Source organism: Psychrobacter glacincola, from assembly GCF_904846215.1.
Taxonomy (GTDB): Bacteria; Pseudomonadota; Gammaproteobacteria; order Pseudomonadales; family Moraxellaceae; genus Psychrobacter; species Psychrobacter glacincola.
Map to the genome: position 1 here is coordinate 1 of NZ_CAJGZK010000007.1, position 57671 is coordinate 57671.

The 57671-nt window shown below is 42.7% G+C and carries 49 protein-coding genes and 1 pseudogene (1 of these 50 running past the window's edge); 11 read left to right on the forward strand and 39 right to left on the reverse strand.

All coding sequences use genetic code 11. From position 1 onward, the window contains the following. The 7 genes and pseudogenes from JMW90_RS14050 to JMW90_RS05690 form a co-directional block, all read right to left on the reverse strand. Positions 1-71: pseudogene (locus JMW90_RS14050) on the reverse strand (transposase); the annotation flags it as partial. Between the two features lie 249 nt (positions 72-320). Then, a complete protein-coding gene (locus JMW90_RS05665; RefSeq protein ID WP_265089224.1) occupies positions 321-545 on the reverse strand; it encodes an MgtC/SapB family protein in 225 nt (74 codons plus the stop codon). A 58-nt stretch (positions 546-603) separates the two neighbouring features. After that, on the reverse strand, positions 604-1128 hold the full coding sequence (locus JMW90_RS05670) for a TIGR00645 family protein (RefSeq protein WP_181718276.1): 525 nt from the start codon (positions 1126-1128) through the stop codon (positions 604-606). A 444-nt stretch (positions 1129-1572) separates the two neighbouring features. Next, positions 1573-2577 carry a TerC family protein gene (locus tag JMW90_RS05675; RefSeq protein WP_201562098.1) on the reverse strand — a complete coding sequence of 335 codons (1005 nt, stop codon included), beginning with the start codon at positions 2575-2577 and terminating at the stop codon, positions 1573-1575. Positions 2578-3101: 524 nt separating this feature from the next. Then, complete coding sequence (locus JMW90_RS05680) at positions 3102-3845, reverse strand: amino acid ABC transporter ATP-binding protein (RefSeq protein ID WP_201562099.1); 744 nt, start codon at positions 3843-3845, stop codon at positions 3102-3104. A 69-nt stretch (positions 3846-3914) separates the two neighbouring features. Next, on the reverse strand, positions 3915-4652 hold the full coding sequence (locus JMW90_RS05685; RefSeq protein ID WP_276529652.1) for an amino acid ABC transporter permease: 738 nt from the start codon (positions 4650-4652) through the stop codon (positions 3915-3917). Further along, the gene (locus JMW90_RS05690) at positions 4652-5488 is read right to left on the reverse strand and encodes an amino acid ABC transporter substrate-binding protein (protein ID WP_201562100.1); all 837 of its coding nucleotides are present in this window, start codon (positions 5486-5488) and stop codon (positions 4652-4654) included. Before JMW90_RS05690 ends, JMW90_RS05685 begins: the two co-directional genes overlap by 1 nt. A gap of 521 nt (positions 5489-6009) precedes the next feature. On the opposite strand from JMW90_RS05690, the gene JMW90_RS05695 reads away from it, so the two are divergent. Further along, positions 6010-6804, forward strand: a complete 795-nt coding sequence (locus tag JMW90_RS05695) for a hypothetical protein (RefSeq protein ID WP_201562101.1) — start codon at positions 6010-6012, stop codon at positions 6802-6804. Between the two features lie 37 nt (positions 6805-6841). Here JMW90_RS05695 and JMW90_RS05700 read toward each other — a convergent pair whose 3' ends face one another. The 6 genes from JMW90_RS05700 to JMW90_RS05725 all read right to left on the reverse strand — a co-directional run bounded on the left by JMW90_RS05700 (position 6842) and on the right by JMW90_RS05725 (position 15846). Beyond that, positions 6842-7864, reverse strand: coding sequence for a glycosyltransferase family 2 protein (locus JMW90_RS05700; RefSeq protein WP_201562102.1), 1023 nt, complete (start codon positions 7862-7864; stop codon positions 6842-6844). Positions 7865-7914: 50 nt separating this feature from the next. Beyond that, positions 7915-9183, reverse strand: coding sequence for a hypothetical protein (locus tag JMW90_RS05705; RefSeq protein ID WP_201562103.1), 1269 nt, complete (start codon positions 9181-9183; stop codon positions 7915-7917). Between the two features lie 98 nt (positions 9184-9281). After that, positions 9282-10487 (reverse strand): glycosyltransferase, encoded by a 1206-nt coding sequence (locus JMW90_RS05710; protein ID WP_201562104.1) that lies wholly within the window; start codon positions 10485-10487, stop codon positions 9282-9284. A 235-nt stretch (positions 10488-10722) separates the two neighbouring features. Further along, positions 10723-12561, reverse strand: a complete 1839-nt coding sequence (locus tag JMW90_RS05715; RefSeq protein ID WP_201562105.1) for a glycosyltransferase family 2 protein — start codon at positions 12559-12561, stop codon at positions 10723-10725. A gap of 482 nt (positions 12562-13043) precedes the next feature. Next, positions 13044-14390 carry an NADP-specific glutamate dehydrogenase gene (gene gdhA, locus JMW90_RS05720; protein ID WP_201562106.1) on the reverse strand — a complete coding sequence of 449 codons (1347 nt, stop codon included), beginning with the start codon at positions 14388-14390 and terminating at the stop codon, positions 13044-13046. An 871-nt stretch (positions 14391-15261) separates the two neighbouring features. Then, the gene (locus JMW90_RS05725; RefSeq protein ID WP_227691874.1) at positions 15262-15846 is read right to left on the reverse strand and encodes a GNAT family N-acetyltransferase; all 585 of its coding nucleotides are present in this window, start codon (positions 15844-15846) and stop codon (positions 15262-15264) included. Positions 15847-16139: 293 nt separating this feature from the next. Between JMW90_RS05725 and JMW90_RS05730 the strand changes: the two genes are divergently transcribed. Both JMW90_RS05730 and JMW90_RS05735 read left to right on the forward strand, forming a co-directional pair. Next, a complete protein-coding gene (locus tag JMW90_RS05730) occupies positions 16140-16808 on the forward strand; it encodes a DsbA family oxidoreductase (protein WP_201562107.1) in 669 nt (222 codons plus the stop codon). Positions 16809-16910: 102 nt separating this feature from the next. After that, positions 16911-17048: a hypothetical protein gene (locus tag JMW90_RS05735; RefSeq protein WP_201562108.1), complete on the forward strand. Its 138-nt coding sequence runs from the start codon at positions 16911-16913 to the stop codon at positions 17046-17048. 157 nt (positions 17049-17205) lie between these two features. Here JMW90_RS05735 and JMW90_RS05740 read toward each other — a convergent pair whose 3' ends face one another. Then, positions 17206-18330 (reverse strand): S-(hydroxymethyl)glutathione dehydrogenase/class III alcohol dehydrogenase, encoded by a 1125-nt coding sequence (locus JMW90_RS05740; RefSeq protein WP_201562109.1) that lies wholly within the window; start codon positions 18328-18330, stop codon positions 17206-17208. 127 nt (positions 18331-18457) lie between these two features. On the opposite strand from JMW90_RS05740, the gene JMW90_RS05745 reads away from it, so the two are divergent. After that, the gene (locus JMW90_RS05745) at positions 18458-19324 is read left to right on the forward strand and encodes a LysR family transcriptional regulator (RefSeq protein WP_201562110.1); all 867 of its coding nucleotides are present in this window, start codon (positions 18458-18460) and stop codon (positions 19322-19324) included. A gap of 24 nt (positions 19325-19348) precedes the next feature. Here the strand turns inward: JMW90_RS05745 and JMW90_RS05750 are convergent, their stop codons facing one another. The 9 genes from JMW90_RS05750 to epmB all read right to left on the reverse strand — a co-directional run bounded on the left by JMW90_RS05750 (position 19349) and on the right by epmB (position 31377). Further along, positions 19349-20101, reverse strand: coding sequence for an IS5 family transposase (locus tag JMW90_RS05750; RefSeq protein WP_201562111.1), 753 nt, complete (start codon positions 20099-20101; stop codon positions 19349-19351). Positions 20102-20262: 161 nt separating this feature from the next. Further along, positions 20263-20550 carry a DUF4031 domain-containing protein gene (locus JMW90_RS05755; RefSeq protein ID WP_201562112.1) on the reverse strand — a complete coding sequence of 96 codons (288 nt, stop codon included), beginning with the start codon at positions 20548-20550 and terminating at the stop codon, positions 20263-20265. Positions 20551-20620: 70 nt separating this feature from the next. Next, the gene (locus tag JMW90_RS05760; protein WP_201562113.1) at positions 20621-22882 is read right to left on the reverse strand and encodes a transglutaminase TgpA family protein; all 2262 of its coding nucleotides are present in this window, start codon (positions 22880-22882) and stop codon (positions 20621-20623) included. Further along, positions 22879-23925 carry a hypothetical protein gene (locus tag JMW90_RS05765; protein ID WP_201562114.1) on the reverse strand — a complete coding sequence of 349 codons (1047 nt, stop codon included), beginning with the start codon at positions 23923-23925 and terminating at the stop codon, positions 22879-22881. Before JMW90_RS05765 ends, JMW90_RS05760 begins: the two co-directional genes overlap by 4 nt. A gap of 277 nt (positions 23926-24202) precedes the next feature. Continuing rightward, the gene (locus JMW90_RS05770; RefSeq protein ID WP_201562115.1) at positions 24203-25207 is read right to left on the reverse strand and encodes an AAA family ATPase; all 1005 of its coding nucleotides are present in this window, start codon (positions 25205-25207) and stop codon (positions 24203-24205) included. Positions 25208-25275: 68 nt separating this feature from the next. After that, entirely contained in the window at positions 25276-25731 is a 456-nt protein-coding gene (locus JMW90_RS05775) for a c-type cytochrome (protein WP_201562117.1), read from the reverse strand. Between the two features lie 280 nt (positions 25732-26011). Continuing rightward, positions 26012-28105 carry an EAL domain-containing protein gene (locus JMW90_RS05780; protein WP_201562119.1) on the reverse strand — a complete coding sequence of 698 codons (2094 nt, stop codon included), beginning with the start codon at positions 28103-28105 and terminating at the stop codon, positions 26012-26014. 369 nt (positions 28106-28474) lie between these two features. After that, positions 28475-30205, reverse strand: coding sequence for a hypothetical protein (locus JMW90_RS05785; RefSeq protein ID WP_201562121.1), 1731 nt, complete (start codon positions 30203-30205; stop codon positions 28475-28477). 164 nt (positions 30206-30369) lie between these two features. After that, a complete protein-coding gene (gene epmB / locus JMW90_RS05790) occupies positions 30370-31377 on the reverse strand; it encodes an EF-P beta-lysylation protein EpmB (RefSeq protein WP_201562123.1) in 1008 nt (335 codons plus the stop codon). A 193-nt stretch (positions 31378-31570) separates the two neighbouring features. Between epmB and efp the strand changes: the two genes are divergently transcribed. Continuing rightward, positions 31571-32143, forward strand: a complete 573-nt coding sequence (gene efp / locus JMW90_RS05795) for an elongation factor P (protein WP_201562125.1) — start codon at positions 31571-31573, stop codon at positions 32141-32143. A 277-nt stretch (positions 32144-32420) separates the two neighbouring features. On the opposite strand, the gene JMW90_RS05800 is transcribed toward efp, so the two are convergent. From JMW90_RS05800 to JMW90_RS05845, 10 genes are all read right to left on the reverse strand, one after another. Beyond that, a complete protein-coding gene (locus JMW90_RS05800; RefSeq protein WP_227691875.1) occupies positions 32421-34220 on the reverse strand; it encodes a GAF domain-containing hybrid sensor histidine kinase/response regulator in 1800 nt (599 codons plus the stop codon). 21 nt (positions 34221-34241) lie between these two features. Then, the gene (locus JMW90_RS05805) at positions 34242-35132 is read right to left on the reverse strand and encodes a tRNA threonylcarbamoyladenosine dehydratase (protein ID WP_201562129.1); all 891 of its coding nucleotides are present in this window, start codon (positions 35130-35132) and stop codon (positions 34242-34244) included. A 70-nt stretch (positions 35133-35202) separates the two neighbouring features. Beyond that, positions 35203-36210 carry a TatD family hydrolase gene (locus JMW90_RS05810; RefSeq protein ID WP_201562315.1) on the reverse strand — a complete coding sequence of 336 codons (1008 nt, stop codon included), beginning with the start codon at positions 36208-36210 and terminating at the stop codon, positions 35203-35205. A gap of 93 nt (positions 36211-36303) precedes the next feature. Next, positions 36304-36459, reverse strand: a complete 156-nt coding sequence (locus tag JMW90_RS05815) for a hypothetical protein (protein ID WP_201562131.1) — start codon at positions 36457-36459, stop codon at positions 36304-36306. Between the two features lie 493 nt (positions 36460-36952). Continuing rightward, entirely contained in the window at positions 36953-39211 is a 2259-nt protein-coding gene (gene gspD, locus JMW90_RS05820; RefSeq protein WP_201562133.1) for a type II secretion system secretin GspD, read from the reverse strand. A 354-nt stretch (positions 39212-39565) separates the two neighbouring features. Then, complete coding sequence (locus tag JMW90_RS05825) at positions 39566-40471, reverse strand: type II secretion system protein N (RefSeq protein WP_227691876.1); 906 nt, start codon at positions 40469-40471, stop codon at positions 39566-39568. After that, the gene (gspN, locus tag JMW90_RS05830) at positions 40472-41311 is read right to left on the reverse strand and encodes a type II secretion system protein N (RefSeq protein WP_201562135.1); all 840 of its coding nucleotides are present in this window, start codon (positions 41309-41311) and stop codon (positions 40472-40474) included. Positions 41312-41528: 217 nt separating this feature from the next. Next, positions 41529-41852 carry an H-NS histone family protein gene (locus JMW90_RS05835; protein ID WP_201562137.1) on the reverse strand — a complete coding sequence of 108 codons (324 nt, stop codon included), beginning with the start codon at positions 41850-41852 and terminating at the stop codon, positions 41529-41531. Positions 41853-42363: 511 nt separating this feature from the next. Continuing rightward, positions 42364-43020: a single-stranded DNA-binding protein gene (ssb, locus tag JMW90_RS05840; RefSeq protein ID WP_201562139.1), complete on the reverse strand. Its 657-nt coding sequence runs from the start codon at positions 43018-43020 to the stop codon at positions 42364-42366. 108 nt (positions 43021-43128) lie between these two features. Then, complete coding sequence (locus JMW90_RS05845) at positions 43129-44493, reverse strand: MFS transporter (protein ID WP_201562141.1); 1365 nt, start codon at positions 44491-44493, stop codon at positions 43129-43131. A 652-nt stretch (positions 44494-45145) separates the two neighbouring features. On the opposite strand from JMW90_RS05845, the gene uvrA reads away from it, so the two are divergent. The 5 genes from uvrA (at position 45146) to JMW90_RS05870 (ending at position 50602) form a co-directional block, all read left to right on the forward strand. Continuing rightward, positions 45146-48052 carry an excinuclease ABC subunit UvrA gene (uvrA, locus tag JMW90_RS05850; RefSeq protein ID WP_201562143.1) on the forward strand — a complete coding sequence of 969 codons (2907 nt, stop codon included), beginning with the start codon at positions 45146-45148 and terminating at the stop codon, positions 48050-48052. A 123-nt stretch (positions 48053-48175) separates the two neighbouring features. Further along, complete coding sequence (locus tag JMW90_RS05855) at positions 48176-49186, forward strand: P-loop NTPase fold protein (RefSeq protein ID WP_201562145.1); 1011 nt, start codon at positions 48176-48178, stop codon at positions 49184-49186. 43 nt (positions 49187-49229) lie between these two features. Beyond that, positions 49230-49571 (forward strand): IS630 transposase-related protein, encoded by a 342-nt coding sequence (locus JMW90_RS05860; protein ID WP_201562147.1) that lies wholly within the window; start codon positions 49230-49232, stop codon positions 49569-49571. Next, positions 49510-50070 (forward strand): IS630 family transposase, encoded by a 561-nt coding sequence (locus JMW90_RS05865; RefSeq protein ID WP_201562149.1) that lies wholly within the window; start codon positions 49510-49512, stop codon positions 50068-50070. The genes JMW90_RS05860 and JMW90_RS05865 overlap by 62 nt, the downstream gene beginning before the upstream one ends. Continuing rightward, on the forward strand, positions 50036-50602 hold the full coding sequence (locus JMW90_RS05870) for a hypothetical protein (RefSeq protein ID WP_201562151.1): 567 nt from the start codon (positions 50036-50038) through the stop codon (positions 50600-50602). The genes JMW90_RS05865 and JMW90_RS05870 overlap by 35 nt, the downstream gene beginning before the upstream one ends. A 56-nt stretch (positions 50603-50658) precedes the next feature. Here JMW90_RS05870 and JMW90_RS05875 read toward each other — a convergent pair whose 3' ends face one another. The 4 genes from JMW90_RS05875 to JMW90_RS05890 all read right to left on the reverse strand — a co-directional run bounded on the left by JMW90_RS05875 (position 50659) and on the right by JMW90_RS05890 (position 54270). Next, positions 50659-50940 carry a DUF503 domain-containing protein gene (locus tag JMW90_RS05875; protein WP_201562153.1) on the reverse strand — a complete coding sequence of 94 codons (282 nt, stop codon included), beginning with the start codon at positions 50938-50940 and terminating at the stop codon, positions 50659-50661. A gap of 92 nt (positions 50941-51032) precedes the next feature. Continuing rightward, positions 51033-51401 (reverse strand): hypothetical protein, encoded by a 369-nt coding sequence (locus JMW90_RS05880; RefSeq protein WP_227691877.1) that lies wholly within the window; start codon positions 51399-51401, stop codon positions 51033-51035. Positions 51402-51742: 341 nt separating this feature from the next. Next, the gene (locus tag JMW90_RS05885) at positions 51743-52381 is read right to left on the reverse strand and encodes a GNAT family N-acetyltransferase (RefSeq protein ID WP_201562156.1); all 639 of its coding nucleotides are present in this window, start codon (positions 52379-52381) and stop codon (positions 51743-51745) included. Between the two features lie 227 nt (positions 52382-52608). Continuing rightward, complete coding sequence (locus JMW90_RS05890) at positions 52609-54270, reverse strand: FAD-dependent oxidoreductase (RefSeq protein WP_201562158.1); 1662 nt, start codon at positions 54268-54270, stop codon at positions 52609-52611. A gap of 171 nt (positions 54271-54441) precedes the next feature. Between JMW90_RS05890 and truD the strand changes: the two genes are divergently transcribed. Next, a complete protein-coding gene (gene truD, locus JMW90_RS05895) occupies positions 54442-55635 on the forward strand; it encodes a tRNA pseudouridine(13) synthase TruD (protein WP_201562160.1) in 1194 nt (397 codons plus the stop codon). Positions 55636-55668: 33 nt separating this feature from the next. Here the strand turns inward: truD and JMW90_RS05900 are convergent, their stop codons facing one another. Then, a complete protein-coding gene (locus JMW90_RS05900; protein WP_227691878.1) occupies positions 55669-57189 on the reverse strand; it encodes a GGDEF domain-containing protein in 1521 nt (506 codons plus the stop codon). Between the two features lie 166 nt (positions 57190-57355). Beyond that, positions 57356-57671, reverse strand: partial view of a PHP domain-containing protein gene (locus JMW90_RS05905; RefSeq protein WP_201562162.1) — the 3' end only. The gene runs 566 nt beyond the window's last position; 316 of the gene's 882 nt are visible here — the last part of the coding sequence; its start codon lies beyond the right edge, outside the window — the gene reads right to left on this strand; it ends in the stop codon at positions 57356-57358.

Here is a 57671-nt window from a genome sequence, read left to right on the forward strand (position 1 = left end):
ATGTCATCAAAGCTGTTCATGCTACCAGCCATTTGCTCGGCCAGTTTTTTAATGTCAGATTGAGTAGTCATTGCTTATTCTCCTGTTAGTGGATTATAAGCAGTTACACACTTTTTAGGAAAGGCTCGGCGTATCCTCATTTTAGTAATAGACTTCTTGTATAAGTCGGTGCCTTAGCAATACCTATTTACGAATCATCAAACACACTCTAATATAAGTGGTTCTATTATACCAGTCTGTTTTAAGTAGTCTGTTAATAGGTTTGAGGGGTGAAATGACTGGTTCCCTTGAGGTATACCAATTGGAATCAAATAGAATAGCTACTCCAGCTTACTTTTTACCTTAAATGGATCCGAGAATTGCAGGATTAAAAAATTAACGACCGACAATATTATTGCGATCTCATACCGCCCATAGGCCACTGAAATGCCAATAGCAGCGGTATTCCATAAACTTGCCGCCGTCGCCGTTCCTTTTACACTATCACTGCCTTTAGAAATAGCACCCCCACCACAACGATTTATATTCAGCCATATAGATTTCAATTTTGTACTGTATGTCGAAAACAGTAATCTGCTAAAACAGATGGATTAAAACATGTCTTTAATGTTTTTTGGTATCACCAACAATCTTATCCATAACTGCAAATAATAAGCCAGAGAATACAAACGTCATGTGGATGATCACTTTCCACATTAATCTATCAGCATCGCCATCGCTCATCTCTTTGGGTATATCCATAAATGACTTCAGAAGATCAATGGCAGAAATGGCAACAATGGCACCGATGACTTTAAGTTTTAGACCAGAAAAATCGATTTTTCCCATCCATTCAGGACGATCCTCATGATTAGCGGTATCAATCTTTGAGACAAAGATTTCATAGCCACTAAATATGATGATGAGCAATAAGCTTGCAACCAATGATATGTCTATAAGAATCAGTATGCCCACTATGACATCAGCTTCAGAAGCACTAAACACATGGATGATCATATACCATAGTTCTTGGAAAAATTTGATAAACAATAAAATGATACCGATCACTAACCCCAAATAAAATGGTGCGAGTAACCAGCGACTATTAAATATGGTTTTTTCTAATGTGTATTCAGCTTTCTTTAGCATGGGTATCTCTTATTTTTAGCAATATGCGTTATAAAGGGTGATGATTATTTTAAGTAATAGAGAGTGATACTTGAGAGAAAATAGGTTGTACCAGTTGCTTGATATAACCTGTCATTAATAACGCTTTAAGATACAGCCTTTTTTTCTTAAGGTTATCAATATATAGTAAATCCAGAATAAAAGAGATACAACCCATATCATGAAAGAGTTTAGGTAAATTATTCATCCTGGCGATTCCATGATCATTAAATTTATATTTAACAATGGCAGTTCAATGCCTGTATAGCGCATCGAACGTATTCCCTTAACAGGGTTTATGACGAATGACTTTGAATAGAAAAAGATCGTTTAAGGCGGTTCCATTGAGGTATAACCCAAGGGAACCAATAATACGTCCAGTACCAACTTAATATTAAGTACCTACCTAGTTAGTCCTATAATTGCTTATATCTGCGCCTGCGGATTATTTTTAGCATAACGCCATGACATCCATGCAGTAATAATTAGCACTATTGCAATAAAGCCTAAAGAAGCTGCAATTGGAACATGATAAAGATCAAGTAGAAGCATTTTTATACCAATAAAGGTCATAATCACGCCTAGCCCATATGGTAAGTAGTGCATTGTGGCTGCTGCGCCAGCTAACAGGAAGAACATAGCACGCAAACCCAAAATAGCGAATAAGTTAGCAGTTAAAACAATGAATGGGTCGGTGGTAATGGCAAAAATAGCAGGAATAGAATCAACTGCAAAAACAACATCAGAAATTTCGACTAAAATTAACACTACTAACATGGGTGTCGCCCACAATAGACCGTTTTCACGTACTAAAAACTTTTCGCCTCGCAGCGTGGACGTAATGCGCATATGTCTACGCAGCCATTTTAATAGCTTCATTTCTTCAAGGTCGACAGGTTCGTCGTGGCCACCTTTTAAAAACTTATAACCGGTATAAACCAAAAACGCACCAAAGATATAAAGTACCCATGAAAACTCTTGGATTAGCCATGCGCCTGCAAGAATAAAAATAGTACGTAAAACAATAGCGCCTATCACGCCGTATAATAGTATACGACGCTGCAACGCAGGTGGAACAGCAAACGCGCCAAAAATCATAAGCCAGACGAACACGTTATCAATCGCTAGGGATTTTTCGATTAAATAACCAGTTACAAACTCTAAGGTTTTTTGGTTAGCAACTGCCGTACCCAAATTTGTATTTAAATACCACCATAATCCGCCTGCGAATAAAGCAGATACACTGACCCAAGCGATACTCCATAGTGCAGCCAATTTAATAGATACAGGTTGGTGCTCATCTTGTACTGCGTTTACATCGGAATTCTCTGGCGGATCTGTATGCTTAAAGCCTAAAAAGTCGATCAGCAGCATGACTGCGACCATTGCAAAAAAAATGGCATATAGCCAAGGGGTGCCGATGGTTTCCACAATATTCCTTAAGTATAGACAACAGGGATCAGATTCTATTTGGTTCCAATTGGTATGCACTCATACTAGTAACAGAACCTTAAAAAGAAACTTTAATATACACATTTTACTTATTTTCACCTACATTAATTATGTCCGCTGCCGTCAAATCCGTACAAACAAACTTGGGTTGTTTTGATCCGGCGGCTCAATAATAATGCTCGTTGTTCCTATAGCAGCGCTTATGGAAAATAATAATAATAATAATAAAACTCACTACGTGTACACAACGAAGTACACTAAAACTATCTCAGGGATTAAGATCGTTTCTATCATTCGCCTACAGCCGAATACTCAAGTCCTCACTAGGGAACCATGCTCATTCCCATAACAGTCATTATAGTAAAATATTTTAGAACGTAAACAATGCAGACTTATACAAACGGTCTAATGCTGATAAAAATGAGGAATGAGCCAAAAAAAATCATCAGCCGCGCGACTGATGATTTTTTTATAGCTTAGTACATTACCACTGAATAAGCGGCTTACAGCTGAATGCGCTGCAAAAATGCCTGCGTACGAGGATGTTCTGAATCCTCAAATAACTGCTTGGCGCTGCCCTCTTCGACGACAACACCATCTTCAATTAACACCACATGATCTGCAACATCGCGAGCAAAATTAATCTCATGCGTGACTACGACCATCGTCCAGCCTTCAGAGGCCAATTTTTTCATCGTCTCAAGGACATCTTGTACCAGCTCAGGATCAAGCGCGGACGTTGGTTCATCGAACAACAATAAGGACGGCTCAATCGCAAGCGCACGGGCAATACCAATACGCTGCTGCTGACCACCAGATAGCTGAAACGGATAAAGATCCGCTTTATCTGACAGACCAACCTTTTCCAATAACACTAAAGCCTGCTCGCGGGCTTGAGCTTTACTTTGTCCTTGTACGACGGTCGGCCCAAGCATTAAATTCTCAAGTGCAGTCTTGTGCGGAAATAAATTATAAGACTGAAATACCATGCCCGACTTACGTTGCAGTGCCAGTAAGGTTTTTTTCTTAGGCTTAGTGGCAAAATCTACCATCAAACTGCCATCGTCAAAAGCAATAACGCCTTGATCTGGAATTTCCAATGCATTAAGACAACGTAAAAAAGTCGTTTTACCTGACCCAGACGGCCCTAATATTACGACCACTTTGCCTTTATTAATAGTCAAGTCGATGCCTTTAAGCACTTGATTGCTGCCAAAGGCTTTGTGAATGTTGGTGACTTTGATCATAAAGGTTCCTGTTGTGCGGATGATGCTGAAGCTGTTCTGCAATCAGTCAAAAAGCTATTTCGTACTTAGCTATTTCGCTACGTAGCGATCAAGTCTGGTCTCAAGCTTACCTTGAATAAAGGTTAAAAATAAACAAATACCCCAATAAATCACTGCCGCTTCGGTATAAACCAACATAAACTCATAGTTACGCGCCGTGATAATTTGAGCTTGTTTAAACAGCTCCGTTACCAGTACCAATGAGGCTAATGAAGTGTCTTTTACTAGGCTGATGAAAGTATTGGATAACGGCGGTACCGATACCCTAAGCGCTTGCGGCAAAATCACATGGCGGAAGGTTTGTAGGTAGGTTAACCCGACCGTTGAGCCTGCTTCCCATTGACCTTTTGGAATAGATAAAATCGAGGCGCGTACCGTCTCTGATGCGTAAGCGCCAATGTTTAATGAGAAGGCAATAATCGCTGAAGGAAACGGATCAAGCTTAAGCCCGACACTAGGTAATCCATAAAAGATAATAAACAGCTGCACGAGCATAGGTGTCCCACGAATCGCAGAGACATAAATCCGCGCGAGCCGATAAACAATCTCATGCCACCAACTAGCACGTGGCACGATACGAATGAGCGCCACCGACAGCGCAATTGCCATACCAATCGCAAATGAGATCAACGCCAGCGGTATCGAATAATAGATACCGCCTTTGAGCATTGGCCAAAACGAGGTTATGACAATTTGCGCCCGATCCGGATCCATAAATGGCAATAATGCCAGTAATTCAGCCAGCACTGACGTGATAGAAGCTAGCATTATTTTTGTTGACTTATATCAGCACCAAAGAATTCTTCGCTCAGCTTGGTCAATGTACCATCGGCTTTTAATGCTGCCATTGCTTCATCTAATTTTGCCACCACAGCATCATCGCCTTTTAACAATACGATGCCTGAACCCGTCTGCTCACTGGCTGGAGCGACCAATTTAATCTCAAGGGCACTGTCTGGGAATTTTTTAAGATAATCCAATATCGCCAGATTGTCATTCATTGTGAAGTCAGCGCGGTCTTGTTTGACCAATTGAATCGCTTGTGCCATACCATCAACAGGGACGATTTCGGCTTCGTAGCGTTCTGCCAACTCCCCATAATTACTGCTTAGCGACTGTGCTGAACGTAAGCCTTTCAAAGCTTCCCACGAGCTATAACGATTGTCGTCAGTCGGTGCTAGTACGACGGCGCCTGACCAGCTATAGGCGGTAGATTTATCGTATTTGGCTAGACGTTCAGGCGTCGTTAAGCTGACTTGGTTGGCCACCATATCGAAACGTTTTGAGTCTAAGCCTGCCAGCATGGCATCCCACTGAGTTTCCTTAAATTCCACCTCAACGCCCAATTTATCAGCGACTGCACGAGTCACTTCAACATCATAACCCGTCAGCTTGCCACTCTCATCATGGTAAGTGAACGGTGGATAAGTACCTTCAGTACCAACGTTGATGGTGCCACCATTATTGATACGTTGCAGCAAATCAGAGCCACCTGTCGCGGTACTGTCCGTCGCATTGGTATCGGTTTCATTGGTGTTAGACTGACCACAAGCGGCAAGCAGTATCGTACTGGCAGCGAGGGCTAAAAGGTTACGACGTTTCATAAGGCATCCTTATAAGATGAATGAATAATACAAAAATATAACTGGAGCAAAACTATATAAGCAAAAAAATAACTAACTCATGAAATATAGAGAGGGCGATAAAGCCTATGTTCTATTATTTTTGTCTTTGGTTGCTCAATTTGAGGATAGTAAGCCTATTTTTCAATGCTACTTTTGGCATTAGGTTTAATTTTTAAGCATTTTTCCAGTAATATTCATGTTTAATTAGAGTTGCTAGTCAGCGCTCATACTTATAGTCAGTTGAGTAGCAAGCTTAAAAGGCAAACTTAAAAGGCAAACAGTAGCTAAGTCATATACTAACGCACTTCAGAAAGAATAAACGTACAAAAACAGTGAGCATGCGTAAGATTATTAGGTGGTGTTCTAAAAAGTATGCTGTCATCAGGCATAGCCATAATTAACATATAAGCCCTTGTTTTATATATTAATTTAAGCTGATAAACGTTATACTAGTCTTGGTATTGCCTTCTCTGAATCTCCCAATATTGAGACCATAATTAATGATGCGAAACACGTTACAAAATTTACTTTATAACAATAATTACGATCAACCAGACACCTCGGCTGCTGCTTTCAATACCTTGCCAAGCATCATACAACAAGTGCTGTTACAACAGCAGCGTATTGTCTTAATTGCCAATAATCCCTCAATAAATACAGCGAGCTTAGAGGCGCTATTGCAGCCGACAGATATGTTGGTTTTGTTTAATGACTTTATCCATGCTGATTTTTTCGCTAACAATCCTATCGTCCGAGATTTACCAAAATTGTTATTTTTTAGGCAAATTGGCGACAGCGCGTTGCATTTTGGACTACCGCCTCGTAGTAATAATTTGACTGCCATGTTAGATATGGCAAAGCAGGCACCATTAGGCATATTGTTTGGAAACACTGATTATCAGTTTCCCCTGCCAGCTGACGATCCAAACCCTAATGATGATCCAATCACAGCCAGCCGAATACTAGATATCCCAAAACTACTAAATGATTTGCTGCATAGCGATGAGCATTGTCGCGTGCTATCAGAGCAGCATAGTGTGGTAGCGGATTATCCTATTTTTGCTGATATTCATTCATCCGCGCCGACCTCAGGATTTCTATTATATCGGCTATTATTAGCAGCGCGCTTAGAAGTGCAACAGCGACAAGACGTTGAGACGCCGCTCTCCATAGTCATGTTAGGCTTTAATGATGAGGATAGAACCGCACACTTTTGGGAAGGGCATAATTGGGCATTTGAGAGACGAGAGCTTGCCACGCCGTTTGATAGTGTTGAGATTATTCGTCAGTATTAATAAATCAGTATCAATAAAATGAACTTATAAACCATATCTAGACATAAGGCGCATCCGGATAGTGCGCCGCTGTAACCTCAGCGGCACTTGGCTGTCGATTGATACCAATCGGCACTGTCTGCATATCTCGCCAATCAATTAATTGCAGCTGCGCAAACTCTGCTAACCATCCCGACATTGGCCAATGCTGCCATTTCTCATAAAAACGATTGGCATTCATAACGATGCTATCTAGATGATTGAGTGGCGGTCTATAAACACTATGCTGCTGATGATAAATCACATCGTTGGTTAAATAAAAATCAATGTTTGACGCCTGCGCCATAAAAGCAAAATCCGTATCTTCAGCGCCATAACCGACATAACTGGTATCAAAGCCGCCAATTTGCTCAAACTGACTGCGCATTATCGCAAAGCAAAGACTCCAAAACGCACCATAATCTTGCGTCTGTTTAATAGAGGTATAGCACTTTGTGTCCTGCTTTGAACCCTGCTGCTCTAGATCCTGCTGTTGCAAATAGAAGTTGTCACGATAAGGGTTAAAAACGGATAGTTTGTTTAAATAATCGCACGCTAATACTCCTTGTTGTAGCTGATGACTTTCATCATCTGTTAAAGGACGCGTCAAATAACGCGGTTGACCCATCAATAAGGCGTTGGGATGCGCTTGTAATTTACTATATAGCTGCTCAATAAAGGTGGGCGCGACGATACAATCCACATCCAAGAAAATCATAGCATCATGTGTGGCACGCGCTGCGCCAAGGTTACGGTTACGACCAATATCGAAGGAAGCGCTATCTGCTACTCCATTCTCAGTCGTTGCAATCTTAACAATATTTAAATCGTATTGTGCAAGACATTCAGGCTTGGCATCGTCATTAACGATAATAACTTCTGCTGGTTGTACACTGCCCTGCGCCAAACTACTGAGTAGATTGGAGAGGTGACGATTGCGCCCATAGCAGGTGGTAATCACACTCAAAGGCACGCTAACGGGAGTGGTGCTATGCGTAATGGTACTATGAGTGGCGTTTTGCGCTGTGGTTGTCGTTGTCATAGATATTTTATTTACCCTTGTTATTGACCTATTATTTTTCAGGTTTCTTATTATTTTTCAGGTCTTAAGCCCAACTGCGGCAATAACCATTCTTGAAACCAAGCTTTAACAGAAACATAGTCAGCAATACTATCCATAAAATTTTGCGCCGCCATACTAGGTTGAATATCCGTTAAAGCAGCCTTTTCATTATTAATAGTTTCGTTGCTAATTGAGTCATTGTTAATTGATAGAAAAGATGATGTGTCCTGATTACTCAAATTTGAAGTTTGAGTGATAAACTGCGCCCAACTTAAAGCGCGTCCTTGCTCAATAAGCGCCTCCGCCATGACTTCTTGCTCACGATGCGGGCGCTCATCTGGTAATACCACGAGTGGCGTTGCATAGTTATATGCTTGAGCAATACCGTTCAAACCACAAGCCATCAAAAGCAAATCACTATAGGCAATAAATGGTGACACATCATCCACGTGAGCGGCAATATCAACACAATCACGCACCTCATCATTAATAGGTCCAAGCGATACAATCAGTGCATTTGGTAATGCACAGCGCAGCTCTGGGAGCTTGGCATCAATAGCATCGTGACCTCCATACCCCTTAATAACGGTGACTATGTGATCTTTATTATTGTTATCTTTGTGATTGTTATTTTTAGCCGATTTATTAACACCGTCCAAACGTGAGTACAGACGCTTATGAATATCGCCATTCGTAGTGAGCGTGATCAGCTTATCTATAAAGTCGGGAAACGTTGACAGCTTATCTATCTTATTCGGCATAAAATCGAGATATAGCGTTTTTTGGCGTACCCAGTCTGGCGTTACTGCCGCTTCAAGTTGGCGTGGATAAGGGGCTAATAATCCAAGCGCGCCAGCAAAGGCGTTCAGGTGCGGCGCATCATCACGCTCACCTGCTAGCCTTACGTATAAATAAGGCACGCTTGCCGTACGGCAAAGCATCGCCACTTCGACGCTGACATCAATAATCATCAAGTCAATCTGACGCTGACGGATCTGCTCGAGCAACTGCCAGCTGCGTGTCTGCACATGACGATTACCTACTGGTGAATAGTGCAAACTACTCGGCTGCCAATATTCTCCAGCTCGCCCTGATATCACATCTTCTGGCAGCTGATCCTCGGCACTTAACCGCACTATTTGCTCGTCAGTTATGGTGCTAAAACAGTAGCTATCAATGGGCAGACTGGTAAACACTGTCATCTGCTGGCGAAACCCAAACGGCAGTAAGGCAGCCAACTTATCTGCTTGGCGGCAATGACCTGAACCATGATGATGAGCATAGTAGCCGATACGCATAAAGGGTGCCCCAAAACTTGCCAGTTAAAAAAATGACACTTAAATATAGGTAAATTACATGACTTGCACTGTAATATCGATAACCTAAAACTGAGCGCTTAAAAAGACAATTCATGCGTTTTAGTACTGTCATTACTTGCTAATGCTTGCTCATATAATTGCAGATAACCATCGACCATCGCGGCGACGGAACAGAATTGCTCAGCACGCAGGCGACATGCTGCGCGTGAGATATGTTTGATATCATCAAACGCTTGAATAAACGCACCTCTATCCACTTTGGGCACAATAATGCCTGTCGCTGGCGTGACAATCTCAGCGCTTGCACCGACATCAAAGCCAATGACTGGCGTACCGCAAGCCAAACTCTCCGCCAAGGTTAAGCCATAAGGCTCATCCCAAGTACTGGTAAATAGCATGGCGGTGGCTTGACTTAAGTGTTCGTTGATTTGATCTTTACTCAGATGACCGACGTAATTGAATAATGCTGGCGTACCATTACTTTTATCTTCGTCTAATAATGGCGCCACGTACTGATCAAAATATGCTTCATTGCTCTTGGGCCCTGCAATAATCAAGCGTTTACCTGCTGCTTTGCAATACTCCATCGCCAAATGTGTGCCTTTCTCAACACAAATGCGTCCATACCAAAAGTAAATTTCCTCTTCAATCGGTCGCATGTTGGCTTTAAACGACTGTACATCGATACCGTTATAGACCACGTGGGAAGGTACGAACTCATCAAATAGCTGCTGCTGATGACCACTAATCGCCGTGAACTGGGTTTGCGTACCTTGACGTAGCGTCAATAATGCCAAGCGCAATTGCGGAAAAATTGGGGTATGAAAGGTCGTAAAGAAGCGCGCGCCAAAGGCTTGACCCAGCATCATCGGTATATGATGCAAGCTATGATTGTGCACCACATCAACCCTGCCCTGCTCATCACGGCTGATGATATCGCGCATGGCTTGCTGATAGACCAAATACTGATATAGCTCTTCGCGGCTCATACCGACGGCGTCATGCTCATCCTCGTAGACCAGCGCATCAAACTGCACACGTGTCATGAATGGTATCAGCGTCGCATCTGTCCGACTATCCGCATGCGCATAAAGTAATACCTCATGTCCTTGAGCGACCAATTCATCGCAAATAAGCTGGGTAATCATTTCAAGACCACCTGCATATGGCTGCGCGATTGGGTACAGACAATGGGCAATAATAGCAATGCGTAATGGCGTTTTCGTTTTTTTGACATTACTATCAATGATGTTTGAGAAATTAAACTCAGGGCTAGATTGCATGACGAGTCCAGTATAAATGAAGTAAATATAGTCAGAGAAAAGTAATATCGATACATCAAGTACTGCTGAGATTAATTTTTCTAGCTTGCTGTGCCTATGCAGACAGAGGCTGCAAAAAATTTATACCAGCAGCACTGTAGCGTTTTTGAGATATTTTAACTATATGGATAAATTAACAGGTATTAAATCAAGCTAAAAATCATAGCTATAGCTGATACCAAATAAAATAAATACGTTATGTTGTGACGCGAGACTGGGATGGTTTCTTAACAACTAAGTGGTTATCCGCTACTACTTTATTTTCAATACTAATCTTTTCGTAACCGTAATTAGCGACCATCACCTTGGCAGCCCAAAGTTTTAGCAGACAAACCACCATTGCACAGCCGAATAATAGCGGCGAATATAATGGTGAAAATGGCGATACGATAATGGCTGTTATCACATTTAATGTGAGTAGCAATTTGGGCAGTGCTATCAGGTTAGCCACATATACTGATTTGCGTGTACGCACACACTGTTGCTTCGGCGTACAGATGAATGGTTTTTCTTGTCCCCACAGCACTGGCCACCATGATAAAGCACCCAGCTCCCAAAAATTTAAATGTACTGCCCAAGCGCGCAAACGTCTAGCCACACTTGGCGCAGCGCCATTGTTGGTTTGTTGATTAAGCGGGGCACCATCTTTCATATACGCCCATAAACGTCTGACCAAAAATATTGCGTAGCTCGCATACACGATGTATAGCAGAGCGAGAAAATCATGTAGATTCAAACTGGCGGTAAATAATAGCGCAGCTATAATCATGAGCAACGTCACTAGCTGCAATACGATAAAGATACCGGTAAAGTTCACCCAAGCACTAAGCTGAGATAAATGTGCACGCGTATAAGCTAAACGCTCACTGAGTTTCTTTTTTGTAGCGGATAAGTTTGTGGCGGGTAAACTTGTTGAAGGTAAGTTTGATGACCCAGTAGAAAAGAATGTCGCAGTAGAAAAATACGTATTAAGCACCTGCATGTTGCCGTAAATCCAGCGCTGACGCTGGCTCATCAGGTCGTGTAAGGTAGTCGGCAGCAAACCTGTCGCGATGACCTCAGGGATGAATTGACTACGCAAGCCGCGACTATGCATCAGTACTCCCATCTGCGCGTCCTCGGTAATCGACGCACTTGACCAACCGCCTAAATCCAATAACGCACGTCGGCGAATGACCGCATAAGTCCCAGTCGATAGCGCACGTTTGCGATTAAACGGACGGTATAAATGGTGATTGAAATAGTGGTTTAACTCGCTATGAATATCGACTCGCCCCGCGTCACGATAAAATTGTGGAAACTGCAATAACGCATGGGTCGGATAGCGCTCGATAGCATTGGCAATCGATGTTCGCGCTTTTGGTAGCGCCTGATAGTCACTATCGACTACCACTATATGGCTGCAATTGGGATCCATAAGCCCCAATGCTAAATTAAGTGCACCAGCTTTGAAACCTGCTACTGAATCGATATGATAAAAATGTACATTGTGACGCGCATCAAGACTGGCGCAGAACTGAGCTAATGGCTTGTAGAGCGTTGTTTGAGTATTATTATTATCGACAATTAAAATCTCATCGTCGCCTGCTTTGATTGCTAATAACGACTTAATCGTCTCAATCACCATCTCTGCCGGTTCAGCACAGGTCATCAATTGAAAGCTTAAACGGACAGAGTTTTTTGAGGTATGATCGCGGCAATCCATATGAATATTTATAGCCTCTCTAGCATGGTCTTTAATACCAGCATAGCCATCAATATCACTATAATCTTTTAGAGCACGATTACCTTTTAATGTCCTATTTTTATATAAGCCAACTTTATATAAGCCAGTTTTTGGTACGGCATATTTTGATAAGTTGCCTCTCAAAGCATTGAAATCGCTTTTATCGTCGCTAAGCGTACTATCGTTAGGAGTCTGATCGCTAAGAATGCCATCGCTAAATAAATAAGCATTTAGCCTATTTCTCATCACAGGAATTGAGCTCAAAAAAATTGAGCTTATGCCAGTATGGACTCCCTTATGGACGGTCATGGTTAATCCTTTGATGAATGTATAGTCAGTTCAGAATAAAAGAGATACGATTGTAATAACGTGCTATTGGCTATAATTTTTTCTTGCTTGCTGTTCGCAGGCGTGACAGAGGCTGCAAAAAATTTATAGCCAACAGCACTGTATCGTTTTTAAAATGAATCGACTATATCGATGCTATAGCTGACAACTTTAGGTAAGCCAAAATAAACCTAGAGAATTGATAATAGCCAAAAGGACGAACAATGATTATTTATAATCTGTCTAATAAAATAGATTAATGTAACTTCAGGTAAAAAATGTAAAAACAGTTATAAATTAGGTGCTTATAAGCCAAAAAACTTTAGTAAGCGTCCTTTTAAAAAATGCCAAATATTTTTTACACAAAAAAATACCGCCGCTATCCTATTAGAGATAGAAGCGGTATTTAAAACTAGAGTGGAAAAGCTAAGAGAATTTATCGTCTTAGCTTAAAATACCATAGGTTAGTTTAAGATACCATAAGCGACTAAGGCATCGGCAACACGTTTAAAGCCGACGATATTGGCACCAGTCATATAATCGATATAGCCTTTATCAGTTTGATGGTATTTTTCTGAGGCTTCAGCAGCACCGTCATGAATATTTTTCATAATGTCTTTTAAACGCGCATCGATCTCTTCAAAAGTTTTGTACTGACGTACTGAGTTCTGTGACATCTCAAGACCAGATACTGCTACGCCTCCTGCATTCGCCGCTTTACCCGGAGCATAGTGCACACGGTGCAAGCGGACATGATCAATTGCTCCTGCAGTCAATGGCATATTAGCCCCTTCAACCACATATTTAATGCCGTTTTCAACCATCAGCTTAGCGTCATCCTCATTCACTTCGTTTTGCGTGGCTGATGGGATGGCGATATCACCTTTGATATGCCAAGGCTTTTGTCCAGCGAACCATTCACCACCATAGACAGCAACGTAATCCGCTAATGGCTGGCTTTTTGTTTTCTGCGCTTTTAGCCAGTTGATCTTTTCTTGATTTAAGCCCGCCTCATCATACAAGGTACCTTGTGAGTCAGATACGGTGACCACAACACCGCCCAGCATATGAGCTTTTTCAGCAGCATGTAAGGAGACGTTACCCGCACCTGAAACCAATACCTTTTTACCTTTAATATTTTCGTTTTGAGCCGTTAGCATATTTTCTAAGAAGTAAACTGCGCCATAGCCCGTCGCTTCTGTACGCATCAAACTACCGCCAAAACCCACGCCTTTACCGGTCAATACACCGCCGTATTCGCGCGTCAGATTCTTATACATGGCAAACATATAGCTGATTTCACGTCCGCCGACGCCGATATCACCAGCTGGCACGTCGGTATCTTTATTGATATATGGATGCAGCTCACGCATAAAGGCATAGCAAAAACGACGTATTTCAGTGTCTGATTTGCCTTTTGGATCAAAGTCAGAACCACCTTTAGCGCCGCCCATCGGTAAGCCTGTCAAAGCATTTTTAAAGATTTGCTCAAAGCCTAAGAATTTCAAAACCGATTGATTGACGGTTGGGTGAAATCTAATACCACCTTTGTAAGGACCTAACGCATTACTAAACTGGACACGCCAGCCGCGATTGACCTGTACTTTACCTTTATCGTCTTCCCAATTGATACGAAATCCCATCACACGGTCAGGCTCAACAAGGCGCTCAAAAACTTTAAAAGTATCATATTCGGGATGAGCGTCATATAGTGGAGCAATCGTGATTGCAACTTCTTTTACTGCCTGAATAAACTCAGGTTGATGGGCATAACGTGCTTCGATTTTTTCGATTGCCTGACTGATACTCATATAAGCTCCTTAAGGTAGAAATTAAAATAGTGCTGATCTATATCGGCGCTTTATCGTATGCCCGCAAACGATAGGATAGTAAGCGTAGAAGTAGAATTGATGTCGCTGCTATATGCTGTTTGGTATAACAACTGGTGGGATTAGAATCCAACGATTTGCGCCTCTAAATCATGATAAATAAGCCCGAACTATTTTTATCTCATAACTTTATATTATTTTTCTTGATGGGTAAGTCTATTAAATATCGGCATCATCAAAAGTTATGGATAGGTTTTTATCATATCTGAAAATAGTGCGTAGCAAAAACTTAATAATGAAAAAAAGGCGCTTAGCTCAGAAAGTTTTAGACGACTCAAGCAAATATTGAAGCATTTGCCTTTAACAATGAACAATGAACAATGATTTCATTAGCACTGCCAACAGGCGTCAATGCAGAGCGCGTTCGAGGTATGCAGCTTTTATTGTCACTGGCAAAAATGATGTGATAAATGCTATTAAAGAAACATCAATGCTGTTTGATACCGCATCTAGCCATCAATCGCTTTATCAATAACACTTTAAATGAAAATAGGCACCCTGTCTTATAAAAATTATTTAAGGTATTGCACACTGTCTATATGCAATAAGTCGTCAGCACCTTTAAATAATAGAATAGCCATTCACAATGAGATAGATTCGATTCATTTAAAAAACGATACAGTGCTGTTGGCTATAAATTTTTTGCAGCCTCTGTCACGCCTGCGAACAGCAAGCAAGAAAAAATTATAGCCAACAGCACGTTATTACAATCGTATCGCTTTTATTTTGAACGGACTATAGTAACACATCAAAGCATTCTCTTTTGACGTGGCAACGCTTATTCTAGAGCTGCTTAAACTGCCTGCCACTGCTGCCGATTGAGCTTATATAGCACATGCTCAGCGAGCCGATGATTTGACTCAAGCGCAGGATGATAAAAATTGTCTTGCGTATCAGTCATGCCAATACGCGCCATAAGCAGTTGTGAGCGCTGATTAATCACAGCAGTAAATGCAACCACCTCATCAAGCGCCAGCTCGCTGAAAGCAAAACCTAAAGACGCACGAGCGGCTTCAGTTGCATAGCCTTGTCCCCAAAACTCCTTACGCAGTCGCCAAGCAATCTCAACACAGGGAGCAAAAGACATCTCAGCATGTGTCTGATTTAAGCCGACAAAACCAATAAAGGCATCATTATTGTCTGAACCCTCTTTTAAGCTGAGCGCCCAAAATCCCCAACCGTTCTCTTCAATCAGCTGCTGGCATTTATTTGCAATGATATCGCTCACTGTCGCTGATAATAACTTAGGGAAATACTTCATCACTTCTGGATCAGCATTCATAGCAGCAAATACTACAAAATCGCTCGCTTGCCATTGTCTAAGATAAAGACGCTCTGTTTCTATATAGGATTTCATCGGATACTCTATAACACTCATTAAATTGCCTGTTGATATAATTTTTCAAGCTATTCTTATTATGGCTACCCAGTTTAAGAATCCATAATCATTATGGCTAATGATTATGGCTGCTAGTTATCATTAGTAACTTAGCAGCCATTGTAATCATCTAGCCTTTCTCCTAGTATCGTTTGATAAGTATCGTTTGATAAGTATCGTTGAATAAGTATCATTGAATAAGTATATTGGTTCTAGTCAGCTTGGCATAAAAGAAGCGTGCCTCAAACAGCACTTCGTTAAATCAAAAACAGACAATAAATTAGGTGGAAGATATGGAAAATTCAAAACAGTTAATATTAGAGCAGCCACTACGCATCGATATCGTATCAGACGTGGTTTGCCCTTGGTGTGTCGTCGGCTATCGTCAGCTGGCAGCAGCATTAGAGCAGACCCATACTGCCCATGAGATACAATGGCATCCGTTTGAGCTAAACCCTAATATGCCAAGCGAGGGTCAGAATATGCGTGAGCATATCATGGAGAAATATGGTTCAAGCCAAGCCGAGTCCGATGCCAGCCGTGCCAGAATAGCCGAGGCAGGTTCTGAGGTCGGCTTTGAGTTTAATTTTACTGATGACTTGCGTATGCACAATACCTTTAATCTGCATCAGCTTTTGCATTGGGCTGAGCAGCAAGGACACATGCATGAGTTAAAACAGGCATTATTTACCGCGCATTTCACCGATAATAGAAACCTCTCTGATATCAGGGTACTTGCCGATATTGCTGCAGAGATTGGGTTAGATAGCAAAGAAGCGTTAGCGGTTTTAGAAGACCAGCGCTTTGCCAATGACATACGTGAGGTAGAGCAGCATTGGCAGCGGCAAGGTATTCAAAGCGTCCCTGCCATCATTTTTGATGAGCAGCACTTGGTTAGCGGCGCGCAAGGCGTGGAAAATTATGTCGATATTTTAGAGCAATTAGCCAATATGAAAGAGTAAATTGAACGTTTAACTCTTTTCAAGCATTTTAGTAAAACTCAGAGGAAACTTAGGCAGAGCATAAACATTGCAATGCCGAATCTGTCTATTAGGATGTTTTATATGAATAAAGACAAACCAATCACCCTATCAGATGCAGCAGAAGCCCTCGTTTTAGATAAATTAAGCCTTTATAGTCAAAATACTCTAAAAACGCTACGGTGCTGCGGGTATAAATTTTTTGTAGCCTCTGTCGGCTAGCTACAGCAAGCAAGAAAAATTGATACCCGCAGTACATAATATGTCGATATTACTTTTTACTGACTATATATGAATGCCGCTCCAATCTAGGAACGGCATTTTTATATTTTCTATCTCATAGCACTAGTGATATCACTGCTATTGTTAAGACTGATGCTTAAAAATGAATAACCGTACGGATACTCTCACCCTTATGCATCAAATCAAAGGCTTCATTGATGTTTTCTAATGGCATCGTATGAGTGATAAAGTCATTTAATGGGATATCACCTTGCATATAACGATCGACATAACCTGGCAGCTCTGAACGACCTTTGACGCCGCCAAATGCAGAACCACGCCAGACGCGACCAGTTACTAGCTGGAAGGGACGGGTTGAGATTTCCTTGCCCGCACCAGCGACACCAATGATGACCGACTCGCCCCAGCCTTTATGGCAGCACTCAAGCGCTGAACGCATAACATCGACATTACCGATACACTCAAATGAATAATCTACGCCGCCATCAGTCATCTCAACGATGACCTCTTGGATAGGCTTGTCATAATCTTTAGAGTTGATACAATCAGTTGCGCCTAGCTTTTTGGCGAGCTCAAATTTATCTTCGTTGATATCAATACCGATAATACGACTGGCTTTTGCCATTTTTGCACCGATAATAGCCGCTAAGCCAATACCACCAAGACCGAAAACAGCAACGGTCGCGCCTTCTTCAACCTTAGCCGTATTCATGACTGCGCCAAGACCAGTAGTGACGCCACAACCTAGCAAGCAAACTTTTTCTAACGGTGCATTGGCGTCAACTTTGGCTAAAGATATCTCTGGTAATACCGTATATTCAGAGAAGGTTGAACAACCCATATAATGGTAAATTGGCTCACCATCTTTATAAAAACGCGTGGTGCCATCAGGCATCAAGCCTTTACCTTGGGTCTCACGTACCGCTGAGCATAAGTTGGTTTTACCTGAAGTACAGAACTTACATTCGCCACATTCTGCGGTATACAAAGGAATGACATGATCGCCAACTTGCACGCTGGTGACGCCTTCGCCGATTTGTTCAACGATACCACCACCTTCATGACCTAAAATCGCTGGGAAAACACCTTCTGGATCTTCACCAGATAAGGTAAACGCATCAGTATGGCAGACGCCGCTGGCAATTATTTTGACCAATACTTCACCTTTGCGCGGTAGCATCACGTCTACTTCTTCAATCGATAATGGCTGATTAGGAGCCCATGCAATGGCGGCTTTGGACTTAATAAATTTGTCTGACATAAAAGTCTCTCTTTTTAATAGTTGAATTTTAATAGTTAAATTTTAATAGTGTGATTATTTTATATTACTTCCCTGCTAATGATAATATAGCATATTTGCAAATATCTTTTACACAGTGGTAATAATCATGAAGTGGGATGGTATCAGTGAGTTTGTTTACGTGGCAGAACTTGAGAGCTTTACTAAAGCGGCAGCAAAGCTTGCTATCTCGACGGCGCAAGTGAGCCGGCAGGTCACTGCATTGGAGAAGCGGCTCAATACCAAGCTACTATATCGAACCACGCGCAAAGTGTCGCTAACAGAAGAAGGACGCGTGTTTTATCAGCATTGTCGCAGCATCCTTGATGGACTCGATGCCGCAGAACAAGCCGTCAGTAATTTGCAATCCAAACCGCAAGGTCGAATCAAGCTGACTGCCCCTGTCACCTATGGAGAGCAGCAGCTATTGCCGCTGGTAAATGATTTTATGATGCAATATAGTGATATCGAAGTGACGGCTTTTTTGAGCAATCAGAAGATTGATTTGATTGAAGGGGGTTACGATTTGGCAATACGTATCGGTAAGCTGAGCGACTCTACGATGATGGCCAAAAAACTCAGTCACCGTACCAATTTTGTCTGTGCAGCGCCCATTTATTTTGAAAAATACGGCCAGCCAAAAACCTTGGATGAGCTCAATCAACACAGCTGCTTATTGGGTACATTAGATTATTGGCATTTTAAAGAGAGGGATACAGAGCGCAATATACGCGTGAGCGGTAAGATACGTTATAACAGCGGCTATAGCTTGGTTGATGCGGCGCTAAAGGGGCTTGGTATCGTACAACTGCCGGATTACTATGTGCAAAAATATCTAGCAACCGATCGTTTGATGACGGTATTGGACGAATATCGAGAGCAAGAAGAAGGGATTTGGGCAATCTACCCGCACAACCGTCATCTATCACCAAAGATCAGATTATTGGTTGATTATCTGGCAGAGCATTTGGCTTAAAAAAGATTAGGGCGTGTTGAACATTCATAACTTCAGCCAGATATAAGCGCAAGCGAGCGCTACCGTATTCTCATAACTCTGCTTGAGCTTATCAAATCTGGTAGCAACCGCCCTATACTGTTTTAGCCTAGCAAAGGCATTTTCCACTAAGTGGCGTACTTTATACAAGTCCCAGTCCATATGATCGTTAGAGGACTTCGTGTTTCGCTTCCGAGGGATGTTATCACGCGTCCCTGCTTGTTCAATATGCGCGCGTAGTGCATCAGAATCATAGCCTTTATCGGCACATAAAACCTCTGTATCGCTCAAATCAACCTTGTCTATCAAATCAGGTGCGACTTTAACATCGTGGGTCGTACCATCTGACAAGACAAAGGTGATGGGATTGCCATGCGCATCAACTGCTAAGTGAATCTTGGTCGCGCGTCCTGCCACACTTTTACTAATGGATTGTAGGTTCTCGTTACCACCACTACTGTGCTGATGTGCTTTGATATGAGTACCATCAATAAAGACCCACTCAAGATCTGAGTCTTTGATTAATAAAGCAAACAGCGTAATCAGCTTATTACTCTTAAACCAGCGCTGGTAAGCTTTGTAGACGGTATTAGGCTTGCCAAAGTAAGCTGGTAGATCCCGCCAAGGACAGCCAACACGCATGCGATAAAGCACGCCTTCAACCGTTTGTCTAAGATTTCCTTTGTCATAGATATTAAGTTCTAGTAAGATAGGTTTCAGTCTTGTCCAGTGTTCATCTTTGAGCATGGTGCGAGGCATAGCGAACGATATCTTTTTTGTGTGAGAACTTAAAGATTAACCGTTCGCTATTTTTTTTGCTATCAATTTGGCACCAATGTTCAACACGCCCTAATTGTTAATTTAAGAAACTGATAATTAGTAGCGTATAGCCACTATTGAATCATATTTACAACAATAAATTAAGCATCATCAGAGCGTGACATTTGATATTGCAACTCTACTTTGAGCTTCTTTGCACATTCTATAATCTTTTTTCGATCGGCAGGGATAGCACCATACTCAATGGCAGTTTCGCGCATTTGCACCGTCACATCATAATGCGGATAACTGGCATGACGGTGAAATAAGCGTTTATCTACTTCTATCAAAGCGGCAAAATCATGTAGCTCTTGCAAGGTATCTGCCAGCATATGGCACCACTTATAACCTCTGAACTCTATCTGCATAAAATCTACGTATATCGCCATATAACCGACCTTTCATCCCTTGCATAAAACTCACTAAGTATTTTTACTCTAGTACGTTCATAAAGCACAATCAATATAACCTTGGTAAATCACTTATGTTTTCTTTTAGCTGCTTTAGTACTTTTTGGTACTCATTATCCCTAATATCTTGTGTGCTTAAACGCCCATAACGCAGCTGGCGATAATCCTGTTTAATCTGCTCAACTTTTATCTGAATCGCTGTCAAATCGTTGCTTCCTATCAGCTTATTTACAGCGCGATTTTGAATAGTTGTCTCAGCATCTATAGCAGCTACCGTTGCCAAGCGTTCAAGCCATGCCAACTGCCCTTCGCTCTCATGACGAGCCAGCGCTTTATCCGCTTTGCTAAGACGCTTTGATAATTGAACAAGCGGTAAATCGGCTGGGTGCCAGCGTTTGCGTCGACGTTGCCAGATAAAGAAGACCAAAATAGCCATGACGCTAATGGCACTCACCGACAACCAAATAATTTGTTCCATCATTGAGCGGATATTGAACCACTTAAGTAGTGAGTCAGCTTGCTTGTCTTGATCATAGCCAACGACGTCCTTTTGCCAATAGTAACTTGCTTGGTCAGATAAACGGCGCAAGGTTTGTAGCATTTGATACTGCTGATAGCTGATTTGCGCGCCAGCCCCATCACCAAACATCGTAGCGCCTTGTGCCTGCGTCATCGTATTCATGCCTTGCTCAACGCGCTCAGGTGCTACAAACGCAGTCGGATCGACACGAAGCCAACCTTTACCCTCAAGCCATACCTCAGTCCAAGCGTGCGCGTCCATCTGCCGTACTTCCCAAACATTGCCGCTACGACTCAGCTCGCCGCCTTGATAGCCAGCCACTACTCGCGCAGGAATACCAGCTGCCCGCAGCATAAAAGTAAAGCTTGAAGAATAATGCTCACAGAATCCTGCTTTGGTCTCAAATAAAAACTCGTCGATACGATTGGTATTGAGCCGTGGCGGCGATAGCGTATAGCGAAATTCTGTCTGATGAATCCAGCGCTCGATAGCGGCCATATAGCGTACAGGATCTGACCCTGACTGCGCAAAAAGCTGCTGAGCCAACGCTCGCGCTTGTGGATTGCCACTTTTGGGCAAGGCAAGATTTAGTTGTCGTGCCTCATCAGTGAGAATAGGATCAATCTGCATCGACGCAAACTGCGACACATCGTAGCGCAGCTGCTGCGTGACAGGCTGGTCTTTTAATAAAGTAAAGTCCGATGTGATACTGATATCTTGTTGCTGTGCAAACGGGTAATCGAGTCCAAATAGCCAGTTTTGCTGAGTAGGTTCTAAGATAATCTGATAGTTATTGGGAGCAGATTTCACTGCATCAGGAACAGTCGAAAACGCATTTTCAATCCAAGTAGGTATAGGTAACGTAGGCTGCCATGCTCGCTGCTGCGGGCTTTGACGCCAAGTAACGCCATCAAAATCGCTAAACACCAAGCCTCGCCAATACAACTCCTGCTGCGGGGGTCGATTGTCTGTAAATTCTACGCGAAAAGCCAATTCGGTCGACTGACCCAAATTCGCAAAGTCACCTGGCGACATGCTATCAGAGACACCTGTGGTTGCTTGCTGACCTGATAACTGTACTGACCATAACGGCGGCAAGCGCGGAAAGAATAGAAACAGCACCACCAATAATGGCAATGCTCCAATGCCCAATACACCCAAAGTGCGCAGACGACCATCACCGCGACTATTGCCATCATCGTTTAACGCAATAAACGCCAATAATATAATGACCGCGCCAATAATGACCTCCAAGGTAGTGATTAATCCTTGGTCCATTAAAAACAATGCTGCGAGTACGAATAGCGATAAATTCAACACTACATAGGCATCACGGCGCTGATACAATTCCCACAGCTTACTGATAAGGCATAGCACTAAAAATGCCACGCCCATATCCAGCCCAAACGCAGTATTGTAGGTCAGCCATAGACCTACCAGCCCTAATAAGAAACCAAGCATTTGCATGGCTTGATAGACGCGTTTTAAATGACGACCTTTTTTAAACTTCGCTTTAATACGTGGCAGCTGCGCAATAATACTGACCACTGCAAAACCTATTAACCATAAGGGCAAGTGCGCCGCATGAGGTAAAATAACGATGACTTGGGCGATTAATACCCAGTAATAGGCTGGTAGCGCTAAGAGATGGCGATACCATTTTCTAGTATTGTCCCGTTCAGTATCAGAGCGAATGCTTTGACCCACTGCCAACTGCTCAAAGCTTGCTATAGACGCTTCTATAGGTAGGTTTTTAGAGGAGGCTTTAATCAAGTGTTGAGAGTCGTTCATAGTGATTTTGCCAACCTTAGCAAGCAAACTTGTGCAAAGCTGTCGCCCTCGCCCATCATTGCCGCAGAGGACACATCAGACGGCGCCTCATTTGGTAAGCGCATATTAAACGGTACGCCCAATTGCCCGAGCGTTAGTGCCCCGTGCGCCAGTTGTGCCAGCTTCTGTTCATGATGCGCGGCTGGCATATCGGCATAATCTAACGTTTGCTCATGACCGACAGGATCGGCAAAATGCTTGGTAAGCATACCCTGACCACGCGCCACATGTCCCCAAGATACCCGTGCCAGCGACTCCCCTTCAATATAGCTATCTAGCCGCTCAAAGTCATCTTGACCTTGCCGATACTGCGCACCGGTAGGTAAATCCTCCTGACTTGCGATTGCATACTGAGCTTGCCAATCGAATGCTTCAGGTTTTGGATACACCCAAGCCGTACGTGCAAAATACACGTAAGACCATGCGCGCATAATACCCAAAGGATAAACGGTTTTTATGGTCAATCTTGGTAATTCAAGCTGTCCACGTACGTGCGTCTGTACAGGCAGTCTGATAATTTGCTCATCTTGCAACCTTGTGACCATTATTGAACTTTGATTTTCTATGCGGTTATTGTGGCGGATGCTATTTTTGTTGGCTTTATTTTTCTTCTGTTCAGCAGCCTGCTTAAAGCTAAATAACAACTGCCGCCTTGGTTGACGATTCTCACTGCGCAGCTGCAAGGTGACCCAAACAGGCGCGCCCGCTTCTGCCATAGTCACATCCAATAAACGCACCTTTAAGCCTGAGATATGCGCAAAGGTCACATGAAAACTGATAAGCCAAACGCTGATCAGATAAAAGCACAAGCCCAGTACCAAGTTATTGCCATAGTTAATACCAGCAATAAAAGTAATAATCAGCAGCACCGCAAACAGCAACCCTTCGCGGCTAAAAAAGATATAAACGTTACGAAGATTAAGTACAGCGCTGTCACTGGTTGGCGCGCGCGAAGCGAACCATCGATTGGCCGCTGAAGTAAAAGCTTTTGGCAAAAGGCTCATGGCTACCCTATCGTTACCATAAAATTGACAATATTATTAATATTCGGCGAAAAGGTTTGATGACGATATGCTGAACAACTATAGTCAGAGAAAAGTAATATCGATACATCAAGTACTGCTGATATTAATTTTTCTTGCTTGCTGTAGCTAGCCGACAGAGGCTACAAAAAATTTATATCAGCAGCACTGTAGCGTTTTTGAGATATTTTAACTATATCTAAAAATTCCATTTCAGTATTCAATAATTTGAGACGAGCAGTTACCGGATGATAAACGTTTAAACAATAACCGCCACTTCTGCCAAAATACGCTGAGCGATGGTTGGTGTTGCTTGCCCACCAGTCAAATGCGCAGGTACAAAGCGCTGACCAAGACGATGATCCGTAACTGCAGCAAACACCGCTTGGACATCTTCAGGGGTCATTTCCATATGCCCCGATACATAGGCATAAGCCTGAGCGGCACGCTGTAACGACAATGCACCGCGCGGCGACAGACCATGATACTCGTGACTTTCTCGTGTTTTTGCGACCAGTCTTTGCAGATAATCTAAGACCACATCCGCGACATAAACTTGCTTGACGCCTTGCTGCGCCAACAACACAGCCCTTGTATCAAGCACTGCCTCTAAACTATTCAAAAGCTCGCGGCGATCTTGACCTTTTAATAGCTCCCGCTCTGCCGCAGGCGATGGATAACCGAGCGACAAACACAATAAAAATCGATCTAGCTGCGACTCAGGAAGTGGGTAAACACCCGCTTGCTGCAAAGGGTTTTGAGTGGCTATCACAAAAAATGGCTTTGGCAAAAGATAGCTTTGCCCATCTTGTGTCACCTGCCGCTCCTCCATCGCTTCAAGTAAAGCGCTCTGAGTTTTGGGACTTGAGCGATTTATCTCATCAGCAAGCAGCAGCTGAGTAAAGATAGGACCTGCTCGAAACTCAAACTGCAGCTTGCTTTGATCGTAGATACTCATGCCCAATATATCAGCCGGCAGCATATCATTGGTGAACTGAACACGGCTAAAACTTAACCCTAACAGCTGCGCTAACCCTTGTGCCAGAGTGGTTTTTCCCATACCCGGCAAGTCTTGTAGCAGTAAATGTCCGCCTGCTAAAATGCCGCTAAGCGCAAGCTTAACTACCTGTGATTTGTCCAGCACGATTTGATTCAATTGCGCCATTAATTGGAAGATTTCTTGCTGGTTATGAGTATAATCAGCCGCACTAACTGTCTGAGTGGGTGTTTCTGGTATCAGCTTATGTTTCGATGAAAGTGGCATATTGGTGGCTGCATTATGGGCGATTATGGGTTTAACTTATGAGGAAAACAAGAGGTCTCAGGCAAGCGTTATTTATCATTTTCAACGATCGGGGCAGCTGCGCGAAGGGTAGACAAATAGGCAATCACGTCCGCACGTTCTTTGGCATCAGGCATAGGATCTGCTAGCATCTTAGAGTCTGGCATGGCTTTTTCTGCATCGGCAATATAAGTATCAAGTGTTTGAGCATCCCAAACCCAACCTGAGGCTTTTAGTCCTTCACTATAAGTATAATCTGCAAGCTTCGCTGCCGGCGCGCCATAAATATTCATCAGCTGCGGACCTTTTTTATTGAGACCGGGATTTAGCTGATGACACTGACCACAAGCGTCTTTATATATCAGAGCGCCGTTATCAGCATCACCTTCTGTATATAGTGGCAGCGTAACAGGCGCACGATAATCAGGCGGTATTTTCTCACAAGCACTTAGCAGCAAAGCGGCGACAAGCATACCGACCAGTTGATATTTTTTGACTATAGACATGGTGTCATCTTTAATTAATAGGTATTGATGTCGATGAGTCTACATCAACCATCCTATAATGCAAAGGGTGATAGACATCGATAGCCGTCTGTAGACTATAAACGCATAGTATTGATATAGTATAGTGAGTTTACTACAAAAGTGTTATAGCGCTATTGGTATGAATTTTGCGCAGCCTCTGGGAACGCAGCACGCCAGTAAAATTTGTACCAATAGCGTGTTTAAATTTTCATAACATTTTTATTTTCGTCTAACTATATTGATGAATATAAAACAAGGCTTAACTCTCGTTAGAGACTGTGATGGTGTTACTCGGCGCTTCTAGATAATTGCCTTGTAGGTAACGTGCTCCCACACTCCATGCAACAGACATGGTCGCGGCATCTTCAATATAAGGCATTAATACATCAACGCCACTCTCATTGGTACGTACGATAATTGATTTGACCGTCTCTAAATTGTCAGCGGCATCAATCCCCTCGACATAATTACGGGCTAAGCGTACCATATTTGGACGAACAAGATTGGCAAGCTCCACAGATTTGACAGATGAGCCAAAATTGTTGATGCCAAGCTGGCAGTTTATCTGATTGAGCGCGGTAAATTGAGATTTCGCTACCGTTAAATAATCCGAGATGTCTTTTTCATTGAACTGCAGTGTCAACGCCCCAGCTTTACCACCGATGGCATTGATGAGCTGGCTTGCAACACTCGGCAGTTTTTTATCGATTAAAGACGCACTGGTTAGCTGTACCAGTAACCGCGCCTCTGAATGGGTTTTACGCACTTCATTGATTCTTTTACAGGCATTAATTAGTACCCAACGGTCTATTTTTTCTAATAATTGATGAGATTTGGCAACTGCCATAAACTGATCTGGGGTCAATATGGTATTGTCCGCATTTGCTAGCGGTAAGCGCAGGTATACTTCAAAGAAGTCACTACGGTCGTTATTGATGTCATATATTGGCTGAAACAATAACTGAAAACGATTATTTGTGATGGCATCGACCAGAGATTCTGCCAGTGCATGATCATCACTATTGGCGTGTTCACTGGCATCATACAAATGATATCTTCCACCATTATTGGAGGTCTCAATCATAATTTGATTGATGGCATCCATGGCGCGCTCAAGGAGTACTCTTGGCTCAGGGGTGTTTTTTTCAATTTTAACAATAGCAATACTTGCCGTCGTACTGGTTGTACGCTTATCTACCTCAATAAGCATATTACTGATACTTATACCAATCTGTTCAGCCAGCTTTTCAAGCGCAGCTGTCGTCTGATTTTCGACCAAAATAGTAAATGCCTTATCACTAAAGCGGCTGACATGACCATCGGCTACCAGCTCATCTAGGGTATTCGCGACTTGTTTTACCGTGCTGTCAATACCTTGCAGACCTAAACTGTTTCTAATTTTGCCGACATTATCGAGTTGCACATACAACAGTGCCGCCGTCAAAGTGCCCTTTTTGGCCTGCTCATAGGCTGCCGTCAGCTGCTCTTCAAAGCTGTGGCGATTATCAATGCCCGTTAAGCTGTCTTTACGCTCAGCCTCAGCCAAACGTTTGGCAACCTCACTGCTATTGCTGTTATTTTGTTGAATGATTATCTGGGTGACCGGCTCACCATCTAGTGTCGCTATTGCCAACTGTAATTTTGCTTCAAACGTACTGCCATCTGTACGTCGACTCTCAAAATTAAACTCAACGTCTTTACGGTTCCCTTTGTCGAACTGACGCAAAAACTGTTTAACGGCTTTGACATTGTCACCACCCGCAATCAAATCAATCACAGGTATGCCAATGATGTCGTTCATCTGCTCAAAACCAAATAACTGCAGATACGGATCATTGGCAAAGATATGAATGCCTTGATCGATATAAGCGACTGCACTTTTCGAGTTTTTAATCAGGACGTTTGCGCGCTGTTCTGCCTCAGATAGCACAGAGTGCAATGTCTTGAGCTGTTGGCGACTGTGCAAGTTTTCGTGCAATAAGCGAATAGCCATGATGACTGCCATTTCTTGCTCTGCATAGAGTGCCTTAACCATCGTACCATTCACGATAGAAGGCAAGCCTTCGTCATTCTGAGCGTTGGCTACCGTGTCTTTATTTATCAAACAAACTAAGGGCAAATCAATATTTTGCTCTTGAATGATAGCAACCACATCGGTAAAACTCATATCGTAGGCTTGACCGAAAACCAAGACATCCCAAGACTGTCGTAGCGATTTCAATAACTCTTCTTTATCATCCAAAAAACCTAAATTCACGCTGTCATAGTACGAACCTAGCAAGTGTACGAGGCGCTCAGCATAGAGCTGATCAGCATCGATAACCAATAAGTTTAAGAGAGAATGAGTACGCATAGAAAGCCTTTTTAATCTTATAAAATAATATGAGTCGCCGATGCGCTGTAGTCAAATATAGTCAATGAAAAGTAATATCGACACATTATGTACTGCTGGTATCAATTTTTCTTGCTTGCTGTGCCTACGCAGACAGAGGCTGCAAAAAATTTGTACCCGCAGTACCGTAGCGTTTTTAGGGTATTTTGACTATAGATGAAAAATACCAGAATATTAAGAAACAGCATCGTGGTTATTGTTGTCATTATAAACAATAATGCAACCGACTGCTGCTTAACTTACTATGGCAATTGTTAAATGGTACGAACCAATAGCTGTATTTTATTACATGGCTATCAGAGTGTTTAAGGATCAGAACTTTTAAGTAAATTAACGCGATTGAGCCTGCATTACTTCATATTGGCTAAACTCATCGGTCATCATTAGACTACGACCCAAGCGCAAAGATTTCTGTTGGTCATTAATACGCATAATAACCTTATCATCTGTTTTAAAATGAGAGGTCGGCAATAATACACTGTGAGCCGTTTGCAGCCGTTCATCATCTCCAATAACAAACGCTGGCACAAAATGCTGACTGCGATCCTCTCTATCTTGTAGACAAATTCCACAGGCAATCATCTTATGACCAAGGACTTGCCACTCAAGTTTAGGCTTTTCGCTATCCAAATCAAGCCAACGCACCACTCCCATAGACCATTTAGACGGGGTAGCAATATCTTTGCGGCATAGTAAAAAAAGGCTCATTATTTGCAAAGGTGGTGCGATGGAAATGAGATCATCAATATTATCAGATGGCTCAGATGAATCTGGTAACAAGCATTCTGGTAACAAGCATAGCGTACGAAAGTGTGACAACGGATTATCACCCTCAAATATATTCGCCCCTAATTCTTTATAGCTAGCAGGGGTTTTTGGTAAGGTGTCATAACGCGGCTGCTGATACTTTGGCAGGTTTTTAGATGCTATTAAACTGCTAAAAACTTCGCCGTTACTGATACGGTAATGTATCTCATTAAAACCTGTTATGATCGTCGCCGTTTGCTCTGTATTATGCTTGATAGGAAGGGTGATTTTTGGGTCGATATAACGGTAGCTTATCGCCATTGAAACAGTATTAATCAGATAGTATTCAACCCCTCTTCGCTCAGTATCGATTAGGGTTTGCATACGCGATTGTAAATACGTCAATAAGGATTCAAGCTCTATAAATAAGCAGGTATGATGAGCATCATATGGATTGATAGTAGACAATGCGGTTAAATAAGTAGGCGGCTCTTTACTCTGTAGATTGACGAACACTCGCGTTGCCGTACGCGGCTCTATGGCAGCAACCATATGTACGCTCCAATCTGGCAGCAAACGCTGTAGCAGTAGGATATGAGGGCGACGCAGTGCTCGTACATTTAGCAAATCGTGCAAGCATATTTGGCAGTATAAGTGATGGATAGTATCAGCTTGCTGAGTTGGGAGATAAACACTCAGTACGATAGCTGAGGCTTGCTGCTGGCATGCGATACGATACAGCTTGTTTATATTAGCCCATGTATAGGCTGGCGGCTTTTGATAGCAAAGCGCATCTTCAAACAGCAGCTTTTGATAAATAAGCAGTGTTTGGTAAATGGCAATCGCCAAGGTAACAGGGGACCATCTTTCGCTGGTAAAATAACGACGCCATAGACGGCTAGAAGGTGCTTGCTGCTTATCCTTTAAAGAGGCAGTTTCGCGGTGTATCACGCCGTCATAGGTCATAATCAATGAATAATACAGCGATTTTACCTGAGCCACATAGCCAAGCTGAGCCTCATTAAGCGCACCTGGCTCATAAATATACTGTTGGCGAAGCGCGGCAATCAGCTGATTGGCGGCGTCAATGACAATCTTAATCAATGACAGGCGCGCTCTATCATCCATAGAAGTCAGACGCAATTCTGTCAATACTTTTTCTATTTGCTCGACTTGCTGCGCCTCTGTTTGCGCTGGCAATAGTGCCGCCCATTTACGTAAATGGGGCTTATTACTGCTCGTAGGCTTATCGCAAGCCTCTAACAAAGGGGGTTCAGCTGCTAAATACTTTTGAAAGGTCGATGAATTTATCATTACCATCCTTAGCAATTGCGTAAGTTATCTATCAGGGTATAAGGATATACTCTTAAAAAAGAATATTGTTATCACACCTAACCATTCGTCTCTTTATCATGATCAGCTATAACTTTTCCTTATCATTTATTTGCCAAAATAAACAGCCTATCATAGTGCACACTTTATTTATTATTGTAAACATTAATTGGTACTTTAAAAGGTTTATTTGGCAACTCTCTGACCAGTTTAGGGACTAGGTAGCCAGGTAACTTAGCCAATAATAACCAATAAAGCTCGATGGCTGAGCGCTCATCATGATCAAAATGAGCTGCGCCCGCCACTTTATCTAGCACATGTAGATAATAAGGCAATACGCCCGCCGAAAATAAACGCTGACTCAATGCTGTTTGGGCACTAACGCTGTCATTGATACCCTTTAAAAGCACCGCTTGATTTAACAAGGTAATTCCTGCAGCACGCGCGCGCTGCAAATACTCTGCTGTCAACGCATCAATCTCATTGGCATGATTACCATGAATGACCATGACGATTTGGCAGCGGCTCTGGGCCAAACGCTCTAATAGCGCATCATCAAGCCTTGCTGGAATCACGAGCGGCAGACGGCTATGTATACGAATGGTTGTCAGTTGCTCAATCGCCTCCAAGGTATCTAGCCAAGCAAATAGACGTCTATTGGTCACATTTAATGGATCGCCGCCGCTTAAGATAACTTCATTAATCTCAGGATGGGCGCTGATATAATCGATAATATCCTGTTTTGCGCTGGCAGTTGGCATATTGGCACTATAGTCAAAATGCTGGCGAAAGCAGTAACGGCAATGAATCGCGCACGCACCGGTGATGGTTAATAGCACTCTTGACTGGTATTTATGCAGCACACCTTTGACGGGGTTATGTGCATTTTCGGCTAATGGGTCAGCCACATAGCCTGCTACTGCCATTTGCTCTTTTTGATTGGGCAATACCTGTCTCAATAAAGGGTCATCACGATCGCCAACGGTCATTTTTGCTACAAAGGCACGCGGTACTCGCAGCTCAAAATGCTCAGGTACGTAAACCTCTGAGCGCAGTGATTGTAGCTGTAATATCTCAAGCAGCTCATCAATAGAGGTAATGGCTTCGGATAATTGCGTTTGCCAGTTTTTTTGTGTGATTAAATGGTTTATCATGACAACCTAATACCTGTGCCCAAAAGCCGATATTATACGCTGTTAGGGCGTCGCCTATCAAAGCATACGTCCTATCCTCTATATACTAAAATGGCTCATGCTTTTAGCACAGTAGATCTGGCACTCATTTTTCGCTGGTAACATTTACCACCTTTTTTATAAACTATTTTTTCTGAATTTCTAGGAGTTTTCCGTGGCAAGTTTTTCTACCAATGAATTTAAATCTGGTCTCAAAGTCATGCTCGATGGCAACCCTTGTGCCATTCTTGAAAACGAGTTTGTCAAACCAGGTAAAGGGCAAGCCTTTAACCGTGTTAAATTGCGCAATCTTCGTAGTGGTAAAGTACTGGAACAGACTTTTAAGTCAGGCGATAGCTTAGAAGCTGCTGATGTCATGGACACTGAAATGAACTATCTGTATAATGATGGTGAATTTTGGCATTTTATGCATCCTGAGAGTTTTGAGCAGATTCAGGCGGACAAAACAGCGATGAGCGATTCGGTAAAATGGCTAAAAGAAAACAGCAATGCACTATGTACCATCACTTTATTCAACGGTGCTCCTCTTTCAGTAACACCGCCAAACTTCGTTGAATTACAAATCACTGAAACCGATCCGGGCGTACGCGGCGATACTTCAGGTGGCGGCGGCAAACCTGCAACATTAGAGACGGGTGCGGTAGTACGTGTACCATTATTTGTACAGCAAGGTGAAGTGGTGCGTGTGGATACTCGTACTGGCGATTATCAAACGCGCGTTAGCTAAAGCTATTAATAGATAGCTCTAGTCTGTCTGTCAGAACAAAAAAGCTTAACCGCTCTTCGAGCAGTTAAGCTTTTTTAATGGCTATTGTTTAGTGGGTGATGAATAGGTTATGGATAATAACGGCGTAGCTCAAATAGATAGAGTCAGTGAAAAATAATATCGACACATTAGGTACTGCTGGTATCAATTTTTCTTGCTTGCTGTGCCTACGCAGACAGAGGCTGCAAAAAATTTGTACCAGCAGTACCGTAGCGTTTTTAGAGTATTTTGACTATACCTATTCTTCTAGTGATTGCCGATGCATCAACCAATATTGAACCAACGCATTAAGCTGCTCTTGCTTAAAGGGCTTGGTACAATAATCCTGCATGCCTACATCAAGATATTTCTTACGTTCACCATCCATTGCATTGGCAGTTAACGCAATAATAGGTGGCAAATCCTGAGGGGCATAGAGCTCATGGAGTTTGATGGTTGCCTGTACGCCATCCATAATCGGCATATGATGATCCATCAAAATCACATCATAACGATCAGGATATAATGCAAAAATTTCGATAGCTTGTTGGCCATCATTGACATGAGTGACCGTATGACCACCATTATTAAGGGCTTTTTTGGCAATTATAGCGTTCACACTGTCATCTTCGACCAACAAAATATGACCCACCAGCTCATCGCTTGGCAACGTTATCGTAAAGTCATTTGCCGTTTGCCATGTCTCATAATCTTCTGCAGCAATACACGGTAGCGGCAATAACACTCTAAAAGTCGTCCCAACGCCGACTTCGCTATCTACTTCGATATAGCCACCCATTAGCTCAACTAAAGACTTACAAACAGACAATCCAAGCCCCGTCCCACCATAAAGCCTGTGAGTGTATTTATTTGCTTGGTCATAAGCATCAAATATTGCCTCTAATGATTCAGACTTAATACCGACACCAGTGTCTGTGATCTCAATGCATAACGTCATGTCTTGATGAATCGTTGTGCTATTTTTAGCATCAATGGTAAAATCTGGAACACTATTTTGAGTTTCTTTACCATGATCACAATCCTTATTATCTAGACAAGGATTGTCTTCCATATGTTTGACATCAATCGTCACACGCCCGCCTTCACGGGTGAATTTGATCGCATTATTGACCAAATTTGCCATGACCTGCTTAAGACGTACGGGATCCCCTTTAATATAAGGCGATAGCGACTCAGTATAATGATAGTCTAAAACCAAGCCGCGTTGGCGAGCTTTGATGGCAAATAAGCTGACAACCTCATTACAGAGGCTAGATAGATTCATCGGGATAGAATCGATGGTCATTTTACCGGCTTCAACTTTTGATAAGTCTAAAATACCATTGATAATCGCGAGCAAATGCTCATTTGAGACCTTTATATTCTCGATATACTCTCTTTGTTCAACGCTCAGCATGGTATCGCTCAGCATCTCAACCATACCGATGATACCGTTCATCGGTGTGCGTATCTCATGACTCATATTGGCCAAAAACGATGACTTCATCTCATTGGCATATTTGGCATTACGCTGTTGTTCTTGTAGCTGTAAAGCATCGGCTGCCATCATCGCAAACTGAGCCAATAAATCCGCTTGTTTGTCAGTAAAATCATGGTGAGGCTGCATATCCATCAAACATAGCGAGCCCAAACGATAGGTTTTACCGTCTTCATGCATAATGATAGGAGCACCCGCATAAAACTGTATCTTAGGCCAATCGGTAACCAATGGATTTTGATTAAATCGACTGTCTTTGGTTAAATCTGGCACCACAAAAACGTTATTTGAGAGCACGGTATAATTACAAATAGCGACTTTACGCGTCGTCGTACAAACACCACCAAGTCCATGGACAGATTTTAGATACTGGGTGTTCTCATCCATAAAGGTAATGGTCACCACTGGCATATTAAAAAACAGTTTGACAAGTTCAGTTAAGCGCGCAAAAGAAGGTTCTTCATTATTATTGAGCACCTGATATTTTTTGAGTTTATTAATACGCTCAACTTCATCTATAGCGATGGGATAACTATTCTCTAGCAAGTTGGATGTAGACAAGATGGACTCCATAAATTCATATCAGAGGCTTGGTTTAACAGCCGCCTGCTTAAGCAATAATTGTAATGCCTCACTCACCATAAGCATGGCAACCACTGAGGTGACGACGACCGCCGAGCCATAACCACCGCAGTGCAAGCCACCTGTTTGACCGCTTTTGTCTACGCGGGGTGGTTCTGTCGAATAAACACACTTGATACCGAATTTCTCTTTTAAGGCACTATTGATGCCTTTTTCATGGCGTAATTTATTACGTAATTTGGCCAGTAACGGATCTTGATAGGTGTCACGTAAATCGCCAACTCTAATTTGACTTGGGTCTATTTTACCCCCTGCCCCGCCAGCGCAAACCAATTTTAGTTTGTTGAAGCGGCAATGCAAGGCAATAGCAAGTTTGGCATCCATATCATCGACACAATCTAAAATCACAATCGGAGCCGTTTGAGCCGTCATTTTTGCTTGTGCGCGGCTGGGCAGCAATGTGGCGACGTTTTCAGTGGTCAAAAAATCATCAACCAAATGCAGGGTAACTTTCGGATTTATCTCACGGATACGGGCTGCCATCGCCTCAATTTTACTTTGCCCAAAGGTACTATCTAAAGCGGGTAGCTGCCTATTGACATTGGATACTACCAATATATCCAAATCAATTAACGTAATAGTACCAATAGCCGTACGCGCCAAAGCTTCTGCTGCCCAAGAACCCACACCGCCGACACCAATAACATAGACATGTGCAGCAAAAAATGTATCTACTGCGGCATTACCGTACAGTGTCTGAGTGCCTTTAAAACGACGCTCATATTGCGCGGCCTCACTATCGGGTACTGTCAATGCTTCCGGTACAAGTATCTGCTCTTCAATAGGCTCTCGCTGGATAATATCTGACTGCATGTGTATATCTTCATTCATAACGATGTAGAAACTCTTAAGAATCTTATTGTTAAACCATTTGTATAGTAGTCGGTATTCGCTAAAAAATTCAAAGCGTATAAGACCACTTAGTCTGCAAAGCATTGCAACTATTGAGCCACAATTGCTGAGCGAGAATAGCGACGGGAACATTTAGTAATTCGCTCAAGCTATATAATACATAAAACAAATTTGCAGGAATATTTCTATTATGTATAAGCGTATCGCCCCATTCATTCTCTTTATCTTGTGCAAACACCGATGCGCTACTGTATGACGCACCCTCTAAATCATCTACCGTCTGGTATAGGATAGGCATCATATCTGGACAATCCGTTTCAATTACCAAGCAGTCGATACCATAGCTATCGACTGCCGCTTGGATAGCAAGGCGCAGCTTTTTCGCGTTCGGATTGGTTATTTGACCGGTCACGCCAAGCTTAAACCCTAATTTTGCAAATGCTTTGGCTTCTTGTACGCCGCCACTAAAACTGTGGGCAATACCACCCAGTTTATGCGCATCGTAATCATGCGCCTTTAGTAAAGCCAGCGCTTCGGCATGAGCCTTACGAATATGTAGCATAACGGGCAGTTGATGCGCCACTGCCATATCTAGCTGCGTACTAAAAAACCGCTGCTGTTTGGCAAATATATCAGGCTGCTTCATGACATTGGTAAAAGTATCTAAACCGATCTCACCTATTGCTAAAGGGCGCTTGGTATTCAACATTTGCGCCATTTCTTCCAAATGAGCGTCTTTATGCTGCTCAATATAAAAAGGATGCAAACCTAGGGCGATATGCACTTTAGGACAATACTTTTCTTGATTTAGACAATCTTTTGCCTCCAACTGACAAGGCACTTTTAGCTGCTGCTGAGTCTCATAAAGCCGCGAAAAATGTCGATATAGATAGCCAACCAAGACTAAATGACGCACGCCTTTATCATAGGCAAATTGTGCCTGCTCATCTCTATCCTCATTAAACACCGGAGCATCAAAATGCGTATGGGTATCAATCAAGGGGAAAGTATCCGCTCTTACTCTAGAATTGATACCTGATGCGCCAATCGCCATCATCCATAAACTCCAAAATTCATCATTGGTATGATAAGTATACTTTTGCATTAGCTACTTTTTAAATAGCTACTTTTTAAATAGCTACTTTACACGTTACTCACTATCTGGGTTTTTAGCCTTTTTTATAGAGTCATCATTTTTAGGCAATCGTTTATCCGCCTTTTTGCTACTCCGTCTTGGGATCAGCAATAGAGCAACACCCATGGCGCTTAATGCCAACCACTTTTTCTTATTACCAGTGCTTGCCATGATAGTTACCTTTTAAAATTAGCTGACGAATAACAGCTAGACGATGCTTTACAAATAAAACTTGATAGATTTAATCCATTTGAACAAAGATACCGTACTGTCATTAGGAGCGTTATATACCTATGTTAGCTGTTTTTATTATACGCCTATAGCTAAGGTGTATGTTTATCTATTATATGAATATACAAACTAAAGTACGGCGTATGTCATACACCGTACTTTTGAGGATAGTAAAACTTTAAGAGAGATATGAAAGCGGCATTTGCTATAGTTGACCCACTTTTAAAAAAGTACAGAACGACTGGGGTTGATTATCCGCAGCCTCTGTCTGCATAGGCACAGCATAATCACAGCAAGCAAGAAAACTTAACCCCAGTGGTGATTGATAATATTTGTATTTCTTTTATTTACGACTGACTATAAGCACTAAAAGCAGCGCTAAAAGCAGCGCTAAAAGCCTAGTTAACCTGTTAGAAAACCACCATCAAAGCGCTTAACGGCTTAATGGATAAGTTGTAATACCTGTGCTTGGGCTATCAACACGAGTAAAACCTTTTGCGGGTGTTTTTGGCTTTTGATCACGTTTGGGAATCAAAGGATTGAGTGGCATGAGCTCGTAATCGGCACTAATATCACCATTCCAACCTTCGGTACCACTTAATGGCAGCTGTTTAATTGTACCGTTTTTATCGATGACCAGCTGAAGGACGCGCATCTGATTATATTTACGCTCTGTCACGCTTGCTACTGCGCCGCCATCACGTAGGATAGTCGGCTGTAAAAATATGATTAAGTTGCTTTTTTGGCTATTGTCATTGTCCGAGCGGAACAGTCGACCGATAAGGGGCACATTACCCAAACCTGGCACTTTTTGTTGGCGCGTAGTAGAGTTATCACGCATCAAACCACCTAAAGCAATGGTCTGCTGATCATCTGCCAAAATGGTGGTATTGATAAGACTTTTATTGGTGATAAGACCGCTGGCATTCCCTGCACTGCCTGGCACAACTGAGGAAACTTCTTGTGATACCTCTAAACGTACGGTGCCGTTTGCACCAATATGCGGGATGACGTTTAGATTGATACCAATATCTTGGCGATCAATGGTCTGAAAGGGATTGGTCGAGGAGTCACTACCCGTGGTGTAAGAGCCTGTCACAAACGGCACGTTCTGACCGACTAAGATACTCGCTTTTTCATTGTCCAAGGTCAAAATCGATGGCATAGACAGTAGATTGGCACTGGTAGAAGAATCAAGCGCTTGCAAGATAGCCCCATAAAATTGCGCATTACCTTTGCTGTCTTTACTACTACTGCCAATACCTAACAAAGCACCAGCAATGGAGCCTGCTGCTGCGCTTATGCCTGTCCCACCGGACAAAGCAGCGGCTGCAAGCGAAACCGCACTCGCACCCACGTTATTAAAGTTCACCACGCCATAACCACTATTGGCATTACCCAGCGCCCACTGAACCCCAAGCTGCGTCGCATCATCGCCTGACACTTCAACAATCGCCGCTTGAATCAATACTTGCGAGCGGCGGCTGTCTAACTGATTGACGGCATCTTCAATCTCAAACATCAACTCAGGCGCTGCATTAACAATGACGGCGTTCTGAGTTTCGTCCGCGATGATACTAAAGGGTCGACCACCGCTACCGATACTTGTACCCGCTGAACTGTTATTCGGTAAAGGCGTGGCAGCGGTACTGCCTATATTATTGCTACCCACCTTACTATTATTAGTGCCACCAGTCAGCGATGATCCTGTAGTAGCGGCATCGTTCAAGGATGCTGACTCTAATGTTGACGAAGCGCCAGAGCTATTGATAGATTGACTGGCAAGTAGACCGCGCAGCATCTCGGCAATGTGACCGGCACTGGCATATTTTAGGCGAAAGACACGCAGACCACTTAAGCGCCTTGAGGGTGTTGTGTCCAACCGATTGACCATTTCTTGAACTTTGGCAATCATCTCAGGACTGCCTTTAACCAGCAGTCTGTCGCTCGCCGTGTCGGCAATGACCTTTAGCTGATTACTGCCACCTTGCGCTTGCCCGCTACCAGCACTCGCCACCAGCGCGCTAATCAACTCCATCATACGCTCGGCATCAACATGACGTAGTGGTATCACTTGTAAGCTGTCATTCACATTGCTGTCTAAATCACGGATAAGCGCTGTCAGCTGATTTAGGCTATCAGCACGATCAGACAGCACCAAGGCATTGACCCCAGTCACAGCAGCCGCATGTGCAGACGGCGGCATGAGCGGTCTGATGATACCTAACACTTCTGCCGCTTGGGTATTGGTCAGATAAATCACCCGCGTGGCCAAGGTCTCACCGACGGTCTCACCACGTAAATCCACAGCGATACCAGTTTGTTTGGCAACACTATCAGGAACCAGTTTAATCGTTGTACCTGAATCGATAGCAGCAATACCGTTGACTTGCATCACGCTCAAAAACAGCTGATAAATCTCATCACGCGACAATGGCTTATTGGAAATCACAGTCACATTACCGTTGATGCGAGGATCAAGGACAAAGTTTTGATTGGTAATCGTCGCCACCTCATTGATAAAGGCTTTGATATCGGCATCTTGTAAATTGACCTTCCAGCTTTCAGCACTCACCAGCCCAGTACTAGCCGCCCATAGTGGTATGGCTAAGCAAAGAGGACGGCACAGTCGCATCAAACGCTGCAAAATATGATGCAAAGGTGTGACTGAAAAATTATGAGAACTTACCATATTGATGATTACCTACAGTGATGGCGCTTGGTATGTACTGAATTCAATGAATGTTGAATTTAATGATTACTGGATTTAACGATTACTGGATTTGATCAGTCATGATTTAATGATTACTCAGTTGTGTTATAGCCGATCCTAAATAAAAGAAATACAAATATTATAAAATACTACTGGGGTTAATTTTTCTTGCTTGCTGTGATTACGCTGTGCCTACGCAGACAGAGGCTGCGAATAATTAATCCCAGTAGTTCTGTACTTTTTTAAAAGTGGATTAACTATAGTCATCATATCGCTCATCATACCAGCCAACACATATTTATTTTACAGAAGCATTTTTGTCACTGATATGAGCTAAAACTGCTGGCGAATCGTAATGACTTGATCGCCACGTTGTACCTCTATTTGTGCTTCCCCTGTTTGCTTCACTTGTTGTAATACGCGAGCATCTTGAGCAGGATCACCACCGACACTTTGCCCGTTGACTTTCAGCACTCGATCACCAGATTCAAGTCCCAAGCGATTGCGTATATTAGCAGGCATCGCTGCCGTGACTTGATAGTTATCGCCACCTGCCATGACACCCATTCTACTCAAATAATTAGCAGGATTTTCTTGTAATTCAGTCACCGCTTCATCAATTGCAGATTTGGGATCGTTGTTGCTAGGCGCTCCAGCAGCTGGTTGACTATCAGTATTGGGTTGGTCAGGCAAAGACGCATTAGGTAACATATTACCATCTTGCAAGCGCTGGTTACTGACGCCGCCTGCCATCATTGCACTTTGATCAAGTGGCATGGCTTCTACCATCCGAATCACCGTTTCCTTGTCAGTGGCATCAGCGATAATAATCTCGTTCCAAGCAACTGCGACCAGAGTGTAATCACTGTCTTTTAAGGTGTCACCGATTCGGTAGTTTTTGACTTCACCGTTGACATCTAAGAGTGCTGAAGACAGACTCTCTGGTATGGCGAGTAAGACGCCTTTCAATGCAATATTAGGCGGCGGCTGTACCACAGCAGCGATAGGATCAGGGTCGGCAAAAATAGCAAATAAACTACTATAATCTGGAGCAGATAAAGCGTTATCCTGTAAAGGCACGAGTGGTAATGCCGGTGCTAACGGTGGCGCAAGCAGTAGCCATAAGAGCCGCGCTGCCGTCCAGCTTAACCAAGCGATGGTGAGTAATAGCAGCCAAGCGGCAAAGCGGTTGAAAACATTCAACACAGGTTTCAAACTTGTAGGGAGCGTCATCATCATCTAGCGTGCCCCTAGCCCATTTAGCAATGGTTGACGCACACTAACCACAGGCGTATCCTGCGGCGCTTGTCCTTTGTATTCAGGCATACTCTCGAGCAGACGCTGCGTCAAGCTGACATCCAACATATTATCACCATCGAGATACAAGTCGCCTAAACGCTTATCTTGATTGTTGACAAGATTGATATGCAGCAGGTTTTTATTATTCTTCTGCTCAGCACTGAGCTCAGCACGCAGCGCTGGTATGGTGATATAAAAGACCTTACCCCCACTAGGGTAGCCAAGCTCGCCGCCAACCCATGTTAGCTGACCCGCCGCTTGACTAAACCCAGAGAGATTTTTGCTAGATTCATTGGTTGAACCATTATCGGCTGTATCTGAACCAGACTGACGTTTTAGTGAGATATTATTGACCTGAATTGGCGTATTTGGTAATTGCCAATCGACGACACGAGTCAGAGTCTCAGGCGCAATTTTACCGCTCATGTCTTTTATTTCCCAAGAGTTTGCACCTATTTTCACCTGCCCATTTAGGCGAGTTTGCTCTGATAAAATATCAACCTCTGCACCAAACTTACCCAATAATAAATGCCACGGCTGCCACGACCATTCAGCCGCACCAATCAATGGCGCTGCTGACAGAGGGATCTGCCAAATCGCAGCACCCTGCCATACGTTACCAGACACGTGCTGCACATAAGGCGTCTCTGGCGCATACTTTTCAAGCAGCCATGCTGCGGGCATCTGCAAAACAGCAAATAGCGCAAATAAGACAAGCCCGACCAACCACCATAGCTTACGGCGGGGACGCTTATGAGACGAGGCGGATACTTGGGTCACGATGGCATAACTCTTATATCAGATAAAAACGTCATTATCATAGCAAACAATAGCATACAGATGACAGCAAAAAAGCCAGTATCTTTTCATCCAAATATTGGCAACAAAGATACTGGCTTTTACCTACCTATAATCGTTTGATCTAATCATCAATCAAACAAATCTCTACTGACAGAGCGCTAGTTACCAAATAACAGAGCGACTATCCATTAGAAAATTAAATAGCAAAATCTTCAAGATGACGACCTGCAGCTAATGCCTCTACCAACCATGTTGGTTTACGTCCGCGACCAGTCCAAGTTTTTTCGTCATCATCGGTATTGCGATATTTAATGCTGCGCTTCTTTTCTAGTTTCTCGCCCGCTTGCAAAATATCCTCAATACTGGCATTGCTCTCTTCAGCGATTCTTTCAAATTGCGTATAAGCATCATACAAGCGCTGGTGTTGTTTTTGAGCAATAAGTTGCTGCGCATTTTCAGTAATAGCACGTAGCTCATCAACGTTTAAGTTATTTAAATCAATAACGTTACTTTTGTTCATAGTATTTTCCACATTAAAAGAAAGGGTATAAATAAATAGTATTTATACTAAGAATAGATTTATCAAGAGTTACTAAATACAGTAATTATTCAATGATAAATCTTTCAAATATTGATAAACATTTGATTGTTTAATGATAAATACTGTGTTGATTCTTAAAATTGTAAGCAGTGCTAATATAAACAAAAATACTGACAATAACAATGACTTATCGTCATTTTATATAAAAACCAATAAATGATGCTTAATTTAACGACAATCAATGACATTAAATAAATATAGTCAAAATACTCTAGAAACGCTACGGTACTGCTGGTATGAATTTTTTGCAGCCTCTGTCTGCATAGGCACAGCAAGCAAGAAAAATTAATATCAGCAGTACTTGATGTATCGATATTACTTTTCTCTGACTATAGCTTTATTTATTAACCTTTCTTTAAATATAGAAAAAGGGTCTACTTACATAGACCCTATCTAATTAATTATCTTTACAAACCATCTCTTATAACCATCAGAACGGAATATCATCGTCTACAGGACCATCTGGCATCGCTGTAGGCTTCGACTGTGCTGGTGCTTGAGTCGGCTTATTAAATTGATTCTGCTGAGCTGGCGCATTTTGATTGTTAAAGCTATTTTGATGACCACCCTGTGACGCACCGCCACCTTGGTTATAGCCGCCTTGTTGAGCTGGCTGATTGCCTCCTTGTTGACCATAGTCGTTCTGGCTTCCTTGGTTACTAAATCCGCCGCCCTGATTACCATAGCTACCTTGATTGCTTTGGCCACCTTGGTTATTGCTACCAAAGCTACCAGCATCATTACTACCACCTGTGGAGCCATCTAACATTTGCATTTGCTCAGCACGAATTTCAGTGATATAACGGTCTTGCCCATTGGGATCTTGATATTTACGGGTGCGCAAGCTGCCTTCGATATAGACTTTGCTGCCTTTACGAAGATACTGCGCGGCGATTTCACCCAAGCGATTGAACAATGAAATACGATGCCATTCCGTTGCTTCTCTTTTTTCACCGCTTTGCTTGTCTGTCCACTGCTCTGATGTCGCAACCGAAATATTGGTCACGCTACCGCCGTTATTGAATTGACGTGCCTCAGGGTCTGCACCGAGGTTACCGATGATGATAACTTTATTAACACCGCGCATGATATCGTCCTTTTACTTATGAATAATTTTATTATCAGCTTTAATCGAGTCTTTAATATAAAGCATTAATCTTAGCAGTAATATACTTTTACTTTAACCATTTTTCTGTTAAATATCTAGGGGGCTTTGCGCCAGATGCGACAGCTCCTGTCGCGAAGTATCTGTGAGCTGTGTTTTGTCCAACTTTAAATAGGCAACTTGTTCTTTTGCCATGACCACCAACTCATCAACACCATCTACTGCCAGCACTTGCCGTGACCAGTCCTGAATATTGATATGCTTTGGTATCGTCACTGTGGTACTTGATAAATATGGTGGATCAGCAATAGGAATAATCAGCAATAAAGAGGCCGCCATTATGATAGCCAATAAACCCCAAGCCAGTACGTTAGGCTGACTTAATAGTAATCCACCCATCGCACCGCCAACAAACGCACCAAAGAACTGACTGGATGAATTTAACCCCATCGCGGTCGCTTTATTGGCGACTGGTGCGCGCTTAGATATCCATGAAGGAATCGTCGCCTCAAGTAGATTAAAGCCCATAAAGTAGAGCAGTAAACCTAATATAATACCCACACCAACCTGACCACCGAGCGCCAATAAGGCTAAGGCGACTGTCATCAGTGCAATGGCACCCAAAAATACTTGGCGCATTTTACGTTTCTTTTCGGCGATAATAATAAAAGGTATCGCGACGGCAAAACCGATGAACAGTAAAGGCAAATAGACCAAGCCTTGCTGACGTACCGACAATCCTAGTACCTCATTGAGCTGATGTGGCAAAATCACAAAGATGGCCGTCATGGTCAGATGCAGGGCAAAAATACCAATATGCAATCGATTTAAATCACCAATTTTTAGGACTGTCGCCAACTGCTGGCCAATCGATTTATTGTCTAAATTGTGCTTAAGCACCCGTAGCGGCGTCGGCACAAAAAGTAACAATAACATCGCCAAAACCGCAAAGCCTGCGGTCAACCAAAACAGTCCAGAAATACCGAGTGAGCCGACTAATAAGGGGCCAAAGGCAAACGCAAGCATGATAGAGGTGGCAATGGTCAAACCCATCGTCGCCATCGCTTTGGTGCGCATCTCCTCCCGAGTCACATCAGCAAGTAACGCCATTAATACCGCAGAAACCGCACCACTGCCTGCCAGCGCCCGACCAATGATGACCTCATAAATATCCGTGGCATTGGCGGCGATGATACCGCCGAGGCCAAATAAGATGAGACCTAAAAATATAATCGGCTTACGTGGAAACTTATCCGCAGCAAGGCTCATCGGGATCTGAAATATCGCCTGCCCTAGCCCATAAATACCGACTGCCAAACCAATCAGAAACGGCGTCGCATGCGAATAATTATCACCATACACAGAAAATACTGGCACAATCATAAACAAACCGATCATCCGCAAGGCAAAGATGCCACCGACCCCGAGGATTGCCCGTTTTTCTACGCTATTCATACTTGCCTCACTGGTTCATCATTGCTGGTTTATCACGGCTGCACTGCTGATATATCACTGCCGCTATACTTTCTATCAATACCGCTATGATTTCTATCACTACCGCTCTGTCAAGCTATCATTACCGCTCTATCAAGGCTTTAGCGTACAAATTAAGCTCACTAGTATAAGACATTCGCCGTCTGCTTGCCGAGACTTTTGCCCTCCTACTTCAGCATCATAGCGGACACAGACTTAAGCCATTAATATTACGCGATAATTTTGTTACCAAGTGCATCTCATCAGTCATCACACCTTGAATAATGCGGCCATCATGACAATAAAGTGAGATGTTGAGAACGTTGTTGTCTAAAAAAACTTTATGATGAATCTTTTGATAAAACAACGTTGCTCGGCTAAATCTATAACAAACCACTCATATTAGTTACCCTTTATTTAGATTACCTTTATCCATTTCAAGTATTAAAAGCATGATCTAAGATAGACAAGCATTACTATCGCTTTGTGAGAACTGCATATTTTTATAAAGCCATAGTAATTTGAATAGCATCTTTAAAATTATCCACGTTTTTGATGAGTTATTTGACTCATATTAATTACCCTTTTAAATTTTTTGAAAATACCATTTTAGCAAATAGGAAACCTATCACCGATGGCACATGAGTATATTAAGGTTCGCGGCGCACGCACTCATAATCTAAAAAATATCGACTTAGACATTCCACGAGATAAATTTGTGGTGATTACGGGTTTATCAGGCTCTGGTAAATCGTCATTGGCATTCGATACCTTGTATGCTGAAGGGCAACGTCGTTATGTCGAGAGCTTGTCGGCGTATGCGCGTCAGTTCTTATCTCAAATGGAGAAACCAGACGTTGATAGTATTGAAGGGCTGTCCCCTGCGATTGCTATCGAGCAAAAATCAACCAACCATAACCCACGCTCTACGGTCGGGACGATTACCGAGATTTATGATTATTTGCGTCTGCTTTATGCACGCATTGGTACGCCCTATTGTCCAGAGCACGGCGAGCCGATGGTGGCGCAGTCGGTGACTGAGATGGTCGATCAGGTTATGGCATTGCCCGCTGATACTAAGATAATGATTCTTGCGCCAGTCATCCGTGAGCGTAAAGGCGAGCATACGGTATTGCTTGAGCAATTAATTGGGCAAGGGTTTGTACGTGTGCGCGTCGATGGTGATGTCTACGATACTGACGAGCTACCGACATTGGATAAAAAGAAAAAACACACCATTGAAGTGGTGGTCGATCGCTTTAAAGTCCGTGATGACTTGGGTAATCGCGTTGCAGAAAGTTTAGAGACCGCTCTACGTTTGGGTCAAGGTTTGGTCACGCTACACTTTATGGAGGGTAATCCCAAAGAAGGCGGCGATGAAAACCAAGTGATGTCAGCTAAGCACTCTTGCCCTGTTTGTGATCGTGCGGTCTCTGAGCTTGAGCCGCGTATGTTTAGTTTTAACAACCCTTATGGCGCCTGCCCAAGCTGTGATGGTCTCGGTAAACGTCAGTATTTCTCTGCAGAAAAACTCATTACCCATCATGAGAAATCACTCAATCAAGGCGCAATCAATGGTTGGGATAAGCGTCATGCTTATTACTTTGGTTTGTTATCTACCGTCTGTAATCATTTTAAAATTGACATGGACAGTCCATGGCAAGAGCTGCCAAAAGCGCAGCAAGATATCATTATGCAAGGCTCTGGTAAAGAAAAGCTGACCTTTAACTTTACCGATGAGCGCGGTCGTAAAACCAACAAGACTGTACCTTTTGAAGGCGTATTACCTTATTTAGAACGTCGCTATGCTAAAACCCAAAGCAATCTCGTCCGTGATGAGCTGGCGAAATATCTGGCAGATACCACTTGTAATGTCTGCGATGGCGCGCGTCTTAATGAAATATCACGCAATGTCCGTGTTGAGAATCACACCATCGCCGAAATCGTCAAACTGTCTATCGGTGACGCAGCTGACTATTATAAAACGCTAAAAATTGGCGGTCATAAAGGCGAAGTCGCTGAAAAAATCTTTAAAGAAATTAATGAGCGCTTAAATTTCCTCGTCAGTGTCGGTCTTGATTATTTATCCCTTGCCCGCTCTGCCGAAACGCTATCAGGCGGTGAAGCGCAACGTATTCGTCTTGCCAGCCAAATTGGCGCGGGTCTGATGGGCGTGATGTATGTCCTTGATGAGCCATCTATTGGTCTACATCAGCGCGATAACGATCGCTTGCTAAAAACCTTAACGCGGCTGCGTGATTTGGGTAATACGGTGCTGGTCGTCGAGCATGATGAAGATGCGATTCGTCAAGCGGATCACGTTATCGATATCGGTGTTGGCGCGGGTGTACATGGCGGACATATCATCGCTCAGGGTACGGTCGATGACATCATGGCAAATAAAGAATCGCTGACTGGACAATATATGTCTGGTAAGAAAAGAATCGAGATTCCTACTATTCGTCATAAAGCTAAAACGATAGATATGGAAGTCAAAGGCAAAGCCAAGCCCAAACAAGTTCCTATGACGATTGAGCTAAAAGGCGCATCTGGCAATAACTTGCACGATGTTGATTTGACCTTACCTATTGGCATCATGACTTGTATCACAGGTGTTTCTGGCTCTGGTAAATCAACTTTGATTAATCGTACCTTGATGCCATTAGCCGCCACGCAGTTGAATAACGCCTCAACGCTGATTGCGGATAAGCATGACAGCATCAGTGGACTTGAGCATTTGGACAAAATGGTCGATATCGATCAAAGCCCAATTGGTCGTACGCCGCGCTCAAACCCAGCGACTTATACTGGCGTGTTTACGCCAGTACGTGAAATGTTTGCCCAAACACAAGAAGCACGCGCTCGTGGTTATAAAGCGGGTCGCTTTAGCTTCAACGTAAAAGGCGGGCGCTGTGAGATGTGCCAAGGCGATGGTCTTATCAAAGTCGAAATGCATTTCTTACCTGATATGTATGTGCCGTGTGATATCTGTGAAGGCAAACGCTATAACCGCGAGACTTTAGAGATTCATTATAAAGGCAAAAGCATCGCTGACGTCCTAGATATGACCGTTGAAGATGCGACTGAGTTCTTCTCAGCCATTCCAGCGATTTATCGTCGTCTGCAAGCTTTAATGGATGTTGGTCTTAGCTATATTCGTCTTGGACAGTCTGCACCGACGCTATCAGGTGGTGAAGCACAACGTGTTAAATTGGCGCGTGAGCTTGCCAAGCGTGATACGGGACAGACGCTGTATATCTTGGATGAGCCAACGACTGGTTTGCATTTTCATGATATCGATAAGCTGCTGCATATTCTGCATACCTTACGTGATAAAGGTAATACTATCGTCGTCATCGAGCACAATCTTGACGTCATCAAAACGGCTGATTGGGTGATTGACCTTGGCCCTGAAGGCGGTAAAGGTGGCGGACTGATTATCGCTGAAGGTACGCCTGAGGAAGTGGCGGAAGTAAAAGGCTCATATACGGGTGAGTTTTTAAAGCCGATGCTTAAGCAAGCAATGAAAGAAGTGAGTTAATACAAGTTAGTTAACTTTTGATAAAAGGCTACTCTTTAGGGGGTGGCCTTTTTTGTTGGGTGAGGTTTTATATTCAATGCTAATATAGGCAATATTTTAAGAACATCTGTAAGGCAATGAGTAATGGCAAATGTAGAGAACCTCGAAAAAAAGCTTGTAAAGCTTATCGAAACTGACAACCCTTTTGCTGTTGCCCTCACAGGTGAATGGGGTATTGGTAAGACTTATTTCTGGAATAACTTTCGTGATAAAAATAGAGAATCCTTTTCTGGTAAAAAGTATGCTTATGTATCTTTGTTTGGATTGGATTCGCTAGAGAGTCTCAAATTAGCAATCGCCACTGAAGTGCAAACAGATGCGGCTTACGATTCACCTTTGAGTGTCGATATTTCAAAGCATTTTAAGAAATTATTTGGATTCGTAGGTGGTGGAAATATCGGTGCATCAGGAGATATGCGCTTTGGTATTAATATTGGTAATAAACTCGTTACCAATATCATCATGTCTCATCTAAAAGACACATTAGTTTGCTTAGATGATATAGAAAGGAAATCAGATAGCTTACCAATGTCAGAAATATTGGGTTTGGTAAATTACTTAAGAAATGAGCGTAAGTGTCAAGTATTGATGATAATGCATGACGAAGAATCAGAAGATAAAGACTATTTTGACAAATATAAAGAAAAGGTGTTTGATGAAGTCTTAATTTTAGACGACTCATTGTCAATTATTAAAGATAAGATTAGTGATATCGAGACATTTCCTATCTACGAAAAATTTTATCAAACTATTGGTGTTAGAAACCTTAGATTTTATCAGCGTGTTCAGAAAACTTATCACGAAATAATAAAACACTCATCATCTTTATCAAAGCTAAGCAAAGAAGAGATACTCAGACAAGTATTAATTATAAAGGCCGTATATGATATGCCTGATTTGTTCGGTATCGATATGAAACTATTTCAAACCTACTTTTCTGACCGTCATTTAGATGAGCGTATTGAAGCCAGAAGATTTGGTAGCGAAGAAGAAAAAGCAAGGTTAAATGATAAAATTGATAAAGCGAAACGAATCATAGAAAAATTTCATAAAAAATTTAGATTGGAAAGCTGGGCTATAGTAAATCCTTTATAAAGATAGTACAGTAGTTTTAAAACAAGCGAAAAGTAAAAAGATTATGACTTACTCAGCAGATTTCCGTGCTCAAGTGATTAAAAGTGTCGAAAAACAAGGCATGAGTATCAGGCAAGCTTGTGCATTCTATGACATTAGTAAGGCCACGCTACAGAATTGGCTCAAAGATCCTAGTATCAAACTAACTCGCAATAAACCACCCAGTAAAATACCTAATGAAGCGCTATTAATAGATATTGAACAGTATCCAGACGATTACATGTACGAGAGAGCACAGCGTTTTGACTGTAGTAAGTCGGGTATCAAGGCCGCTTTAAAACGTCTTGGCATTAGCCAAAAAAAAGACCTTAGCGCATCCAAAAGCTTGCCCCCTAAAGAGAGCTAAGTATCAAAGAAAACTGGGCGACTACATCGCTCAAGGCTATGCAATTGTATACATGGATGAGAGTGGCTTTGAGGCCGAGACCATTCGCTCTCATGGCTATGCACCTATTGGAACCCCTTGCATTGATCGCTATAACTGGCAAGGCAAAAAGCGCACCAACGTTATTGGTGCCTTATATAAAAAAGCGTTATTTGCACTTGATTACTTTGAGAAGAATATCAATGGAGATATATTTTATAACTGGTGCAAAACCACGCTAATCCCGAGCCTTAAACGTAAGTGTGTGATTGTTATGGATAATGCCAGCTTTCACAAACGGGTTCAGAGGCTGCTAAATAGACATGGTCATCGCCTACTATTTCTACCGCCTTACAGCCCTGATTTAAACCCTATTGAGAAAAAATGGGCACAGGCTAAGTTTCTACGACAAGGATGGATGGAAAATAATCTAACTAAACTGTTCCATGATATGGGATGTACTAATTTTATTGTGGATTGACTATAGCAATTACAATGAGTCTTACTGGTATCCGTCAGGAGTAGATGGTGATGATATTTTCTATGAATATCTTGGCAATATCTCACTATCCTATTCTTCCAATGTAGATAATAAAGATAAATATCATACGTTATTCGATGATTACTTCCATAATAAGACTTATGATGATAAAAATTTTGACCTGAGTCTGTTAAACATAAACAAGTCAGAACTCAGGGGTATTCTTTGGAAACCTCTAAGCGATGAGAGAGACCGAAAATCATATATCGCTCATGTTATAAGTTATCCAGCATTTAGACATCATATTATTTCTTTAAAGTTCATCGAGGATTGGAACACCCTGTCATGGAATTATTCAAATAGATATATCAGCCCAACAATCACTTTTAATAACCTAATTTATATTATGAAGAAAGACATACTACGCCAATGGACATTGGAGCTACTGAAAGAAAAAATAGAAGAAAACCCTAATAGTCGAGCGCCAATTGAAATGTGGTTGAATATTACCGATAATTTAAACTATATTTAAATCATAAGGGAAGGCAAAATTTTGTCAAATTGGCCTTTATAGATAAATTATCTAACCTAGATAAACTCTTTCTCAACATTCATCACCCGTGCATCTACCGTCCGCTCTATCTTTTCCTCGATTTGGCTGCATTGCGACTCGACCTCACGTTTGGACAGCCCGACGATCACAAACGCCCACTCGCTGGCCTCATGCCGATCACGCTCACCGCTCTCACATACCGCGACACTTGGCGTATTGCCAAAGCGAGCATGCAAGCCGCCCATACGTTGGCGCTTCTCTTTTAACGAGCCACAACCGGGTAGAGTAAAGCTTAAAGTTAGAATGACGATATGCATGCCCTACTCCTTATTTAAGTATCTTACTTATCAGCTATCGTTGTCTCGACTGAGTAAACGATTTCTATAATCAAAAGCTAACAGAGTAGCCATTAATCTCCCAATACCCACTCATTATTTAGCTTATATACCTTAAAACCTGTCTTATTGGTTTGGCTATTACCCGCTATCGACTGCGTGACATCAGCGCTACAGAGATAGGCGTTTTCACCCTCAATGGTATCGCAGTCGATATTCTCAATGCGCTCAAGCTTTGGCATCATGCTCTCCATCATCCCGCTCATGACTTTTGCCATCTTATCATTGCCTGCATTAGCCTTTGCGTCTTCTACTATCTTGGTCGTTTGCTCATATTGTGCTTCAATCAGCCCTTCAACCGTACTTTCAGGAGGCGCATTAGAACACGCGGCAAAGAATGGGATAAATACCACAATCAATACCCATTTTTCGAAATTTCCCACGTCGTACTCCTGATATGTTTATAAAGTTTAAGGTGCGGATAAGTCAGACAGTACAATCGGGATACTGCTATGATGTGCTTAATAATGATGGTTGCGAGATAAGCATGTGGCAGGCGTATTTTTTTATATTACCTATTGGGCTTGGCATTATAACCTTGGTTGTCAGTCTGATATTTTTATTTGCCTATATCACATCCAATGATAATGCCACACGCTTACCAGCATTTAACTGGTTTAAGCGCTTAATCGTGGTGGCATTTTTATTGCTGAGCATGGGACTATTTATGACTTTCAAATACTTTTGGGGTCGATAAAATCAGCCTTTAAACATTCAATATTTTTCAATTAACCATTTTTTCTAATTCTAATAATTCCAAATCCTGACGCTTTGGCTCGCCATTATTCCCATCATTTGGAAACGGCATTTTATTACCATTTAGCTGATAGCCGCGGCGCTGATAATAAGACAATAGCTCTGGACGATGGCTTAAAATAGACATGGTCAAACGAGCCGGTTTTTTATCCGTTGCTTGACTATCAGTGGCTTGCTTATCTGATTGCAAATGACGAGCCGCAAATGTCTCAGCTGCTTGCAAAATTACATCACCAACGCCCTGCCCTTGTAGCTCAGGATGGACGGCAAACATACCGATGTAAGCGCTTTTATTATAGCTACTCTGATTTGAGCCAGCATTAATTTTCATATCTACGCCAATACAGCCTAATAACTCACCTGTTTCTTCGCCATCACGCTCGCCCGTTGTGGTTTTTGGATAGACGAACAGATAATGGGTGGGATTAGCGATGGTACTAGCCAGCTCATCTTGAGTGATACGAATACCGCCGACCAAATCTGCCTCATTGGTCCAGCCTTCTGTCTGCCGATAACAACGGTTCAATAACTGCTCTAGTGCGTCAATATCTTCAATGTCAGCTTGACGTAAAAACACGGATTCTTTATTTAAGTAGGCTTTATTCATATTATTCTTTCCCTTTTTTTATACCTATATTAAAAAAGCTGACCCAATGAAATAGCTCAGCTTTGATAGTAATATTTATCCGTTTTCAGTACTATAATCAGTCCTAAATAAAAGAAATACAAATATTATCAATCACTACTGGGGTTAATTTTTCTTGCTTGCTGTGCCTAGCCGACAGAGGCTGCGAATAATTAACCCCAGTAGTTCTGTACTCCTTTAAAAGTGGATCAACGATAACGCGATAACGCCTGCGCTTGCTCCATAATATCAAGCCCTGCGTTAACCTGTGCCCGCGTTGGCGCGTGCCCACAGCGTAATAACTCAGAGAATGCCACCAATTCTTTATCACGCCCAAGCGAGCTTGCTGCACTGGCACGTGTATTCTCACCCTCGTCATCAAAATAATATTCGATATAATTAAAAGTATCTGGCGAGCCAAGCAAAATGCCATACTCTGGCGTCGCAGCGTGTCCGCTATAACGCAGACTTTTGCCGTATTGCATCGTCCAAAAAAAAGGAATACGCTCCGCTAGCGAGTTGACATTGTCATCCTTTAATATCGCTGCTGCCGTGACCATGCCATGTTGCAATGCCACGCGCCAATGCTCAATACGCATGCGTCCCAGTTGATTACTTGCTTTGGCAATATCGCCAAGCGCATAAACGCCATCGCGCAGTTGTAGATGTTCATCAACTTGTACGCCATCCGGATGATTGGTATCCTGTAATAACTCCATACGCGGTGCGACACCCGTGCCCAAAATCACGATATCGGCATCGATTTGCTCACCATTGGCTAATTTGACGCCACACACTTGTGAGAAGTTATCTTCGTCATTAGTAGTATTATTTTCAGCTGCCGTAATTTCAGCGACGCTGGCGTCAAACACGAACTGAATACCTTTTTCTTTATGCAATTTAATCAACGCATTACTGACCACTTCTGAGACGATATTACCCATCACGCGATGGTCTTGACCGATAACAGTGATAGAGGCAGTAGTACCCGACTGCGCCAGTGCTGACGCGACCTCCATACCGATAAAGCCCGTACCGACGATGACCACGCGCTGATCATGACTGGCGGCTTTGATTAATTTGGCATCTTCCATACTACGCAGGGTATAGACACCATCAAGGGTCGCGCCTTTAATAGGTGGAATCTTGGGCTCAGCGCCTGTTGCCACGACTAAGAAGTCTGCTGTCTGTCTATCCTCATTGCCGTCATTATCTGTCATCACGATAGTGCGCTCATTGGATATTACTTCGCTGACCGTTTGGTTTAGATGCAGCTCAATATTGTGTTTATTCGCCCAATCTGCACCACCCAGTAAGAGCTTTTCTTCTGGCATATTCCCTGCCAAAAATGCCTTGGATAATAAAGGTCGATTATAAGGGGCTTTATCCTCGGCGCTCACCAAGGTAATCTTGCCGCCGTAGCCAGTATTACGCAGTTGATGGGCGGTCATAAAACCTGCACCGCCACCACCAACGATAATGGTATGAGTGTCAGTCAGCTTATCATTTTTAACCTGCTTATCTATCTTGGCTGAGGTATCAACCGTCAAGCTATCACCATTGTCTGTGATTTGATATTGGGTCAAGCCTTCTGTCGCTAATGGCTCTAGTAGCGTGCCGTCACGACTATCAAAAGTTGCATGATGCCAAGGACAAATCACCCGATTACCGCAACGTAAACCTGTGCCCAAATCTGCCCCAGCATGCGGACATTTACCATCAAATGCGCTAAACTCATCCTCATCACGGGTAATTAAAATGATACTATCGTCGTCCTGTTTATAGGATTTCATGCCGCCACTGATGATGTCGGCTTTGTTTATAGTGACTGTATTTATAGTAGCTGTATTTATAGTAGCTGTATTGGTCATAAGTCATCCTTAGCGGTTATTATTATTCCTGTTTAAAGCATATTGAGACTTATCGATAGTAGCAAGCTCCCTTCACTGATGCTGTTCTTTTGTATGTTTGCCACGTTGCAAAACGTAATTACTGCCTTTTTAATCCCTATTAATGTTATACAAAATGTAAAAGGCTACTCTATGACTGTTCAAGACCATGATATTACCACTGCCACTGATACCGCCAAGTTACCGCAGCCTATGCAGCCGCCGTTAAAGCAAGCTACTTATAAAGCGCATACCACAGATTTCGTCGTTAATGAGCTGTTACCTTTGGAGTTCACGGGCGAAGGTGAGCATTTATGGCTACATATCCAAAAGTCAGGGATGAATACCGCCTACCTTGCAAAACTGCTGTCTGAATGGGCGGAGATTCCATTACGTGATGTCGGTTTCTCAGGGCTGAAAGACCGTCATGCACTAACGACGCAGTGGTTTAGCCTGCGCATACCAAAAAAACAACTGCCAGACTCTGAGTTTGCGCCCGTAGATATCAGCGCCAATGAGTCAGTCACTATCCTTGAGCAGCAGTGGCACAATAAAAAACTCAATCGCGGTACGCACCGCGCCAATCAATTTATTATTACCTTGCGTGATATTGAATTTGCGGATATTGATAATTCTTTCTCGAATCCTGAACAACTGTTATCTACTAAGCAAGCTGTCGAGCAACACTTAACAACTATCAGCCAAAGCGGTGTGCCCAATTATTTTGGGCCGCAGCGCTTTGGTCGCAGTGGCAACAATATTAGAGAAGCATTGTCACTGTTTGCCCGTCCCGTACCTGAAGCCCGTCCGCCGTCTAATAAAGGCAAACGCAAACGTGTGCCGCGAGAGCAAAACACCATGGAGCTGTCGGCAGCGCGCAGTTTGATATTTAATAAAATATTGGCAGTACGTGTCGGTGATGGCAGCTGGAATACCGGACTGGCAGGTGAAGTCTTCAATCTAGATGGCTCAGGCTCGATATTTGCAAGCGACGAGATAGACGATACCTTACAAGGACGTCTTGAAGCGGGTGATATCCATCCGACTGCCGTACTATGGGGCACAGCTAATGACAAAGTCAGTGGTCAAGCAGCAGCTATGGAAACTGATATCGTCGCGCAAAGCCCATTATTAACTCAGCTAGCCACAGGTTTAGAGCAACGTAATATCAAGGCGCAAAGGCGAGCACTGCGCTTACCTATTGAGGCATTAAGCTGGCAATGGCAAGACATAGAAGGTGGACAGATACTGGTATTAAACTTTACTTTGACGACCGGTAGCTTTGCGACCAGCGTATTGGCAAGTTTGGTACAGGAATTAAGTACCTCGTCATCCTCTATATCATAAATGACTGAAGATTGAAAAGAGCAAAGTACTGATTTATTTGCTAGCGGTATAAAATGAGATGATCGTGCTATTTTCTGTCGTTAGTACGTCATTGGCACTGACGACTTGATTGCGCCCAAGATCTTTGGCTTGATATAATGCTTTATCAGCGATACAAATCAAGCGCTGGCAGATGTCAATGGGCAATTGCGCCTTTGCAATTTCTGTGGCGACGCGTTTTCTTCTATGGGCAATTCTTCGTTGAGAGCTGTTGTGTTTTGGGCTACTTTTTTGCAACCCTTTAATAGATGGCCAGTCTTTTTTTGAATGGTTTGGCGACTGCACATTCTCTTTTGCCTCAGCAGCTCTATATTCACGTTGAATATGAGCGCGCTCATCATGCGTCAAGGTATAAACCCCTAAGCTTGCCGTAACATTAAAATCTGCATGGTTGTCACCACTGATGACCTGCTCAGCAATATCTCGGCGCAGTTGTTTGGCAATCATCATGGCGCTATCGTGCGACGTATCTGGGAGCACGATTAAAAACTCTTCTCCGCCATATCGACTCACGATTGCCTCTTCTGTCAATGAATTCAATAAGGTCTGTGCAATCTCAGACAACACCTGATCGCCAACATCATGACCATAATTGTCATTGATGTTTTTAAACCAATCTAAGTCTAATAATACAATACTAAAATCCTGCTGATCCCCCATTGCCAAAAGCGCTTGCTGCATTTGCGTCAAGCCGTAGCGACGACTCTTTAACTGTGTCAATTCGTCATGATTGGCATACTGCATAATCTCAGCTTTACTGTTATCCAATATCAACAGCAGCGTGCGAAACATATAGATGATAAAGATCGCTTTTGGCAGCGACATATAAATATGGGTGCTGCGCCAAAAAAACGCAGAAGAAAAACGCAGTTGATTAAACGTATCCCAGCTAAGCGTCCCATTTTGAAATATGGACGCAGAGATGGAATTTTCGATAGCCGTGGTCTCGCTATAGGTCAAATAGCTATAGCTATCCAAGGGAAAAGACGTCATCGTCATTTGTTGTAGATTGGGAATCGTAAAGCCAAAATAGGGAATCAGCGTGACCAAAAAAATCAGCATACTATGAGCCAAAAAAGCCTTCCACACATAGCGGCGCCGTATAAGCATCATACCGAGCATCGCCCCGCCCACCAGCGACACCCCAGCAACCAAGCTGCTATGCCCCATCACCAAAATAATCACCGCAATATAAGTGCTATAGAGTGTGATTAAGACCGCTTGCCATGTATGTAGCGACCCATGACCCGTTTTGATAGGCGATAAGCGACTGACCATCCATAAAAAGAAGAGTCCAAGAAGCGTAATGCCAAGCCATAAAGGATACAACAACGCCATATCAACATAGGCGCCATAGGTATCTTTACGAAACCAAACATATAAGCACCAAAGCCAATGTAAGGTAATTTCCATCAACACAAACAAGGCTAGCAGCAATGCTCTATCAGCAGCCTGCCACTCGAAAATCACTCGAGAGAGTTTTCTATAGCCTAGATGAGATATCGAAAAAGCCATAAGGGGCTACCACAAAGAATGAAAGTGATTGAGTCAAAAGCAGAGCAATCTATCCGGTGTTATGATTGATACTAAATCTCAACCTATCCTTGAGTGTGGCAATTTTTGACCGATTTATCAATCCGTTTAATTGATTCATCGGTCAATAAATACAGCCGTTGTCTATTTAAGATAAAGTCGCAAAAGATTGCCAGATACCTTGCTGCTCGGGATGTATCTTGGGTACATCGCCCAAGCGCCTCCATGGCATATTACTACCATGAAAGTCGCTACCTATTGATACTGCAAGCTTGTGCTCAGCAATACTACGGTCAACCATTTTGCGCGTGCTGACAGGCTCGCTATTGGCAGGTAATTCACAAGCATCACCGCAAAGCAGGGCAAACTCTTCAATAAGCTTACGGACGCGCGTCGCTGACAGCTGATAACGCGTCGGATGTGCTAGCACCGCTTTGCCGCCACATCCTTGTATCAGCTCAATG

Excerpts from the sequence above, each read along its gene's own strand:
- JMW90_RS05785 (WP_201562121.1), bottom strand. The coding sequence starts at position 30,205 with ATGATAAATTCATCGACCTTTCAAAAGTATTTAGCAGCTGAACCCCCT.
- JMW90_RS05885 (WP_201562156.1), bottom strand. The coding sequence starts at position 52,381 with ATGAATAAAGCCTACTTAAATAAAGAATCCGTGTTTTTACGTCAAGCT.
- JMW90_RS05835 (WP_201562137.1), bottom strand. The coding sequence starts at position 41,852 with ATGAACAAAAGTAACGTTATTGATTTAAATAACTTAAACGTTGATGAG.
- JMW90_RS05700 (WP_201562102.1), bottom strand. The coding sequence starts at position 7,864 with ATGACAACGACAACCACAGCGCAAAACGCCACTCATAGTACCATTACG.
- JMW90_RS05710 (WP_201562104.1), bottom strand. The coding sequence starts at position 10,487 with ATGCAATCTAGCCCTGAGTTTAATTTCTCAAACATCATTGATAGTAAT.
- JMW90_RS05775 (WP_201562117.1), bottom strand. The coding sequence starts at position 25,731 with ATGTCTATAGTCAAAAAATATCAACTGGTCGGTATGCTTGTCGCCGCT.
- JMW90_RS05735 (WP_201562108.1), top strand. The coding sequence starts at position 16,911 with ATGAATAAAGACAAACCAATCACCCTATCAGATGCAGCAGAAGCCCTC.
- JMW90_RS05685 (WP_276529652.1), bottom strand. The coding sequence starts at position 4,652 with ATGCTAGCTTCTATCACGTCAGTGCTGGCTGAATTACTGGCATTATTG.
- JMW90_RS05780 (WP_201562119.1), bottom strand. The coding sequence starts at position 28,105 with ATGCGTACTCATTCTCTCTTAAACTTATTGGTTATCGATGCTGATCAG.
- JMW90_RS05690 (WP_201562100.1), bottom strand. The coding sequence starts at position 5,488 with ATGAAACGTCGTAACCTTTTAGCCCTCGCTGCCAGTACGATACTGCTT.
- JMW90_RS05810 (WP_201562315.1), bottom strand. The coding sequence starts at position 36,210 with ATGATGGCGATTGGCGCATCAGGTATCAATTCTAGAGTAAGAGCGGAT.
- JMW90_RS05845 (WP_201562141.1), bottom strand. The coding sequence starts at position 44,493 with ATGAATAGCGTAGAAAAACGGGCAATCCTCGGGGTCGGTGGCATCTTT.
- JMW90_RS05815 (WP_201562131.1), bottom strand. The coding sequence starts at position 36,459 with ATGGCAAGCACTGGTAATAAGAAAAAGTGGTTGGCATTAAGCGCCATG.
- JMW90_RS05715 (WP_201562105.1), bottom strand. The coding sequence starts at position 12,561 with ATGACCGTCCATAAGGGAGTCCATACTGGCATAAGCTCAATTTTTTTG.
- truD (WP_201562160.1), top strand. The coding sequence starts at position 54,442 with ATGACTGTTCAAGACCATGATATTACCACTGCCACTGATACCGCCAAG.
- JMW90_RS05760 (WP_201562113.1), bottom strand. The coding sequence starts at position 22,882 with ATGAACGACTCTCAACACTTGATTAAAGCCTCCTCTAAAAACCTACCT.
- JMW90_RS05740 (WP_201562109.1), bottom strand. The coding sequence starts at position 18,330 with ATGTCAGACAAATTTATTAAGTCCAAAGCCGCCATTGCATGGGCTCCT.
- JMW90_RS05745 (WP_201562110.1), top strand. The coding sequence starts at position 18,458 with ATGAAGTGGGATGGTATCAGTGAGTTTGTTTACGTGGCAGAACTTGAG.
- ssb (WP_201562139.1), bottom strand. The coding sequence starts at position 43,020 with ATGCGCGGTGTTAATAAAGTTATCATCATCGGTAACCTCGGTGCAGAC.
- epmB (WP_201562123.1), bottom strand. The coding sequence starts at position 31,377 with ATGATAAACCATTTAATCACACAAAAAAACTGGCAAACGCAATTATCC.
- gdhA (WP_201562106.1), bottom strand. The coding sequence starts at position 14,390 with ATGAGTATCAGTCAGGCAATCGAAAAAATCGAAGCACGTTATGCCCAT.
- JMW90_RS05750 (WP_201562111.1), bottom strand. The coding sequence starts at position 20,101 with ATGCCTCGCACCATGCTCAAAGATGAACACTGGACAAGACTGAAACCT.
- JMW90_RS05680 (WP_201562099.1), bottom strand. The coding sequence starts at position 3,845 with ATGATCAAAGTCACCAACATTCACAAAGCCTTTGGCAGCAATCAAGTG.
- JMW90_RS05705 (WP_201562103.1), bottom strand. The coding sequence starts at position 9,183 with ATGCGTATCGGCTACTATGCTCATCATCATGGTTCAGGTCATTGCCGC.
- JMW90_RS05670 (WP_181718276.1), bottom strand. The coding sequence starts at position 1,128 with ATGCTAAAGAAAGCTGAATACACATTAGAAAAAACCATATTTAATAGT.
- JMW90_RS05890 (WP_201562158.1), bottom strand. The coding sequence starts at position 54,270 with ATGACCAATACAGCTACTATAAATACAGCTACTATAAATACAGTCACT.
- JMW90_RS05755 (WP_201562112.1), bottom strand. The coding sequence starts at position 20,550 with ATGGCGATATACGTAGATTTTATGCAGATAGAGTTCAGAGGTTATAAG.
- JMW90_RS05855 (WP_201562145.1), top strand. The coding sequence starts at position 48,176 with ATGGCAAATGTAGAGAACCTCGAAAAAAAGCTTGTAAAGCTTATCGAA.
- JMW90_RS05730 (WP_201562107.1), top strand. The coding sequence starts at position 16,140 with ATGGAAAATTCAAAACAGTTAATATTAGAGCAGCCACTACGCATCGAT.
- uvrA (WP_201562143.1), top strand. The coding sequence starts at position 45,146 with ATGGCACATGAGTATATTAAGGTTCGCGGCGCACGCACTCATAATCTA.
- JMW90_RS05695 (WP_201562101.1), top strand. The coding sequence starts at position 6,010 with ATGATGCGAAACACGTTACAAAATTTACTTTATAACAATAATTACGAT.
- JMW90_RS05900 (WP_227691878.1), bottom strand. The coding sequence starts at position 57,189 with ATGGCTTTTTCGATATCTCATCTAGGCTATAGAAAACTCTCTCGAGTG.
- JMW90_RS05870 (WP_201562151.1), top strand. The coding sequence starts at position 50,036 with ATGATATGGGATGTACTAATTTTATTGTGGATTGACTATAGCAATTAC.
- JMW90_RS05825 (WP_227691876.1), bottom strand. The coding sequence starts at position 40,471 with ATGATGATGACGCTCCCTACAAGTTTGAAACCTGTGTTGAATGTTTTC.
- JMW90_RS05725 (WP_227691874.1), bottom strand. The coding sequence starts at position 15,846 with ATGAGTGTTATAGAGTATCCGATGAAATCCTATATAGAAACAGAGCGT.
- JMW90_RS05860 (WP_201562147.1), top strand. The coding sequence starts at position 49,230 with ATGACTTACTCAGCAGATTTCCGTGCTCAAGTGATTAAAAGTGTCGAA.
- JMW90_RS05765 (WP_201562114.1), bottom strand. The coding sequence starts at position 23,925 with ATGAGCCTTTTGCCAAAAGCTTTTACTTCAGCGGCCAATCGATGGTTC.
- JMW90_RS05805 (WP_201562129.1), bottom strand. The coding sequence starts at position 35,132 with ATGAATGAAGATATACACATGCAGTCAGATATTATCCAGCGAGAGCCT.
- JMW90_RS05770 (WP_201562115.1), bottom strand. The coding sequence starts at position 25,207 with ATGCCACTTTCATCGAAACATAAGCTGATACCAGAAACACCCACTCAG.
- JMW90_RS05875 (WP_201562153.1), bottom strand. The coding sequence starts at position 50,940 with ATGCATATCGTCATTCTAACTTTAAGCTTTACTCTACCCGGTTGTGGC.
- gspD (WP_201562133.1), bottom strand. The coding sequence starts at position 39,211 with ATGGTAAGTTCTCATAATTTTTCAGTCACACCTTTGCATCATATTTTG.